Origin of the sequence: Micromonospora sp. SL1-18 (assembly GCF_047921505.1) — a bacterium.
GTDB lineage: Bacteria > Actinomycetota > Actinomycetes > Mycobacteriales > Micromonosporaceae > Micromonospora.
Window position 1 is genome coordinate 1 of record NZ_JBLROA010000044.1, and the last position, 49800, is coordinate 49800.

General features: G+C 68.9%; 38 protein-coding genes and 2 pseudogenes. 17 read left to right on the top strand and 23 right to left on the bottom strand.

Annotated features, from left to right (window positions below; genetic code table 11):
* The 4 genes from ACNAW0_RS20365 to ACNAW0_RS20380 all read right to left on the bottom strand — a co-directional run.
* On the bottom strand, positions 1-237 hold a 237-nt coding region (locus tag ACNAW0_RS20365), incomplete at its 3' end, for a helix-turn-helix domain-containing protein (protein WP_416289525.1).
* Positions 234-809 (bottom strand): IS607 family transposase, encoded by a 576-nt coding sequence (locus ACNAW0_RS20370; RefSeq protein ID WP_416289526.1) that lies wholly within the window; start codon positions 807-809, stop codon positions 234-236. The genes ACNAW0_RS20365 and ACNAW0_RS20370, both read right to left, overlap by 4 nt.
* 121 nt (positions 810-930) lie before the next feature.
* Positions 931-1539, bottom strand: a complete 609-nt coding sequence (locus tag ACNAW0_RS20375) for a hypothetical protein (protein WP_416289527.1) — start codon at positions 1537-1539, stop codon at positions 931-933.
* A 357-nt stretch (positions 1540-1896) separates the two neighbouring features.
* Positions 1897-2829 carry an AraC family transcriptional regulator gene (locus ACNAW0_RS20380; RefSeq protein ID WP_416289528.1) on the bottom strand — a complete coding sequence of 311 codons (933 nt, stop codon included), beginning with the start codon at positions 2827-2829 and terminating at the stop codon, positions 1897-1899.
* Between the two features lie 71 nt (positions 2830-2900).
* Between ACNAW0_RS20380 and ACNAW0_RS20385 the strand changes: the two genes are divergently transcribed.
* Positions 2901-3740, top strand: coding sequence for an NAD(P)H-binding protein (locus ACNAW0_RS20385; protein WP_416289529.1), 840 nt, complete (start codon positions 2901-2903; stop codon positions 3738-3740).
* 24 nt (positions 3741-3764) lie between these two features.
* Positions 3765-4247, top strand: coding sequence for a DUF1772 domain-containing protein (locus tag ACNAW0_RS20390; RefSeq protein WP_416289530.1), 483 nt, complete (start codon positions 3765-3767; stop codon positions 4245-4247).
* Between the two features lie 237 nt (positions 4248-4484).
* Here ACNAW0_RS20390 and ACNAW0_RS20395 read toward each other — a convergent pair whose 3' ends face one another.
* The 4 genes and pseudogenes from ACNAW0_RS20395 to ACNAW0_RS20410 form a co-directional block, all read right to left on the bottom strand.
* On the bottom strand, positions 4485-5354 hold the full coding sequence (locus tag ACNAW0_RS20395; RefSeq protein ID WP_416289531.1) for a DUF6745 domain-containing protein: 870 nt from the start codon (positions 5352-5354) through the stop codon (positions 4485-4487).
* A gap of 535 nt (positions 5355-5889) precedes the next feature.
* Complete coding sequence (locus ACNAW0_RS20400; RefSeq protein WP_416289532.1) at positions 5890-8043, bottom strand: NEW3 domain-containing protein; 2154 nt, start codon at positions 8041-8043, stop codon at positions 5890-5892.
* Positions 8044-8200: 157 nt separating this feature from the next.
* Positions 8201-8320: pseudogene (locus ACNAW0_RS20405) on the bottom strand (IS5/IS1182 family transposase); the annotation flags it as partial.
* Positions 8321-8405: 85 nt separating this feature from the next.
* Positions 8406-9419, bottom strand: coding sequence for an ArsR/SmtB family transcription factor (locus ACNAW0_RS20410; protein WP_416289533.1), 1014 nt, complete (start codon positions 9417-9419; stop codon positions 8406-8408).
* Between the two features lie 336 nt (positions 9420-9755).
* Between ACNAW0_RS20410 and ACNAW0_RS20415 the strand changes: the two genes are divergently transcribed.
* Entirely contained in the window at positions 9756-10244 is a 489-nt protein-coding gene (locus ACNAW0_RS20415; protein ID WP_416289534.1) for a DUF2690 domain-containing protein, read from the top strand.
* 109 nt (positions 10245-10353) lie between these two features.
* Here ACNAW0_RS20415 and ACNAW0_RS20420 read toward each other — a convergent pair whose 3' ends face one another.
* Together ACNAW0_RS20420 and ACNAW0_RS20425 are read right to left on the bottom strand one after the other, a co-directional pair.
* Entirely contained in the window at positions 10354-11019 is a 666-nt protein-coding gene (locus ACNAW0_RS20420; RefSeq protein WP_416289563.1) for a LysR substrate-binding domain-containing protein, read from the bottom strand.
* 57 nt (positions 11020-11076) lie between these two features.
* Positions 11077-11262: pseudogene (locus tag ACNAW0_RS20425) on the bottom strand (helix-turn-helix domain-containing protein); the annotation flags it as partial.
* A 144-nt stretch (positions 11263-11406) separates the two neighbouring features.
* Here ACNAW0_RS20425 and ACNAW0_RS20430 point away from each other — a divergent pair.
* The 6 genes from ACNAW0_RS20430 (at position 11407) to ACNAW0_RS20455 (ending at position 18929) form a co-directional block, all read left to right on the top strand.
* Positions 11407-12942: a 4Fe-4S dicluster domain-containing protein gene (locus tag ACNAW0_RS20430; RefSeq protein WP_416289535.1), complete on the top strand. Its 1536-nt coding sequence runs from the start codon at positions 11407-11409 to the stop codon at positions 12940-12942.
* A 47-nt stretch (positions 12943-12989) separates the two neighbouring features.
* Entirely contained in the window at positions 12990-15854 is a 2865-nt protein-coding gene (locus ACNAW0_RS20435) for a molybdopterin-dependent oxidoreductase (protein ID WP_416289536.1), read from the top strand.
* Positions 15851-16987: an Mrp/NBP35 family ATP-binding protein gene (locus ACNAW0_RS20440; protein ID WP_416289537.1), complete on the top strand. Its 1137-nt coding sequence runs from the start codon at positions 15851-15853 to the stop codon at positions 16985-16987. Before ACNAW0_RS20435 ends, ACNAW0_RS20440 begins: the two co-directional genes overlap by 4 nt.
* A 3-nt stretch (positions 16988-16990) precedes the next feature.
* Positions 16991-17359, top strand: a complete 369-nt coding sequence (locus ACNAW0_RS20445; protein WP_416289538.1) for a YidH family protein — start codon at positions 16991-16993, stop codon at positions 17357-17359.
* A complete protein-coding gene (locus tag ACNAW0_RS20450) occupies positions 17356-17673 on the top strand; it encodes a DUF202 domain-containing protein (RefSeq protein WP_416289539.1) in 318 nt (105 codons plus the stop codon). The genes ACNAW0_RS20445 and ACNAW0_RS20450 overlap by 4 nt, the downstream gene beginning before the upstream one ends.
* 317 nt (positions 17674-17990) lie before the next feature.
* A complete protein-coding gene (locus tag ACNAW0_RS20455) occupies positions 17991-18929 on the top strand; it encodes a helix-turn-helix domain-containing protein (RefSeq protein WP_416289540.1) in 939 nt (312 codons plus the stop codon).
* Positions 18930-18969: 40 nt separating this feature from the next.
* On the opposite strand, the gene ACNAW0_RS20460 is transcribed toward ACNAW0_RS20455, so the two are convergent.
* On the bottom strand, positions 18970-23226 hold the full coding sequence (locus ACNAW0_RS20460; RefSeq protein WP_416289541.1) for a S8 family serine peptidase: 4257 nt from the start codon (positions 23224-23226) through the stop codon (positions 18970-18972).
* A gap of 552 nt (positions 23227-23778) precedes the next feature.
* Here ACNAW0_RS20460 and ACNAW0_RS20465 point away from each other — a divergent pair.
* The 3 genes from ACNAW0_RS20465 (at position 23779) to ACNAW0_RS20475 (ending at position 30243) form a co-directional block, all read left to right on the top strand.
* Complete coding sequence (locus tag ACNAW0_RS20465) at positions 23779-25827, top strand: beta-galactosidase (RefSeq protein WP_416289542.1); 2049 nt, start codon at positions 23779-23781, stop codon at positions 25825-25827.
* A gap of 42 nt (positions 25828-25869) precedes the next feature.
* A complete protein-coding gene (locus ACNAW0_RS20470) occupies positions 25870-29073 on the top strand; it encodes an RICIN domain-containing protein (protein WP_416289543.1) in 3204 nt (1067 codons plus the stop codon).
* Between the two features lie 186 nt (positions 29074-29259).
* Positions 29260-30243 carry a LacI family DNA-binding transcriptional regulator gene (locus ACNAW0_RS20475; protein ID WP_416289544.1) on the top strand — a complete coding sequence of 328 codons (984 nt, stop codon included), beginning with the start codon at positions 29260-29262 and terminating at the stop codon, positions 30241-30243.
* 136 nt (positions 30244-30379) lie between these two features.
* Here ACNAW0_RS20475 and tnpB read toward each other — a convergent pair whose 3' ends face one another.
* The 4 genes from tnpB to map all read right to left on the bottom strand — a co-directional run bounded on the left by tnpB (position 30380) and on the right by map (position 35197).
* Positions 30380-31840 (bottom strand): IS607 family element RNA-guided endonuclease TnpB, encoded by a 1461-nt coding sequence (gene tnpB, locus ACNAW0_RS20480; RefSeq protein ID WP_416289545.1) that lies wholly within the window; start codon positions 31838-31840, stop codon positions 30380-30382.
* Entirely contained in the window at positions 31837-32412 is a 576-nt protein-coding gene (locus ACNAW0_RS20485) for an IS607 family transposase (RefSeq protein WP_416289546.1), read from the bottom strand. Before ACNAW0_RS20485 ends, tnpB begins: the two co-directional genes overlap by 4 nt.
* A 121-nt stretch (positions 32413-32533) precedes the next feature.
* Positions 32534-34321 (bottom strand): metallophosphoesterase family protein, encoded by a 1788-nt coding sequence (locus ACNAW0_RS20490; RefSeq protein ID WP_416289547.1) that lies wholly within the window; start codon positions 34319-34321, stop codon positions 32534-32536.
* 90 nt (positions 34322-34411) lie between these two features.
* The gene (gene map / locus ACNAW0_RS20495; RefSeq protein WP_416289548.1) at positions 34412-35197 is read right to left on the bottom strand and encodes a type I methionyl aminopeptidase; all 786 of its coding nucleotides are present in this window, start codon (positions 35195-35197) and stop codon (positions 34412-34414) included.
* Between the two features lie 87 nt (positions 35198-35284).
* On the opposite strand from map, the gene ACNAW0_RS20500 reads away from it, so the two are divergent.
* A complete protein-coding gene (locus tag ACNAW0_RS20500) occupies positions 35285-35554 on the top strand; it encodes a helix-turn-helix domain-containing protein (protein ID WP_416289549.1) in 270 nt (89 codons plus the stop codon).
* Positions 35555-35626: 72 nt separating this feature from the next.
* A complete protein-coding gene (locus ACNAW0_RS20505; RefSeq protein WP_416289550.1) occupies positions 35627-36124 on the top strand; it encodes a YcxB family protein in 498 nt (165 codons plus the stop codon).
* Between the two features lie 56 nt (positions 36125-36180).
* Here the strand turns inward: ACNAW0_RS20505 and ACNAW0_RS20510 are convergent, their stop codons facing one another.
* On the bottom strand, positions 36181-36624 hold the full coding sequence (locus tag ACNAW0_RS20510; protein WP_416289551.1) for a hypothetical protein: 444 nt from the start codon (positions 36622-36624) through the stop codon (positions 36181-36183).
* A gap of 239 nt (positions 36625-36863) precedes the next feature.
* Between ACNAW0_RS20510 and ACNAW0_RS20515 the strand changes: the two genes are divergently transcribed.
* Both ACNAW0_RS20515 and ACNAW0_RS20520 read left to right on the top strand, forming a co-directional pair.
* Positions 36864-38006, top strand: a complete 1143-nt coding sequence (locus ACNAW0_RS20515) for a SigE family RNA polymerase sigma factor (protein WP_416289552.1) — start codon at positions 36864-36866, stop codon at positions 38004-38006.
* A gap of 825 nt (positions 38007-38831) precedes the next feature.
* Positions 38832-39686, top strand: coding sequence for a hypothetical protein (locus tag ACNAW0_RS20520; protein ID WP_416289553.1), 855 nt, complete (start codon positions 38832-38834; stop codon positions 39684-39686).
* On the opposite strand, the gene ACNAW0_RS20525 is transcribed toward ACNAW0_RS20520, so the two are convergent.
* From ACNAW0_RS20525 to ACNAW0_RS20555, 7 genes are all read right to left on the bottom strand, one after another.
* Positions 39595-41598: an AAA family ATPase gene (locus ACNAW0_RS20525; protein WP_416289554.1), complete on the bottom strand. Its 2004-nt coding sequence runs from the start codon at positions 41596-41598 to the stop codon at positions 39595-39597. The genes ACNAW0_RS20520 and ACNAW0_RS20525 overlap by 92 nt on opposite strands.
* Before the next feature lie 11 nt (positions 41599-41609).
* Positions 41610-43214 carry a DUF2201 family putative metallopeptidase gene (locus ACNAW0_RS20530; protein ID WP_416289555.1) on the bottom strand — a complete coding sequence of 535 codons (1605 nt, stop codon included), beginning with the start codon at positions 43212-43214 and terminating at the stop codon, positions 41610-41612.
* Positions 43211-43615: a hypothetical protein gene (locus ACNAW0_RS20535; RefSeq protein WP_416289557.1), complete on the bottom strand. Its 405-nt coding sequence runs from the start codon at positions 43613-43615 to the stop codon at positions 43211-43213. Before ACNAW0_RS20535 ends, ACNAW0_RS20530 begins: the two co-directional genes overlap by 4 nt.
* Positions 43616-43692: 77 nt before the next feature.
* Positions 43693-46197, bottom strand: coding sequence for an FtsX-like permease family protein (locus ACNAW0_RS20540; RefSeq protein WP_416289558.1), 2505 nt, complete (start codon positions 46195-46197; stop codon positions 43693-43695).
* The gene (locus ACNAW0_RS20545; RefSeq protein WP_416289559.1) at positions 46194-46913 is read right to left on the bottom strand and encodes an ABC transporter ATP-binding protein; all 720 of its coding nucleotides are present in this window, start codon (positions 46911-46913) and stop codon (positions 46194-46196) included. Before ACNAW0_RS20545 ends, ACNAW0_RS20540 begins: the two co-directional genes overlap by 4 nt.
* Positions 46910-47506 carry a PadR family transcriptional regulator gene (locus ACNAW0_RS20550; protein ID WP_416289560.1) on the bottom strand — a complete coding sequence of 199 codons (597 nt, stop codon included), beginning with the start codon at positions 47504-47506 and terminating at the stop codon, positions 46910-46912. Before ACNAW0_RS20550 ends, ACNAW0_RS20545 begins: the two co-directional genes overlap by 4 nt.
* Before the next feature lie 187 nt (positions 47507-47693).
* Positions 47694-48386, bottom strand: a complete 693-nt coding sequence (locus ACNAW0_RS20555; protein ID WP_416289561.1) for a hypothetical protein — start codon at positions 48384-48386, stop codon at positions 47694-47696.
* 409 nt (positions 48387-48795) lie between these two features.
* On the opposite strand from ACNAW0_RS20555, the gene ACNAW0_RS20560 reads away from it, so the two are divergent.
* Positions 48796-49554 (top strand): hypothetical protein, encoded by a 759-nt coding sequence (locus ACNAW0_RS20560; protein ID WP_416289562.1) that lies wholly within the window; start codon positions 48796-48798, stop codon positions 49552-49554.
* Positions 49555-49800 lie beyond the last annotated feature (246 nt).

Genomic DNA, 49800 nt, shown 5'->3' on the forward strand with positions numbered 1-49800 from the left:
CCGCAACACAGGCAGCGACCACGGCCGCCACGGCGTCAACCCGTCCTCGCCGATGCCGTACGAGGCCTCAGCCTTGCGCTGCCACCACGACGCCACAACCCACGACACAGCCCAGTTGAAGGCCACGCGAGCCGCACCACAATGCGACCGCAACCGCTGCTCCTGCCCGGCATTCGGATCCAACGCGAAACGATACGCCTGGACCACAAAACCAGGCCGCGGCACGAACTTCTTCACACCAACAGACCCTCGCCGGACGCAGCGGCCAGAGCACGAGCGGCACGGTACTTGCCCGCCCGCTGCCCGCACAGCCGGGCACACAACGACGTCAACACGCCGGCCATGTCCTCGACCAGGTCGTCCGTGGACTCATCCGGGTCCAGGACCACTAGACGACGCCCGGTCGCCGCGAGCGCGGCTTGCAGATGCTCCACACCGAACCGAGCCAGCCGATCCTTGTGCTCGACCACGATCACGGCCACACCCGGATCGGCGAGGAGGCGATGCAGCTTGCGGCGCTTGCCGTTCAGGCCGGAGCCGACTTCAGTCACGATCTCCGCCACGGCCAGGCCCTGGGCATTCGCCCCCTCCACACCCCGCGCGGTCTGGCGGTCCAGGTCGCTCTTCTGCTCGCTGGAGGACACGCGGCAGTAGGCGACCACGCGACCGGCCGCAGCCGGGGCCTCTTGCACGATCCACGTCCCAGACGGCACCTGACGGACAGGAACGGGCATCTTGCCGTCCTTCGCCCACCGCCAGGCGGTCTGATAGGTCACGCCCTGCTCGCGTGCCCAGTCTGACAGCTTCACGCCCCCACAGTACATGCAAATGTCCGACTATGACTGCCCATAAAACCCGGATCTGTTGCCAACCCCTTTACAGCGCCACCAGCCCGTACCGCTGCGGGTGCCATCGGCTGGTAGGTCCCGGTCAAAGGTCGGTGACGGTCAGCCAGTCGGCGGAGCGTGGCCGGTAGCCGTACCGGTTCATCAACCCGAGCACGATAGCGGGCATGTGGGCAGCGCCGTAGACGACAGCGACCTCGATGCTCTCGCCGCTGCGCTCCTCGTGTAGACGGCAGAGCGCGGCCAGCAGCCGCTCGTCGCGGTCACCGTGGAAGGCGGCCTCCAGCTTCGGCGACCAGTCGGCGAGGTCCTCCTCTTCCGGTGCGGGCAAGTCGTTCTGCTCCATCGAACGCGACCAGATCATGCGGGTGCCGCCGAACAGTCGGGCCACCACGACGAATGGCAGCACACACCACATCATCAACCGGTGCGCCAGCGGCACTTGCCGCCAGCCGGCCGCGAACTCCTCCAAGCTGACGTCGGGGCGCACCACTGGAACGCCGAGCGACGCGTAGTCGATGTCCTGCTCGATCAGCTTCGCCCGTCGATTGAACCGAAGCACTGTGTAGCTGAGCGTCAGCGCACCGGCCAGCACCGAGCGCTTCCGCCGGCCGCCGCCCACGCCCTCGGCCACCACGACGTCCGCCCGCTTGAGCCGGGCGGTCACTGCGGCATAGAACGCGGGCTTCGCCATGTGGATCATTGGATACAACACGAACTGGAGTGCTGTCTCACGACGCCGCAGCCGGATAACCGCCGACCGAACCCCGAGATCGGTCACCTCGATAATCTGCACGCCGTCCATCCCTCGCGCATCTGGACTGTGGCCGTCATCGTGACAGCGCTTGTCCAGATCACGTACGTCTCCGCACCCATATGGCCCGGGTTGGTCAGGATGACCCGGACTGCGCTCTTGGACCACGTCAGCCCGTCGCGGTGCTTGTTGTGGGTGCCGTCGTACGCGAAGGGGCACGGGCTGCCGTCCCGGGGTAAGGGCTTCGGCGATGGCGAACATGCCGTAGCCGGCGAGGTACGCCTCACCCTGCTACACCTAGGCGGCCGCGCGGTGTTGTCGAGGGCTCACGCCACGCCGACGTTTGAAGGCAGCGCTCAGGGCGAAGGAGCTGCCGTAGCCGACGCGATGGGCGACCGCACCGACGGTGGCGCCGGGCTCGCGGAGCAGGTCGGCGGCGAGGGCCAGCCGCCATTCGGTGAGGTACGACATGGGCGGTTCGCCGACCAGCGCGGTGAAGCGGCGGGCCAGCGCCGCCCGGGAGACCCCGGTCTTGGCGGCCAATGACGCCACGGTCCATGGCTGGGCGGGGTTGTTGTGCAGCATCTGCAGGGCCCGGCCGACCACCGGGTCGCTATGTGCTTTGTACCAGGCAGGGGCATTTGCCCCCGGCCGGGTGAACCACTCGCGCAACGTGGCGATGAGCAGCAGGTCGAGTAGGCGGTCGAGCACGGCTTCCTGACCGGGGTCGTCTTTCACGATCTCGGTGGCCAGCAGCGGTACCAGCGGGGAGTCCCAGGATTCACGCGGGACGACCAGCAGCGGCGGCAGGGCGCTCAGCAGCCGTTGGCCGACGGCGCCCTGCATCGTGTAGGTGCCGGTGAGCAGCATCGTCGGGCCGTCCAGGCTGTTGCCCCAGGTGCGTACGCCCAGTTGCGTCATCTCGAACAGTTCCTGCCCGTCCGGGGTGGTGCAGCGCTGGCCCGGATGGATGATCACCTGCGTCGCCGTGGTCGGGTCGTCGGCGACGGTGTACGGTCCGGTGCCGCGAATGATCGCCACATCCCCGGAGTCGAGCCGCACGGCCGCGCCCTCGCCGGGAACGATCCACGCGTCGCCTCGGACTATGGCCACCAGGGTGAGCGGTGCCTCGTCCCTGATCTCTATCGACCAGGGTGGGGTCAGGATCGAGCGGAGCAGGAACGCACCCTGGGCTCGGGGGCCGTCAAGCAGACCGACAACGGCATCCACGTAGACGATTACACACGAGGTTGCGTGTTTTGGCTATGGGAAGTCTCACCGGCCCGCACTTCAATGGCCGTATGACGAACGAACAAGAGCAGAAGATGATCCTGGTCCTTTGCGGCACGGGCAAGACCGGCCGCCGGGTCGTAGAGCGACTACGGCGCGGTGGAGTGCCGGTCCGGGTCGGTTCCCGGTCCGCCGCGCAGCCGTTCGACTGGACGGACCGGACAACCTGGGCAGCGGTGCTCCAGAACGTCGACGCCGTGTACGTGTCCTACTACCCCGACCTTGCCGTGCCGGGCGCACCCGAGGCGGTCGGCGCGTTCGCCGATCTCGCGGTGGCGTCCGGGGTATCCCGGTTGGTGCTGCTGTCCGGCCGCGGTGAGGAGCAGGCCCAAGCCGCCGAGAAGCTGATCGAGTCCGCCGGGGTCGACTGGACGATCCTGCGGTCGAGCTGGTTCAGCCAGAACTTCAGCGAGGACTACCTGCGGGAGCCGCTGCTGGGCAGCGAGGTCGTCCTCCCGGTCGGGGCCGTGCCCGAGCCGTTCGTGGACGCCGACGACATCGCCGACGTGGCCGTGGCGGCGCTGACCGAGGACGGACACGCGGGGCAGCTCTACGAGTTGACCGAGCCTCGCCTGCTCACCTTCGCCGACGCGATCGGCGACATCTCGCGGGCGACGGGCAGACGCATCGACCTCGTCCCGGTCTCCATCGAGGGCTACACCGGGGCGCTGACTGCCGAGGATGTGCCGGTGGAGGTCGTCGGGTTGCTGACGTACCTGTTCACCACCGTGCTGGACGGCCGCAACGCCCAGCTAGCAGACGGGGTGCAGCGTGCCCTGAGCCGACCGCCCCGGGACTTCGCCGACTACGCCAAGGACACCGCCGCCACAGGCATCTGGGACAGGGAGTAGGAGACGATGCGACTCACGCAGCAGGTGTCGCTGATCGCCGCCACCGGCACCACCGGTCTGATGGCCGGGCTTTTCGCCGCCTTCGCCTACGCGGTGATGCCCGCGCTGAGAACGGTGGACGACGGGACCTTCGTGGACGCGATGCAGCGGATCAACGTGGCCATCGTCAACGGGTGGTTCATGCTGGGCTTCCTGGGCGCGCCGGTGTTCGCCGCCGTGTCGGCTGTGCTGGCCTGGCGCGGTGCGGGCCGCCCGGCACTGCCGTGGATCATTTGCGGGCTCGCCCTGTACCTGGTGATGTTCATCGTCACCGCTGCGGTCAACGTCCCGCTGAACGACACCCTCGCCGCGGCCGGTGAACCCGGCCAGATCGCCGATCTCACCGCCGTCCGCGAGCGCTTCGAATCCACCTGGGTCGCATGGAACATTGTCCGCGCGCTCGCGAACACGGCAGCGTTCGGCTGTCTCTGCTGGGCGCTGATCCTCGTCGGCCGCTCGACCGGCTGAGCCCAGCCAATGGAGACGGGGCAGGTCAGCGCGATTCGAGAGGTGTCCTACGAACGGTAGGCGCCGTGACCGGGTCCGGGACGATCCCGCTAACGGCTCTGTCTCAGAGGGTGGACGTGACCGGACATGTCTGCCTGGTGTACCTCTATTGGTGGGATTTATGTCTGGGGTTTGCAGGATGTGGAGCGTGCCGGCCGGGACCGGTGGGTGCCCGTCCCGGCCGGCTATCGACTCAGGTCACAATTTCAGGAGTGGTTGCCAGCCGTCGCGGTAGCGCACGCCGTGAGGCTGCAGTCGGATCTGGTCGTGCGATGTTCCGGTGACCGGCTCGGTTCGTATTGCTTGGGGCCGCTCCACCACGACGCAGACGTTCTCGCCGGGCCACCACCAGCCGCAGGAGCGGGCGAGGCTGGCCCAGACGTTGAGGTGTTCGGCCTCGTCTGGTCCGTACCGGGCAAGGCCGAGTCGATGCAGCGCGTCGTAGTAGGCGATCCATGATGCGTCCTGTTGCCCGTACCAGCACACGGGTACTGGAGCGTTGCTGGCCAGCGCTGCGCGCACGGGCAGGTAGTACCCGTGCGCGAGACTCCGGTGCAATGCTGTGCGTACGCCTTGGTGCAGCACGACAGCGAGCGGAACGCCGCTGTCGAGCGCGTGTAGCGGCGCCAGTTCGGGCCATGGTTCTTTGGTCTTGTTCGTGCGCACGGGCGACAGCTCGGGGTCGGTGTGAGTGACGCCCGCGCTCAGCGCGCCGCGTAGCTGGGAGGTGACCATGGCGAGATCGCTTGCCAGTGGTGGCGCCCCGCGCGGGCGTGGGTCCCTGATCCACTCGTAGAGTTCATCGAGGGTGGGCCAGCCGGTGATCAGGGGGCGTGCCTTGTCTGGCGAGTCGACCCATTCGAAGCGGGGCCGCGGCCGCGATGTCCTGGCGTAAATGGCGGTCAGGCAGCGCTCGGCGGTCGACTTGTCGGCCGGCTGTGTGGACAGCGCGTGGTCGAGCCATTTCTGGCGGATCCGGATGGCCTGCTGCCACAGGTCGTGAGGGTTGCCGCTGCGAACGGCCTGTGGAGGGTTCGCGGCGTCGTTGCGCCGCGCGGGGGCGCTCATCGCGCCAGGGCGTCGCCGCCCTTTCGGTAGGAGATCATGGAATGACTATGGCCCAGAACGCGGCACAGGTGCAAGCGGTTCCCCACCTGGTCGTGTACCCCTCGCCGCCTACTGTGGGTAACGCCTGGTCTGCGGCGGTCCGCTGAGCTCTCGTTGACCAAGTCCCAGCGGCGTAACGAACCCCGCGGGGCCGGCGCTCGCAGGCAACACCGCGGGTGCCAGCCGTCAATGCACAGCGTCGTCCGACCAGATCGGCCGGGGCTACGCCTTGTACGTCTTTCGCTGCCCGGCTTCCTTCGATCATCCGCCTGCCACAGCCATGCAGTGATTTCCCTTGGGCATCGGGTTCCGCACTACTTTCGGCAGAGGGTGCGCTGAACTGCCGCTCTCCCGTCACATGCCATGACGTTCGTGCAGCGGCAAATGAGTTGAGCGCGGCACTCGGACGGATTCCGCCCCGGACCCGGCCGAGCTGATGTTCCAGCTCGGCCGGGTCTGGTCGTCAGGCGATGCCATGGGAGGCACCCACGTACTGTCAGCTTACGGTGAAGTCGGTGAAATCGGCGCGGCCCATGGTGCCCTGGTGGCGCGAGGTCGCGAACATGCCCACGTCCTGGCTGGATGTCGTCCCGGGAACCGACACCGTACCGACGGATGTCCACGAGGCGCCGTCGGTGGAGTAGTAGCCGGTGAAGGAACCGCCGTTTCGTACCAGCTTGAGCCAGACCGGCAACGCCACCGGCTCGCCACCCCCGTTCGGCCTGCCGATATCGAGGTAGCCGTTGCCGTTGGAGTCCCACTGGAGCACCACGCCGTGTTCCGGGGTAACGGCGAGGATGAGGTATCCGGGGGAGGAGCGGGGCCGGGTGAGGTCGTTACGAACGATGATGCCTGCCTTCGCCCACCCGTCGACCGGCTGCTGGGCGGTGACCTGCACGGTGGTGGTGCTGGTCGCGCCCATGGCGCCAGGGAGGTAGATGGTCCCGTAGTCGTCGCGGCTGGTCCACATGTCGGCGCCGTCGGCCATGATGGCGAAGCGGGAGCCGGACTGCCCGAGGTGGGCCGGGGTGGAGGCGAAGGTACGGTAGGGCTCGGCCACGGGCCCGGCGACGTTGAGCGTGACGTCAAGGGAGGCGCTTGCCTGTTCCGCCGCCCTCGGCTGGTAGCGGTAACCGACCGTGCCGGTGAGCGTGGCGGTCGTGATGGGGTCCGCCGACCGGGGTGGCACCACGGTCCAGTCCACCTGCACGGTCTCGTCGGTGTGCACGGTGGGGAACCGGGTCGCCGAGCCGGCCTGCACGGCCCAGCCGGCCGGGGTGTTCAGCCGCAACTCGACGTCGACGGTGGGCAGCGTTCCCGTGTTGGTGAAGGTCTGGCTGATCTTCACGGGCTGGCCCGGGGTGACCGAGGTGGCTTCGGTGGAGAGCCCGGTCAGGATGTGCGGGGGCGCCGACGTGGGATTGGCGGTCGGTGCCACCCGGTACATCGCCACGGCGTGCGGTGGCACGACGGCGCTGATCGTCGAGGCGGTCTGCGTGGTGGTGTGCTGCCACAGGTCGCGCATCAGGTAGGCCGGGGCGGCCGGAAGGCCCACCTCGGCGGCGCTGGTGGTGATGAGCGCGGGGGACTGCGTGTTGTTGAAGAGCACCACGGACCGGTCGCCGTTCGCCAGTGGCTTGTTCAGCACCCAGCGGCCGTCGGCCTTGGCTACCGGATAGCCCGGCCGGCCGAGTGGGTCCTGGTCGATCGCGATCACCTCACGGTTGGTGAGGATCTCCCGGATGTCGGCTGACATGGTGGTGAGGTCGTTGCCCGCGATCAGCGGGGCGGCCATCTGGGCCCAGAGGCTGAAGTGGCTCCGGTACTCGGTGGTGGTCATGCCGCCGTTGCCCACCTGCAGCATGTCCGGATCGTTCCAGCCGCCCGGCCCGGCGTACTCATGGTGGGCCACGGTGAGATCGAGGCATTTGACCATGCTGCTGAAGTTGTCGCCGATATCGCCGCAGGTACGCCACAGGTTCGCGTACTCCGAACCCCACCGCCAGACCTCACTCATGCTCCACAGGCCCGACCCCCCGCCGCCGCTCAGGCTGTAGACGATCGGGCGTCCGGTCGCGGCCAGCGCGTCGCGCATCTGCACGGCCAGCATCCGGTCGACCTGCTCGCGGGTCATGTCCGGGTGGTTCTCGTACGGCACGACGCACCAGTCCAACTTGAGGTAGTCCACCTCCCACGAGGCGAACAGCCGGGCGTCCTGCTCGTAGTGTCCGTAGCTGCCGGCGCTCGTGCGCGCGCAGTTCATGTAGCCGGCGCCGTTGTAGATGCCGAACTTCAGCCCAAGGGAGTGGACGTAGTCGGCTACGGGCTTGATGCCGTCGGGGAACTTCTTCGGGTCCGGCTGCAGGTCGCCGGCGGCGTTGCGCTCCGGCAGGTTCCAGCCGCCGTCGAGGTTCACGTAGGTGTAGCCCGCGTCCTTCATGCCTGAGGCGACCATCGCGCGGGCCTGAGCCTTCACGAGTTCGGCGGTGGCATCCCGCTTCCAGTGGTTGAAGGGGTTCCAGCCCATCGGCGGGGTCAGTGCCAACCCGTTGTCGAGGGCGGCGGCGGGCTGTGGGGCGCCGACGAGGCTGAGGCCCACAGCCAGCACGGACGCCGAGGCAGCTGCGGCCACTTTCCGTATCAACATCATCTCTTGTTCCTCCGCGAAGTCTGGCACCGTTTTGGCAGATGACAGAGGTCTGGCCACGACGCTAACCCTCGCTATGAGTGCCGTCAATGATCGGTGCCCGGGACCGAGTACCACGGGGAGGGCCGATCGAGCCGGCGAGCCCGGTCAGGCTGAGCAGGTTGGCCGCGTGGATCGACTGGGTGTCCAACACGACCGCGGTCGGGTCCTCCGTGCGGCCGGCCCTCTCCCGGGCCTGGCAGGGCAACAGGTTATGGATCGCCTGGTCAGTGCCGTCGTCGGTCAGGTCGCTCAGCCCTGAACGCTTTCGAGATCACCTTCGATGGCCGACTTCGCAACGGGCGTGAGCAGCGATTCAGCCACAGTTAGCCAGGATTTTGGCCGGCCCCGGCATTGGTCCGAGCCGTGCCGAGGATTTCCGCTCCGAGCGGGCGCAGGCTGTGCAGTACCGATCCGCCGATCCGCCGGGTGCTGATCAGCCGCGCGTCGCGCAGTACGCTCGCGTGCCGGCTGGCGGTGGCGAGTGAAACTCCGACCCGCCGCGCCAACTCGGTGGTGGTACAGCCCGCGTCGACGGCCTCCAGGACGGCGGCCCTGGTCGGCCCGAGCAGGGCGACCAGTGGCGCGTCGGGCGAGAAGGGCGGGTTGGCGGCCGTCGCCCCCAACGGGCCGAGCCGGTCCGCCACCGGATAGACCAGCACGGGTCGCCGGTCGGGTTCCCGCAGCAGGGTCGGTTGTTCCCAGCAGAAGAACGACGGGATGAGGCTCAATCCCCGTCCGTCGAGGTAGACGTCCCGGGTGATCCGGAAGCCGTGCACCTCGAGCACCGGTGGCCGCCACCGCAGGTCGGGGTGGAGCGAACTGATCATGCCCTCGATGCCCACAGTGGCCAGGACCCGGGTGCGGGCGACCCGTTCGGCGTCGGTCGCGGCCTGGATCCAGCTTGAGTACGGAGCCACCGCCAGGCGGTGGTAGTCGCGTACGGTGGTGGCGAGCAGATGGAGGCTTTCGCGCTCACCGTCGGCCAGCGACTTGGTCCAGCTTGACGCCGGACGGTACGCGGCGAGGTGCCTCAGGTCAGCGCGGAGCCGATGCCGTGGGGTGGCGAGCAGCGCCTCGATCCCGGCGTCCAGCCCGTCGGCGCCGGCGGTCGGGGTGAGGAAGTCCGGTGAGTACCCGTACGGCGGGGTCAACTCGAGCAGTGGCCGCAGGGTCGGGGACAGTCGCCGCCGCACCGCGTGTCGCCACTGATGGAAGACCAACCCTCCGGTCCGGTCCTGCAGCAGGTGCAGGCTGAGCAGCGTCTCCCACATCGGGTCCGGACCGCTGGCCAGCCGGAAACGGACCAGGTCGCTCTCGGTGAAATGGAGACGAATCATTACTGACCTCCCCCGGGCCGTTGAGGTATCAGCGTGGTCGGCGCTCAAAAGCTTCGCAACCTGATTGGCCGCCGTCTTTCCGTCGGCAATACGACGCGCCGAGGGTCCGACCGTGACTCAGGTGGGTTGGCCATACGCGACGGACTGTTCGGCCAGTTCGGGCCCTGCTATCGATCGTGAGGTTTGCACCTCCGTCGAAAGGTGTCGCCATCGGAAGTGGCATCGGGCGAGTCTGGGACCGGTGCGAGCCGGTGGCGAGCCGAACGCGTCGGCCGCTGGCCGGTTCCCGGACGCACCGAGATTCGCAACGGCACTCCCAAAGAAGGGTACGAAAAGATGCATGTGAGAACGCAAGCGGCGCACCGCTCGGCCACTCTCCTGAAGACCGGCCTTCGGATGCTGGTCCTCGCCTTCGTCCTGGCCGCCGGCGTACTGCACGCCGGTCCCGCCTCGGCGACGTCATCCTCGCAGCAGGCGGTGAGCATACTGGCCACCTGCTCCGGCAACTCCTGCAACTACAAGGACCCGCAGGCGACGGGCTGTGCGGCCGGTGCGAGAAACCTCGACGAGTGGACGTACCGGGGCTACCGGGTCGAGCATCGGTACTCCCCGACCTGCCGAACGGTGTGGGTCCGCGCCACCTACGTCTCGGGCAACGCCTACTCCTTCGGCGCCTACCTGGAGACCAGGTTGACCGCGGGTAACGTCCGCCAGAACGTACTCTGGCGCGGCAACACCGGCTGGTCGGGGATGTACTCGTACACCTACTACAGCCGGGCGGTCGCGGTGACCAACACCGGCACCTACTACGGCAAGTGGCTCTAAGCCACCAGGCTGCCGCAGAAAGACGGTGGCCATCACGTGGTCGTCCGGTCCGCTGGCCGGAGAGCGCGCGGTGGCCACCGTCGTCAACCTGCGCCCTGCGTCCGTGCTCTTAAGGCCCGCACTCATGGCGATGTTGGCTCGCGATCGACAAAAGTGCAGTGCTCGGTTCGTCGAGGCCGCGCCCGCGAGGCCACACAGCGAGGAGCGGACGGTTGAGATCGATTTCCTCGACTTCCACCTCGACGAGTTGCTCGGATCTCAGGTCGTCTCGTACTGCCAGAACACTCAGCACAGCAGGTCCCGCTCCCGCCTTGACAGCACCCTTGACCGCCGAATTGGAGCCAAGCTCCAAGAGGGGCTCGGTCGGTGCCCGGGAGGCGAGCCAACGATCCAGCGCTTCTCGCGTTCCGGAACCAGGCTCACGAACGATGAGTTGCGCAGCTGCGAGGTCGTCCGGTCTGAGCGGGGCCGTGCGACTAGCCCATGGGTGCGACGGGGCCACGACGACCGCCAGGCGGTCATGGGCAATCACTCTTGCCTCTAGGCGGCTGTCCAACGACGGGGTTTCGATCAGCCCGATATCCGCATGCCCTTCGAGAACCAGGCGCTGGACGTCTTGGGAGTTCGTGACACGAAGGCCCACATGCAGTGTCGGTCGGCTGGTCCGCAACACCGAGAGCCACACGGGGACGAGGTGCTCAGCGATGGTCATGCTCGACGCCACGTATAGGTCTGGCGAAGCATTCGCTCTCATCGAGTCGATCGCGTCGAACATCTGGTCGATGGTTCCAATGACTCGACTGGCCCAGTCAGCGACAACACGTCCCTCTGGCGTGAGCTGTGAGCCCGCAGGCGTTCGTTCGATGAGGGGAACGGCCAAGGAGCGTTCGAGTGCCGCGATCCGGTTGCTGGCGGCCGGCTGGCTGAGTCCCTCCCGGCGTGCAGCCTCCGTGATGCTTCCGGCGGCTCCGATCGCGAGGAGTAACCGGAGGGACACCAACTCAGGCAAGCGGGCCATAACTCGCGATTATGACCCCCATAACCAGAAGCCGTCTAGCCTGCTCGGTCTTGACACTCAAGGATGGTGATCACCCGCACGAGATGTGCCGGATGTGCGGGTGCCTTGCCGGCCTGCAGGCCCGCTTGGCGGAGGCGACGAGCGGTGCTGCTGTTGGAGGAACACGTGCGTTACGGCTTCGCGATCGACCAACGCACGTGCATCGGCTGCCATGCCTGCACCGTTGCGTGCAAGACCGAGCACGAGGTGCCTGTTGGTCAGTTCCGGACCTGGGTGAAGTACGTCGATAGTGGGATCTTCCCGGACACCACCCGGTCGTTCGGGGTTATGCGGTGCAACCACTGCACCGACGCGCCCTGCGTGAAGATCTGCCCGACCCAGGCGCTGTACAAGCGTGACGACGGGATTGTCGACTTCGACAACGAGCGCTGTATCGGCTGCAAGGGCTGCATGCAGGCCTGCCCCTATGACGCGATCTACATCGACGCGGACACGCACACTGCCGCAAAATGCAACATGTGCGCCCACCGGGTCGACAACGACATGGAGCCGGCGTGCGTGGTGGTCTGCCCGACGCACTCGATCTGGGTCGGTGACCTCGACGACCCTACGAGCGGCATCGCCAAGCTGGTCAGCACCCATGAGACGGCGGTACGCAGTCCAGAACAGAACACCAGTCCCAACGTCTTCTACCTCGGCGCGGACCAGGCGGTCCTCGACCCGCTGGCGGCTCCGGTCGACGACACGTACATCTGGGCCAAGCCCGACGCGCATCGCCTGGAGACGGCCGGGGACCTGCCGGGCGACGTGACCAGGTCCCGCACGACCCTCAATACCGCGCACCCCCGTCCCTGGGGCTGGCGGGTGGTGGCCTACCTCTGGACGAAAGGGCTCGGCGCTGGGGCTGTCGCCCTGGCTGCGCTCGCATACCTCCTCGGCATCGACATGGGCGCTGCCGGGAACTACGTCGCACCGGCGTTGGGCCTCTTCGGCGCGGCCACCACCGGAGCCCTGCTTGTGTGGGACCTCAAGCGACCGGACCGGTTTCTTTACATATTCCTCAAGTCGAACTGGACCTCGTGGCTGGTGCTAGGGGCCTACGTCCTCGCGGCATTCTCCGGAGTGGCGGTGCTGTGGCTGCTGGCGGCGTTCTTCGACCTCGGCTGGTTGATGACCCTGGTCGCCTGGCTCGCGATTCCGGCCGCTGCCATGATGTCCGGGTACACCGCGTTTCTGTTCGGGCAGGCCGAAGGCCGGGACCTGTGGCAGTCACCCGTTCTGTTCTGGCACCTCATCGTCCAAGCCATGATGGTCGGCAGCGGCGCGCTCGCCGTCACAGGTCTGTTCACCGACCTGTCTGACAGCGTATGGAACCTGATCACGGTCACGTTCGTCGTCGCGACGACCCTGCACTTGCTGATACTCGCCGTCGAGTACGCCGGCAAGCACGCCAGCCGGCAGGCCGCCGTCGCCGCGCGCATTATCACCAGTGGTCGTTACGCGAAGGCGTTCTGGCTTCTCGGTGTGCTGCCCGCCGTGGTGGCCGCCGCACTCGGTGGGCTCGCCTGGGGCGGAGGGACGATCGTGCTCCTGGCGCTGGCCGGGCTGCTCGTCCAGCCCGCCTTGGTCGCTTACGAGAGCGTCTTCGTCCGGGCCGGACAGGACGTGCCACTGTCGTGACCCAGCCGACCGCACCCGCCGTAGCTGCGTAAACCGAAGGGACCGTCATGACAGCCGAGATGAAGCGCGAGCGGATCATGGCCGCGCTGCCCGGTGAGCGCAGCCACGAACGGCTCCGCAACTTCCCGCCAGTGGCGAACTGGGACCATCACGTGGAGTACGACGCCAAGGCACATCCGCGCAAGGTCCCGCACGAGTACATGCTCGTGCCCACGACCTGCTTCAACTGCGAGTCGGCCTGCGGGCTGCTGGCGTACGTCGACAAGTCCGACATGTCGATCAAGAAGCTCGAGGGTAACCCGGCGCACCCGGGCTCCCGGGGACGCAACTGCGCCAAGGGGCCCGCGACGATCAACCAACTCACCGACCCCGAGCGGATCCTGCACCCCCTCAAGCGGGTCGGCAAGCGCGGCAGCGGCGACTGGCAGCAGGTCAGCTGGGACGAGGCGCTCGACGACATCGCCACCCGGATCCGCGCCGCGATCGTCGAGGACCGCCGCGACGAGGTCCTCTACCACGTCGGCCGCCCCGGCGAGGACGGCTTCGCCGAGCGGTTCCTGCTGGCGTGGGGAGTCGATGGACATAACTCCCATACCAACATCTGCTCCTCTGGGGCACGCCTCGGCTACTCTCTGTGGGGCGGCTACGACCGGCCGTCGCCGGACTACGCCAACGCCAAGGTGATCCTGCTGATCTCCAGCCACCTCGAGGCCGGGCACTACTTCAACCCGCACGCCCAGCGGATCATGGAGGGCAAGGTCTCGGGCGGCGCGAAAGTCGTCGTGCTCGACCCGCGGCTGTCCAACACCGCCTCGCACGCGGATCTGTGGCTGGCTCCGTGGCCCGGCAGCGAGGCGGCGATCCTGCTGGCCGTTGCCTCCTACCTGCTGCGCACTGGGCAGGTCGACCGAGCGTACATCCGGCGCTGGGTGAACTGGTCGACGTACATGGAGCACAAGCACCCCGAGCTTCCCGCCGACGACTTCGACGCCTTCATGGCGGCCCTCACCGAGGACTATGCCGGGTACACGTTCGCCTACGCGGCGCAGGAGGCGCAGGTCCCTGAGGAGCAGGTAGCCGAACTGTCCCGGATCGTTGCGACTGCCGGCTCCGCGCTCTCTGCGCACGTGTGGCGTGCCGCGACCGCCGGTAACCTCGGCGGCTGGCAGGTCTCACGGGCGTTGTTCTTCCTCAACGTGCTAACCGGCTCGGTCGGCACCAAGGGCGGCACCAGCCCAAATGGCTGGGACAAGATCATCGCGCACGGGCCGAACGTGCCCGAGGGCCACGACCTCTGGAACGAGCTGCTGTGGCCGCGGGAGTTCCCGCTGTCCACCAACGAGATGTCCATCCTCCTGCCGCACCTGCTGCAGGACGGCCGGGGCAAGCTGGCGATGTATTTCTCCCGGGTCTACAACCCGGTCTGGACCAATCCCGACGGGTTTAGCTGGCTCGAGGCCCTCACCGACGAATCGCTGGTCGAGTGTCACGTCGCGCTCACCCCGACCTGGTCGGAGACGGCGACCTTCGCCGACTACGTGCTGCCGATGGGCCACAGCGCCGAGCGGCACGACACCCAGTCCTACGAGCAGTACGCCGGCAAATGGCTCGGCTTCCGCCAGCCTGTGACACGGGTGGCAATGGAGAAGATGGGGCATCCCGTCTCCGACACCCGTGAGTCCAACCCGGGCCAGGTCTGGGAGGAAAACGAGTTCTGGTTCGAGCTGTCCTGGCGCATCGACCCCGACGGCTCGCTCGGCATCCGGAAGTTCTTCGAGTCTCCCTACCGCCCCGGTGAAAAGGTGACCGTCGACGAGTACTACCGCTGGGTCTTTGAAAACAGCGTCCCCGGGCTGCCTAAGGCGGCAGCCGAGGAAGGGCTCACGCCGCTGGAGTACATGCGCAAGTACGGCGTCTTCGAGGTCACCAAGGACGCCTACCGCCTCGACGAGCGGCCGCTGACCCCTGCCGAGCTGGAGGGGGCGATCCCCGACGGGAAGGGCGTGCTGCGCAAGCCGACCACCCTCGACTCGACGCCGCCGCTCGTCGGCGAGGCCGGCTCGGTCGGCGTCGTCCACGCCGATGGCGCCGCGACCGCCGGCTGGCTCACCCCATCCCGCAAGCTGGAGCTGTTCAGCGAAACCATGGTCGACTTCGGCTGGGAGGAGCACGCCACCCCGGGCTACATCGAGTCCCACGTCAGCCGGCGGTCAATCGACCAGGACAACAGCGAGATGGTCCTCATGCCGACCTTTCGCCTGCCCACCCTCGTCCACACCCGCTCCGGCAACGCCAAGTACCTCAACGAGATCTCCAACACGCACCCGCTCTGGATCAACTCCATCGACTCAGCGCGGCTCGGCCTGGCCACCGGTAACCTCGTCCGGGTCAACACCGAGATCGGATACTTCGTGGCCCGGGCCTGGTCCACCGAGGCGATCCGCCCCGGCGTCCTCGGACTGTCCCACCACATGGGCCGATGGCGTACCTCGGAAAGCGCAGGCTCACGATGGGCCATGGGTCTGGTGGAACTCAGCAACGACGGCAACGGCGTGTGGAAGCTGCGCTACAAGGAAGGCATCAAGCCCTTCAAGAGCCACGACCCTGACAGCGAGCGAATCCACTGGGACGACCCGGGCGTGCACCAAAACCTGACCTTCGCTGTGCACCCGGACCCGCTGTCCGGCATGCATTGCTGGCACCAGAAGGTACGCATCGAAAAGGCGCACGAGGATGACCAGTACGGCGACGTCGTGGTCGACACCAAGCGATCACGCGAGGTCTACCAGACGTGGATGGACAACACCCGCCCCGGCCCTTCCCGCTCCGGGATGCGCCGTCCTGAGTTCATGATGCGTCCTGTCAAGCCCCGTCGTCGGGCATTCTTCGCCGACGGTGGTGGCGGACAGTGAGCCTGCTGTCGCGCCGCCGACCCGCGGTAGCTGTCGACCTGGCCGAGGTCCGAGCAGCACTCAGCACCGTCCAGGACCCTGAACTGCACCTGCCCCTACATGAGGTAGGCATGCTAGGAAACGTCGAGGCGGATCGCGTCGGCCGCGTCACGGTGGACGTCCGCCTGACCACGCCGTCCTGCCCCATGAAGGAGACGATCGCCCGGGACATCACCACCGCCATCAGCAAGGTGACCGGCGTCGAGCGGGTTGAGGTGTCCTTCTCGGCAATGAGCGAGAACGAACGGATGAGGCTGGCCTCGCAGCTGCGGGGCGCGACGCCTGAGGGGAGCCGCCCCTTCGGCTTCGACTCCTCCACCCGCGTGTACGCCGTCGCCAGCGGCAAGGGCGGGGTCGGCAAGTCGACCATCACCGCCAACCTCGCCGTCGCGCTCGCCCAGCAGGGCCAGCGCGTCGGCATCCTCGACGCTGACGTGTGGGGCTACTCGATGCCCCAGCTCTTCGGCGTACGACGGGCCCCGGTGGCGCTGAAAGGCCTGATGTTGCCGATCGAGGCACACGGGGTGTCCCTCATGTCGGTCGGGTTCTTCCTTGCCGACGACGAGCCCGTCGTGTGGCGTGGTCCGATGCTGCACAAGGCGATCGAGCAGTTCCTCGGCGACGTCCACTGGGGTGAACTCGACGTGCTGCTGATCGACCTGCCGCCGGGCACCGGCGACGTGACGATCTCGCTGCTCGAGCTCGTGCCGGACGCCGCTCTGGTCGCGGTGACCACGCCGCAGCCGGCCGCGCGGGTAGTCGCGGAGCGAGTGGGTCGGCTGGCCCGCAACGCCCGGATGCCGGTCGCCGGTGTCGTAGAGAACATGTCCGCGCTGGTGTGCGGCTCCTGTCATCAGAGCACCACGCTGTTCGGCTCTGGTGGCGGGGCCCGACTGGCAGAGGCGATTGACGCCCCGCTACTGGGTCAGGTCCCGCTCGACATCGCGCTACGCGAGGCCGGGGACGCCGGAGTGCCGGCAATGACGTCCTCACCGCAGGCCCAGTCGGTCGATGAGCTCCGCCGGATCGCGGCTGCCCTGCCCACCGTACGCCGCAGTCTCGTGGGCCGGTCGCTACCACTCTCGGTGGTCTGACCTATGGTGAGGGAAGAGCGGTGGCCTCGCTGGGTCTACGGATCAGGCGACGAGCCCGACTATCGATTCAGCTTTGCCAATGAGCGGACGTTCTTGGCGTGGATTCGCACTGGCCTCGCGCTTCTCGCGGCGGGGGTGGCCGTCGACGCGTTCGACCTGTCATTTCCGGGCGGCGTTCAACGTGGCCTCGCATCCGCGCTGGTCGTACTCGCACTGACCACCGCCGTCATTGGCTGGACCAGGTGGGCCAGGGCGGAGCGAGCTATGCGTCGCAACAAGCCGTTGCCTGCGTCTCACTTGAGCGCGCTTCTCAGCGCCGGTGTGGTCGTGGCTGCCGTGACCGTCCTTCTCGTGGTACTCCTCTCATCGTGAGAGCTGTCCCCAACGGCGCTCAGAACGAACGCACGGCACTCGCGTGGCAACGTACCGCACTGTCTCTGATGGCTACCGCCGCCGCGCTTGCACGACTGACGTTCGACCAGCTCGGCCCTCTCGCGCTCGTGGCTATGGCGGTGGCATTTCCCCTCGCGCTATGGGTGTTCGTCGAGAGCCGCGCGCGGTACCGGCATGATGCGAGACTGAGACTTCGGAGCCGTCCGCGCGGAGGGGGAGCAGCAGCCACATTAGCCGCGGTGATGGTCGCCATGGCGGTCACGGAGCTCGTGGCGATCCTGGTCCCGGCGTGATCTGAGATTCGCGTGGCAGGACCACCGGGCCGACCCTCGGTGGCAACGGCCGGCGTCCGGGCGCTGCTCGCCGGGCCGGGTCCCGGAGAACGGGCGGCTCCCGTCACACCGCTTGTCTCCGCTTCGCCGACGCGATCGTGCTCCTACCGGTCGTGCGAGCTGGCGGGCCTCGCGTCGGTTGACTCCTGACCTGCAAGGATGTGTTCCTCGCTGGAAAGGATGCCTGCCGTGCCGATAGCATCCCGCCGAGTTCCATGGTGATGGCCCGCCGAGTTCCGTGGGCGTCTTCAGCGTCGACCCGAGGGAGCTCGTCAGCCTTGCTGGAATCATTCGGTCTCAACGCGGTCGAAGCCGAGACGTATCTTGCGATACTGCGCTGTCCCAACGAGGACCTGACCGAGCTGGCCGATCGGCTCGGGCTGGCCGAGAACGACGTGGCCGCCACAATGCGTAATCTGCAGGAGAAGGGCTTCGTCAGGTGCCGCGACCACCGGCTGCGTGCGGTCCAGCCGGACCTGGTCCTCGGCCCCATACTGCTGCGCAGGTATGCCGAGGCCCAGCGGATGCAGGCGCTGATGGCGGCGCTGACCGAGGAGTACCGGGAGCGGGCGGCACTGCGTGACGCCCGCGAGGTGGTGGAGGTCGTCACGGGGGCCGCCGAGGTCATGGCCCGCTGGGAGCAGCTCCAACTCTCGGCGAAATCCGAGGTGAAGGGCCTGGCCAAGGGGCCTGTCGTGGTGGCCGATCCCAGCCAGAGTGCGGCCCAGCGCAGCGCCATGGACGCCGGGGTCGACTACCGGATCGTGTACGAGCGGTCTCTGCTCGACGCGCCGGGCGATCCGCTTCAGCTGGCCTGCTCAGTCGATCTCGGCGAGCAGATACGCATCGCCGCGGATGTCCCGGTCAAGCTGATGATCATCGACTCCCGGGTGGCGATGGTGCCGTCTCTGACCACCAGCGCCGAGCCGTCTGCGCTCGTGGTCTCATCGGGCGCCCTGCTCGACATCGTGAACTGGGTGTTCGAGGCCGTCTGGTCGGCCGGCGTGCCGTTCCCGGTCACGGGGGCCACGCTCAAACAGGCCGATCGGCAACTGCTGTCGCTGCTCATCGCCGGCTACACCGATGGGGCCATCGCCACCCAGATGGGGCTCAGCCACCGGACTGTCCAGCGGAGAGTCAGCCAGCTGATCGCCATCGCCGGGGTGAAGACACGACTCCAGCTAGTCTGGCACGCCGCCAAGCACGACTGGCTGTGAGCTGAGGGCGGCCACCCGGTGGCGGCCGCCCTCAGCTCGGTCAGGACCGGGTGAGCGAGAAGTCGACCGTCACGGTCTTCTGCTGCTTGATCCTTGTTTCGGCCGTCTCGGCCTGGTAGCCGTTGCCGGCCACGATGAGCGTGACGGGGTTGGTCGCCTTGTCCAGCCAGACCGCGTACCGACCAGCGCCGTCCGTGGTGAGCGTCTTCCTGCCGAGCTTGCCAGTGATCTGCACGACGGCTCCAGCCACGGGCTCACCGCCCGAGCTCACCACCCCGGTGAGCTTCCCCCACGTGTTCGGCGCCTCGACGGTGACCGCGACCGGGACCGACCGGGCCGGGTACGGGGTGTTGGTCTGCACGCCGAGTGCCGCCCGCAGGGTGCCGGGCTGGGTCAGCGCCGCCTTCGCCGCATCGGTCGAAACCATCATCGTGGCACTCTCGCCGGGCGCGAGGGTGATCTCGTGCTTGTCCACGTCGAGCCAGGAGACGTCGCCGGACGAGTCGCACTGGTCGAACCCGGGCAACATCTGCGACCACGCCCACGGGTTGCTGCCCACGGTGGGCGCACCGCCGGTCCGGAAGAAGCCGCAGCCGGCACCCGACCGGTACATCGAGAAGTTGGCGTTCGGCATCGCCGACCAGGTGTCGGAGGAGGGCTGGTAGGCGTATCCCGCGTTGGTGACGCGGTCCTGCACCGCGCCGCCCGACATCAGCAACAGCCCGTTGGCCGCGGCTGAGCTGGCGCCCCAAACCCCGGCGGGCCGGTCGGCCTTCCGCGTCCAGGCGTCGCTGTCCGGATCGTAGGCGTAGGTCCGGGCGCTGAGGGCGCCGTTGACGAGGCCGCCAGAGCAGTAGACCTTCCCATCGATGCCGCCGCAGCCGAGCCAGGCGACCGGCTCCGGGTAGGGGGCGACCCTGGTCCAGCGGTCCTGCCCGGCGTCGTAGGCGAAGACGTCGGTGCTGCCGCACGAATCCGCGCACCCGCCTATCACGTACAGCTTGCCATCGAGAACCGCCGACCCCACCCCGCCGTACGCCTTCGGCACCTCGGCCCCGGCGGACCAGGTATTGGTGAGTGGGTTGTAGATCTCCACAGATCGGGTCTCGCCGCCGCCGGAGATCCAGCCGCCCGCCGCATAGAAGCGGCCATCGATGGTGCCGTACCCGGCCGCCGCTCTCGGCACTGTGGCATCGGCGCGGCGCTCCCAGCTGCCCTTGCCTGGGTCGAAGGCGTAGAGCGACTTCAGGTACTCCTTGCCGGAGAAGCCGAAGCCCGAGTAGGCCTTTCCGTCCGCCAGCCATACGGCGTTGTCCTGGATGGTCACGGGGTAGTCGGCGATCGACTGCCACGGGGCCGCCGACGGGGTGATCCCCTGCGGCTGCTCCTGACCCGCCGCCTTGGGCGCCTCGCGGGGCGCGCCGGCCGTCAGCGTGGCTTTGACCTCGCGTAGCGGCGCGCCCGGCTGCGACAACAGACCGAAGGTGTCGGCGTGCTCGGTGAGCGTGACCGTGGCGGGGGCGCTGCCGGTGTTGGTGACGTTTACCGGTGTCGAGGTGTGGCCGCCCCAGCCGACGGTCGCCGTGACCTCGGCGGGCGCGAACTCGATCCGCCCGATCGACAGGGCCAGGTCGACGCGGGTAGTCCGGCCCCTGACGATGTCGGCCTGGACCGAGTCCGGCTGGTAGTGGTCCTTGGCCGCGACAACCTGCTGCTCACCGTACGCGGGCGCGAACAGCCAGTACGAGCCATCGAGGCCGGTCGTCGCGGTGACGCCGGCTGTGGTCACCCTGGCTTCGGCGACCGGCCCGCCGGTGTTGCGGTCGACCACGCGCCCACCGACCAGGCCACCCGCTACCGGAGCGCAGACGCGGGCGCCGAGCGCGGCGTTGTCGATCTGCCACCAGAAGCCGAAGCTGCTCTTGTAGCGGAACCGGATCTGGACGGCCGGCTTACCCGCCAGCTCGGGAAGCGGCAGTTCGATGTGCCCCTGCACGCTGGTGGTTGTCTGCCGCCACACGGTCGTCCAGGTCTGGCCGCCGTCCAGGGTGTAGTCGACGGAGGCGGACGCACTGCCGTACGTGTTGTGCCGGGTGTCGAAGACCACCTCGGGCAGCACCACCTGCGACAGGTCGTGGACCGGGCTGATCAGCTCGGAGTCCTGCGTCTTGCCGCTGCCGAAGTAGCTGCCGTCGACGATGGCGAAGCCGCCGGTGCCGCCGGTGAGGTTGCCGCGCTTGCCAGGGTCGTCGAAGCGCCACCCGCCGCCCGTGGTGTTGTCCTTCACCGTCCAGGCTTCGGGGGCCGTGTCGAACGTCTCGACAGTTCCCTCAAGTTGGGGGCGGTACCCGGCCGCGGTGCACGCTACGGGGTCGACGGTCAGGGGGAAGTCCTGCTCCATGTCGCCGTCGACGGCGATGGTGCGGCTGGTGGGCGGATAGCCGGGGTAGAGCGGGGTCACGTGGACGGCGTACTCGGCGCCCTTGGGCAGGTCGATGGAGTACGCGCCGGTGTAGGGGTCGGTGCGCACCGGCTCGGCGGGCCTGCCGTTCACCTGGATCGTGGCGGCCAACGGCCAGCCCTGACCCGAGTCGTCGGTGATCGTGCCGCGCACCGTGGCCATGGGCAGCGGGGTGAGCGCGAAGTTTTCGGTCAGCTTCTCACCTTTGGCCAAGGTGAGGTCGGTGACCACGGTCCGGTAGCCGTAGGCGGAGACCGTGACCCGGTACGTCCCCACCTCGAGGAAGGTCAGGTAGCTGCCGTCGGAGACGCTGGTCATCGTGCGCGGGGACGGGCCCTCGGTGCGGATGCTCGCGCCGGCCAGCGGCTTGCCCGTGGCAGCGTTGGTGACGACGCCGCCGAGCTGGCCGGTGTCGGCCGAAGGGCCGGCGTTGACTGCCGTGAGGATGTCGAGCTTGCCGTGGCCCCAGGTGTTGTTGACGGTGGCGGTGCCGCCGCAGGTGGTGTCGGCCACGCCGATCGCGGTGTCGTCGAGCAGCGCCTCGGTGGCCTGGATGTCGCCGATGAGCTGCGACGCGGCCGACCAGAGCAGCGCCACGGCGCCGGCGACATGCGGGGCGGCCATCGAGGTGCCGTTCGCCACGCCGTAGGAGCTGCCCGGCAGACTGGAGCGGATGTTGACGCCCGGCGCGGTGATGTCGGGCTTGGCGGCGCCGCCCGCGCCGGGCCCCTTGCTGGAGAACGGGGCGATGGCGCCCGAGGCACTGAACGCGCCCACCGCGTACGCCGAGGCGCTGTCGCCCGGTGATCCTGCGGTGTCACATGCGGGGCCTGCGTTGCCGACCGCGAAGGCGGGGAAGATGCCGGCGGCGGTCCAGGCGTTGATGACGTCGTCGTAGAAGGGATCCTCGACCGGGCCGTTGTCGCTGCCCCAGGAGTTGTTGATCACGTTGGGACGCAGGGCGGGCTTGGGGTTCTGGCCGCTTGCGTCCGTCGGGGCCAGCATCCACTGTCCGGCCTTGATCAGCGCCAGGTCGGGGCAGCTCGTCTTCGTGCACCCCTTGGCCGCGATCCAGCGGGCGCCGGGCGCGACGCCGATGCCGCCGTCACCGGCCATGGTGCCCATCGTGTGGGTGCCGTGGCCGTTGTCGTCGCAAGGAGAGCCGCCCACGCAGGCACCGAGTGGGTCGTACCAGTTGTAGTCGTTCACCACCTCGGCCCCGGACTTGCCACGGTAGGCGGCGGCAAGTGCGGGGTGGTCGTACTGGACACCGGAGTCGATGTTGGCGACCACGATTCCCTCGCCCCGGACGCCGCGGGTCTGCCACACGTCGTCGGCGTTGATCGCCGCGACGCCCCACTCGACGCCGTCAGCCGCGGGCTCCGCGGTGGCGGTCACCTCGGGCAGGGCGTACGTCGTGGTGGCGGACAGGCTGCTCACCTCCGCTCTGGCAGCCAAATCGGCGGCGAGTTGCGCGGAGCCGCGGTGCACGTAGATGGCGTTGGTGGCCCAGAGCGGCTCGTAGCTCACCTTGGCCGCGTCGAGCCTGGCGCGTACGTCACGCTGGCGCGACTCGGCAGCCTGACGCAGCTCAGCCATGACGGCCTCGCCGCGGGCGGCCCAGTCGGTGATTGCAGATGCGCGGGTGAGGTCGACCCGGCGGTCGAACCGTACCCAGAAGTCGACGGCTCCTGCCGAGGAAAGCTGCTTGGCCAGGCGAGGGTGGATCTTCGCTTTCGGGTCCGCGTGCGCGGGCGCGGACAACGGCGCCAACATCGATGCCGCAAGAACCGCGACGGCGCCGACCACGAGTCCGCGGATGCTCAGACGGGTCATGATGCGCTACTCCAGGGAAAAAGGTTCACGCCTAGATATTCACGGCTGAAGGCTGCGGCGGACCCGGCGAGAATGCGTCATGACGCCAGCCCGCCAGGTGAGCGCGGGCCCGGGTGCTTGACAGAAGATCGACACTCATCGACGACGATCGCGGTCCGAAATGGTGTGACCACTCCGCGTTGCGGTACGCCGTACCGCCATCGACCTCGCCCACGTCGCCGGCCTTCCGCCAACGCACCTATTGGCGGGGCCGCAGTGGCCGGTGATGAACTGGTCGTCTACCTGCTCTTCTCCGGCTGTCTCGGCGGGTCTGGTACGCGGACCGGGGGCCTTGACGGTCCCTCGGTCGAGTGACATTATCGCCCGACGTTTACGTAAACATTGATGCCTCAACCGACCCGCAAGGCGTGCCATCCGCAGAGCTCGCCGGACCTCGCACCGCACTAGCTCGACCCTGCGTGCCTCAGGCGGATCGGTGCCGATCGCGGCCCGCCCGAGCCTTCTGGGCCGCCCACGGGCGGCCCACCCGCCCCATCTCTCGAAGGAGCATCAGTGGTTGATCCCCACCCCCGTTGGCTGCGATGGCCGTCCGAGGCCCAGCGTGGGCGCCTGGCCTTCGGCGCGGACTACAACCCGGACCAGTGGCCCCGCGAGGTATGGGACGAAGACGTACGGCTCATGCGCGCCGCGGGAGTGAACGTGGTCTCCCTCGCCATCTTCTCCTGGGCCCGGATCCAGCCGACCGAGGACACCTGGGACTTCGGCTGGCTGGACGACGTGATGGACCTGCTGCACGCGAACGGCATCGCGGTCGACCTGGCCACCGCGACCGCCTCACCGCCACCGTGGCTGACCGCGAAGCACCCCGACATCCTGCCGGTGACCGCCAACGGTGAGACGCTCTGGCCCGGTGCCCGCCAGCACTGGCGGCCAACCTCGCCCATCTTCCGCGAGTACGCGCTGCGGCTGGTCCGCGTGATGGCCCAGCGGTACGCCGGTCACCCGGCGCTGGCCGCCTGGCACGTCTCGAACGAGCTCGGCTGCCACAACGTCTACGACTACTCCGACGACGCCGCACGCGCGTTCCGCAGTTGGCTACGCGCCCGGTACGGCACCCTCGACAAGCTCAACGAGGCCTGGGCGACCTCGTTCTGGGCCCAGCGCTACAGCGCCTGGGAGCAGATCCTCCCTCCCCGCCTCGCCGCCACGCACCCCAACCCGACCCAGCAACTGGACTTCAAGCGCTTCTCCTCCGACGCCCTGCGGGACTATCTGCGCGCAGAGCGGGACCTCCTGCGCGCCATCACCCCCGACGTGCCGGTGACGACCAACTTCATGGTCATGGCGGAGACGAAGGGCATGGACTACGCGTCCTGGGCAGCCGAGGTCGACTTCGTCGCCAACGACCACTACGTCCGGCCCGGACCACAAGCCCTGGACGAGCTGTCGTTCTCCGCGAACCTCACCGGGCACCTCGCCGGCGGGCACCCGTGGTTCCTCATGGAGCACTCCACCAGCGCGGTCAACTGGCAGCCGATAAACATCGCCAAGCGGAGCGGCGAACTCCTGCGCGACTCCCTCACACACGTGGCGCACGGCGCCGACGCGGTCTGCTTCTTCCAGTGGCGCCAGTCGGCCGGGGGCGCGGAGAAGTACCACTCGGCGATGCTCCCGCACGCCGGCGCGGACAGCGACGTGTTCCGCTCGGTCACCCAGCTCGGCCAGGCCCTCGACGCGCTGGCACCCGTCGCCGGCTCGGTTCGACGCCCGGCCCGCGCCGCGATCCTGTTCGACTGGAACTCGTGGTGGGCCAGCGAGGCGGACTCGCACCCCACCAGCCGCCTGCGCTACCGCCAGGAGGCACTCGACTGGTACTCGGCCTTCCTCACGCTCGGAGTACGGGTCGACGTCCTACCCGCCGCCGCCGCGTTCGAGAACTACGACCTCGTCGTCGCGCCCGTGCTGCACGTGGTGCCGGCGCCGCTCGTCGAGCGGCTGACCCGCTACGCCGCAGGCGGCGGCCACCTGGTGACGACCTACTTCTCCGGGATCGTCAACGAGCACGACCACATCTGGCTCGGCGGCTACCCAGGGGCCCTGCGCGACATCCTCGGCGTCCGCATCGAGGAGTTCAGCCCCCTGCTCGACCACGACACCGTGGAACTGGACAACGGCGTCACCGGCACGCTGTGGACGGACCGCATCGACCTGGTCGACCCGGCGGTCGAGGTGCTGGCCTGGTACAAGAGCGGCGAACACACCGGCCGTCCGGCGATCACCCGGCGGCCCGTCGGCGACGGCTCCGCCGCGTACGTCTCCACCCGGCTGGGACCCGCCGGACTGCGGCCCGTACTGGAAGAACTCCTCGCCGCGGCCGGCCTGCACAGCGAACTGCCGGCCGAGATCCGTGGCCACGTCGAGCTCGCCATGCGCGAGACCGACGTGGCGCAGTTCCTGTTCCTCATCAACCGCACGGACGAACCGGTCGACCTCTCCGCGATCGACGGCGAACCGCTCGTCGGCGCGGGGACGGAGGCCACCGCCTCTCCCGAACCCCTGACCCTCGCACCTCGGGGCGTGGCGGTACTGCGCAGGACTTGATCCTGACCTCCCCCACACAGCAAGACAAGGAGAACGCCACCCATGAACCCCCACTCGCGCGGCCGGCGCCTGCTCGCCGCGCTCAGCGCCGCCGCCCTGGCGGTCGGCGGCGCGGTCATCGCCGCGCCACAGCCCTCGGCGGTCGCGGCGGCTCCGGCGGCGGCCGCGCCGGTCACCGTACGCCCCGACCCGTCCTACCAGGGGCAGCCATTCGAAGGATGGGGCACCAGCCTCGTCTGGTTCGCCAACGTGACCGGCGGCTACCCGGACGAGATCCGGGAGAAGCTCGCCGAGATGCTCTTCGGCGCGGACGGCCTGAACCTGAACATCGCCCGCTACAACATCGGCGGCGGCAACGCCCCGGACGTACGCGACTACCTGCGCGCGGGGGGCGCCGTCGAGGGCTGGTGGCAGGCGCCCGCCGGCACCACCCGGCACGACAAGGACTGGTGGAACCCCGACAACCCCGACCACTGGAACTGGAACGCCGACCAGACCCAGCGCTGGTGGATCGACCGCATCAAGAACAACATCACGCACTGGGAGGCGTTCAGCAACTCCCCGCCGTACTTCCAGACGGTCAGCGGCTATGCGTCGGGCGGCTTCAACGCGAACAACGACCAGCTCAGGACCGAAAGCATCGACGACTACACCACCTACCTCCTGCGCGTCGTCGAACGGCTGGAACAGACGCACGGCATCAAGTTCGACACCCTCGACCCCTTCAACGAGCCCAACACCAACTACTGGGGCACCCAGCTCAACGCCGCCGGCGAGCCGGTCGGTGGGCGGCAAGAGGGAGCGCACATCGGCCCGGAGCTCCAGCAACGGGTCATCCGGGCCCTGGCACAACAGCTCCAGACCGCCGGAACCAACGCGGCGATCTCGGCGATGGACGAGACCAACCCGGGACGCTTCGCGACCAACTGGAACACCTACCCGGCGGACGTACGCGCACAGGTGCAACAGCTCAACGTGCACACGTACGGGACGGGGCAGCGCACCACGGTCCGTGACATCGCCAAGGGCGAGAACAAGCCGCTGTGGATGAGCGAGGTCGAGGGTTCCTGGGGCAACAAGCAGGACTTCGTGAGCATGACCCCCGGGCTCGGCATCGCCCAGCGTATCGCCGACGACCTGCGCGAGTTGGAGCCCACGGCGTGGGTGTTCTGGCAGCCGGTCGAGGACTACAACAACATGAAGCCCGGCGGCGAGTCCGCGCAGGGGGCGAACTGGGGAAGCATCCAGATCCCCTTCAACTGCACCGCCCAGTCCACCCTGGACACCTGCCCGATCTACACCAACACGAAGTACCACACCGCCCGCAACTTCACCCACTACATCCACCCGGGCGACCGGCTGGTGAAGGTCAACGACACGAACAGCGTCGCGGCGGTGTCCAAGAAGGGCGCGACGGTCGTCTACATCAACAGCAGCACCCAACCGCGCTCCGTGACCGTCGACCTGTCCGCGTTCCAGACCGTGAACCCACACGCGACGGCGACACCGATCGTCACCAGCGCGGGCGGTGCCCTGCAGCAGGGCGCCGCAGTGCCCGTGGACCGGGCGAACCGCTCCGTGACCCTGACGGTCCCGGCCGAGTCGGTGTCGACGTTCGTCATCGACGGCGTCAGCGGCGTAGCGAACGACGCCCGGCTCGTACAGGACGGACACGTCTACCGCATCGAGGGAGTGCAGAGCGGCAAGTCGCTCACCCCGAACGCGGCCACGGACGGTGCGGTCATCCGGACCACCAACCCGGCGAGCGGCGCGCAGCTGTGGCGCCTGCAGAAGCTGACCGACGGCGACAGCAACCGGGCCCGATACACGATCACCCCGGCGGCCGGCGACGGCCAGCTGGCCGTGCAGGACGGCGCGCTCAAGCTCGTCGAGGCGCAGCCGACGGATCCTGACGCCGCCCGACAGTGGATCCTGTCCACCACCGGTGACGGCAGCTACACGCTCGTCAACGTCGCCTCAGGACGTGTCCTCGACGTGTCCGGCTCCGCCACCAACGACGGCGCCGCCGTAGGGGCGTGGCTGGCCAACTCGGCTAACAACCAGCGCTGGAAGGTCATCGACGACACCGTCCAGGAGGTGCAGAAGGCCGAGGTGTTCACCCCAGCGGGCATCGCGGCGACGATGCCGACGACCGTCGTGCCCGTATACCGCAACGGCTCCCGTGGCGCGCTGCCGGTCAGCTGGGACATGCCGGCCGACCAGGACTGGAACAGGCCGAAGACGTTCACCGTGGACGGAGTGGCCACCGACCCGCTGGGCCAGCAGTACCCCGCCAAGGCCGTGGTCACCGTCGACCGGCTGGTGTCGACGCAGCCGGCCCGGGCCAAGACGTACGCAGGCGGCCAGCCCGATCTGCCGGCCCAGGTGACCGCAACCGGCAGCCTGGGCGGAACGGTCACCCGCCCGGTGACCTGGGACCCACCCGCCCCGGACGCCTTCGACCAGGTCGGGGTCGTGATCCTCTCCGGGCAGGCGCAGGTGGGCGACGGGCAGACGCTGCCGGCCAAGGTACGGGTCCAGGTCACCGAGCCGGTGGAGGAGAACGCCGCGATGGCCGCCGGCACCGGCATCACCGCAACGTTCACCGAACCCGGCTACTCCACCGCCGGTCTGCGCAACGGCGATCTGACTGACAAGGCCTGGTCGAACTGGAAGTCCGGCACCAAGAACACCTCCGACACGATCACCGTCACCCTGGCGAAGCGGCGGACGGTCCGCCACGTCGCCACGGCGTTCTACCGAGACGGGGCGACCAACAGCTACGCCCAGAGCCTGCGGATCCAGGCCCGTGACACGCAGGGGACCTGGAGCGACGTCAGCGGCGAGGTGACGGTGCCGACAGGTGGCGCCACCGCTCCAGTGGTGGATGTTCCGATCACGGCCACGACCACCGACGCCGTACGGATCGTACTCACGGCGCGGCCCAACACCCACATGACGATCAGCGAGATCCAGGTCTTCGCGAACGCACCCGGCACCTCCTCGGAGGCCCGAGCTGCGACCATCACGGTGGACGGCACCGAGGTGCCCGGGTTCGATCCGGAGACCACGTCCTACCGGCTGCGGATGACCGGGCCGGCTCCGTCCGTCACCGCGACGGCGGCCGATCCGTACGCCACCGTCGCAGTGGAACAGCCAAGCGCCAAGAACCAGACGGCAACGATCTCGATCACCAGCGAGGACGGGTCGCAGTCCCGTACCTATCGCATTGACATGTCCCGGTAGCGCCGAAACCGGGATTCGCAGTGATGGGGCTGGTCCATCAGTGATCAGCCCCATCACTGCGCCATCCGTACCTACCGCTGCTGATAGTTTCAGCCGGTCGAAGCCGTCCGTCACGGGCGTCGAGTCGTCCCACCATCCCCGCAGGAGCAGCCGCCAATGACCGTTCCCCGGCGTCGTGGTGTCTCGATGGCCGACGTAGCCCGGCTCGCCGGCGTGTCCTCGCAGACGGTCTCGCGCGTCTCGACCGGCCACCCCAACGTCGTAGAGTCCACCCGTCAGCAGGTACTCGCCGCGATGCGGCAGCTCGGTTACCGACCCAACAGCGCCGCCCGAGCCCTCAAACGGGGCTCGTTCCGAACCCTGGGCATCATCCTGTTCACCCTGTCCACCACCGGCAACAGCCGCACGGTCGAGGCGATCGCGACGCACGCCGCCCAGGAGGGGTACGCCATCACCCTCATTCCGGTCGCGATGCCGACCCAGGACGGCGTTCTGGGTGCCTTCACCCGCCTGGGCGAACTCGCCGTTGACGGGGTCATCGTGATCATGGAGGTTCATCTGCTCGACACGGTGAACCTGACGCTGCCACCCGGGGTGCCGGTGGTCGTGGTCGACTCCGACGCCGGGGACCGCCACCCCGTCGTCGACACCGACCAGGCCGATGGCGCGCGGCAGGCCGTACGTCACCTGCTCGACCTGGGCCACCGGACCGTCTGGCACGTTGCCGGCCCGGCCGAGTCCTATTCCAGCGAGCGCCGCACCGACGCCTGGCGCGAAACGCTGCGAGCGGCCGGCCGGCTGGTGCCGGATCTTCTGCGCGGCGACTGGAACGCCGAGTCGGGCTACCACGCCGGGCTCCGGCTCGCCGAGCAGGCCGACTGCACCGCCGTGTTCGTCGCCAACGACCAGATGGCTCTCGGCGTCCTGCGTGCCCTGCACGAGCGGGACCGCCGAGTGCCGCAGGACGTGAGCGTCGTCGGCTTCGACGACATCCCCGACGCCGCCTCCTTCCTTCCGCCATTGACCACGATCCATCAGGACTTCGCCGAGGTCGGCCGCAGGTGCGTGCAGGGGCTGTTGCGGCAGATCCGCAACGAGCCGGCGGATACCGGCACCGTCCTCGTGCCCACCAGCCTGGTCATCCGAAGCAGCACCGCCCCACCAGCCTGAGACGCCACGCTCGTTGAGGACGCGCCGGCCGCGATCGGCGCTCGTGGCGTGGTACGTCGAATCCAAGCGCCGTTGCTGATTCCGTAGTCGGATGTCAGCAATCCCGGCCTTTCGGCTGGGAAGGTCCGTGACGGTGTCACCGGAGCGCGGGGTGCGTTTCGGTGTCCTGATGACGGTCTCGCGTTTCCTGCTGCCGTTGGCGGGTCAGGGTTGCGCCACCTGCCCGCCCACCCGTGGCCTTGCGGCTGCGGGTGGTGGTGGTGCGGGTCTTGCGGTCGGCTCCACGCGGTTTCGGCGCTTGCACGCCCGGGTCTCCGGCCACTCCGGTACCCGTTGTTACTGCCGTCGCGAGGGCGGCAAGGTTGCGGGCTGCGTTCTCGTCCCGATCCATGACCAGATCGCAGGCATCGCAGCGGAACACTCGCACGTGCAGCGGCAGCTTGGCTTTCACCACGCGGCAGGCCGAGCAGGTCTTGCTGGAGGGATACCAGCGGTCGGCAACTACCCGCCGACCACCATTCCATGCGGCTTTATACCCCACCTGCCGACGGATCTCCCCGAACCCGGCGTCGGCGACCTTGCGGGCGAGGCGTCGGTTGCGGAGCATGCCGGCCACGTTGAGGTCTTCCACCACCACGGTGCCGTACTCGCCGGTGATGCCGGTGGTGAGCTTGTGCAGGGCATCGGCGCGGAGATTCGCCACCCGGTGGTGCACGCGGTTACGTTCGGCGTTGGCGACCGCCCATCGTCTGGACGGCCGCTGCCCGGTGCGCCGGTCCGGCCCTTGGCGGCGGGACACCCGACGGGAGAGCCGTTTGAGGTGCTTGAGCGCGCCGTCGTAGTGCGCCGGGTTCGGCACGAACCGCACCGTGCCCTGGCTGTCGGCGATCACCGCGAGGCACTTCACGCCCAGGTCCACACCCGCTACCACGTCGGGGCGGGCCGGGGTGCGGTCGGTGGCGCGTTGGATCTCGACCTGGAACGAGCAGAACCACCGGCCCCGCGCGAACCGGACCGTGGCAGACAAGATGCGAGCGGTGCCGTTGGCGATACGGCGTTGCAGCTTGCGGGTGGACTCGTGGGTACGGATCCTCCCGAGCCGCGGCAGCGTCACATGCTGCCGGTCCGGCTCCACCCGGATGGCGCCGGTCGTGAACCGGCACGCCAGCCGGGCGGTGTGCTTCGACTTGAGTCGGGGCATGCCCACGCGCTTGCCTTTGCGCTGCCCGCGCTTGGACTTGGTGTAGTTGTCGAACGCCGCCGCCGCGTTCGCCAAGCCTGTGCTGTACGCCTCCTTGGAGTTGTCCTGCCACCAGCCGGCGAAACGCGGGTCGGTCTTCTTGACCTCGTTGAACACCTTCCGCAACACAGGCAGCGACCACGGCCGCCACGGCGTCTGGTCCTCCTCGGCGATGCCGTACGAGGCTTCGGCCTTGCGCTGCCACCACGACGCCGTCACCCAGGAAACGGCCCAGTTGTAGGCGACGCGAGCCGCACCGCAGTGTGACCGCAGCCGCTGCTCCTGCGTGGCGTTCGGGTCCAACGCGAAACGGAACGCCTGGAGCACGAAACCGGGCCGCGGCTCGAACTTCTTCACACCAACGGCTCCTCGCCGGTCGCGGCGGCCACAGCGCGAGCGGCACGGTTCTTGCCCGCCCGCTGTCCGTACAGCCGGGCGCACATCGACGTCAGCACGTCGGCCATGTCTTTGACCAGGTCGTCCGTGGATTCCTCCGGGTCGAGGACCACCAGGCGACGCCCGGTCGCAGCGAGCGCGGCTTGCAGGTGCTCCACACCGAAGCGGGCCAGCCGGTCCTTGTGCTCGACCACGATCACCGCCGCCGTCGGGTCGGCGAGGAGGCGGTGCAGCTTGCGGCGCTTGCCGTTCAGGCCGGAGCCGACCTCAGTCACGATCTCCGCCACGGCCAGGCCCTGGGCGTTTGCCCCCGCCACAACCCGCACGGTCTGGCGGTCCAGGTCACCCTTCTGCTCGCTGGAGGACACGCGGCAGTAGGCGACCACGCGACCGGTCGCAGGCCGCGTCTCTTGCACGATCCACGTACCAGACGGCGCCTGACGGACAGGAACGGGCATTCTGCCGTCCTTCACCCACCGCCAAGCGGTCTGATAGGTCACGCCCTGCTCGCGTGCCCAGTCTGACAGCTTCACACCCCCCACAGTACATGTAAATGTTCGACAATGATTGCCCATAAAACCCGGATCTGTTGCCAACCCCTCGACTAGGCCGATCCACCCCTCCCCGCATTACGGCTACCCACAGTTCAGATGATCATCGAGCGGCTTGCCGCCCCGGCTCGTCGTCGGTGCGCTGATTGAACTCACTGCTGGTGGCCGCGCTTTTCGGGGCGCCGAAGGTCACCGGTTCGTCGACTAGCCGCGGCCGCAACGGCCTGCGCGGCCGAAACCACGAGCCGGTCGGCTGGGCGACCCACCGCTTGCCCACCTTGTCCACTCCGATCACATAGAGGGTCAGCGAGCCGTCGGGGGCAAACCGCATGCGCAGGAAGCACTTGAAGTCCTCGATGCCCTGCCCGGCGAACAGCTCTTGCACGTTTACCCCGAACCGGGCTGCGACCAGCAGGTACGCGCAGACCAGCAGCACGCCGGCGATCCCGGCGACAGGCAGATACCCGATCGACGCGATGAGGGCCTGCCATAGCCATGGCAGATCGCGGACCGGCAGCTGCGTCCACAGCAGCCATCCGCCGACGCCCAGCGCAAGCTGGGCCAGGCCGTGCGCCCCGCCTAAGACAAACGCGGTCGCCCGTTGCTGCCCTTCGCTGAGGCCGACGGCGAAGAACATGCAGGAGACCAGCACGAGCATTGTCATGAGGAAGGTGGTGAGGATGCGGCCGGACCCACTCTGCAAGGCCAGCAGCAGCATGGTCTGAATCATGCCCAGCAGCACAGTGAAGCCCGGGTTGCGCCACGGCAGGCGGCCGAAGACCCCGCTGCCCAGCCACTGCGACCGCAGCCTCGTTGGGTAGGTCGCGGCCAGCTCGTACAGGTGCTGCCGGCCCGAGCGGCGCAGCGTCGAATGGCGCGGCGGGACCGTGATCTCCTCGGGCAGGTGGTGGGTGGCGTGGGTGAACGCGCCGCCGCCACCGCAGTGGATCAGCTGTCGTGGCGTCTGGTCCGATGTGTACCGCGCATAGTGGTGCAGATCCCCGGCCAGCAGGAAGGCGACCTCGGCGCCGGACGGCTCGATGACCTGCTGCAGGAAGTAATCCAGCGTGTCGTACGCCCGTGGGTGGGCCGCAGCCAGCACCCAGGACGGCTGGTGGATCGTGACGATGACCTTGTCACCCTTGTGGAAGGTGGCCGCGACACCCTTGAAGAACTCCAACTGCGGATCGTCCAGGTATGCGTCGCCTTGCGCGTCGATGGCCAGCATCCACCAGCCGTGTGGCAGCTTCAGCGCGAAGTAGCTGCGCGTCTGCTGGGTACGCCAGCCGCCGATGTTCGACTCGGCGCGCCGGGCGAACAACCGCAGGAACGCCGTCAGCCCGTCGTACCAGTCGTGGTTGCCCGCCACGGCGTACATGTGCGGGCTGTCCTGCGTGATCGCATCGGGCAGCGCAGCCGTGTACGGCCCTTCGAACCGGTCCTCGTACCGTTCCGTGCTGGCCGTCGGATAGACCAGGTCCCCGCCGATCACCAGGACGTGGCCGCGGGGCGTGACTTCGCCCGCCACCTCCAGTCCTTGCTGCGCGAGCAGGTACGCCATCGTATATGTCGCGTCGAACCCGTCACCGACGTCGGCGACGTAATCCAGCCACAGTTCGTCCGTGTCCGTGTCCGTGTCGGTGGCGTGGTCGTGCACCCGCGTCGGCAGGGCGACCTGCAGTTCACGCTTGTCCAGGTAGGCACCGAACTGAGCGGACAGCGCGACACGGGCACCCGTGGCGGCCAGTTGGGCCGGGCTGAGCCACTTGACCGGTTCGCGTGGGGTGAAACCCAGGTCGGCTGGGTCCAGCCGGTCGGGCCGGTGTGGCGGGGCGGCCGTATCCACATCGCGGTCCGTCCCCGAGAACTCTGGTGGGGGTGCGAGCGTCATGAGCGGGCAGCCTACAGCGTCAGGATCGGAGGGCCGGAAGGCGTGTGCGGCGCGCCCAGCGTGTGTGGCAGGGTCTGGCGGCGTCCGCGATCACGTACGCGTCTGAGGCGGTTCACGCCGGGTGAGCACCAAGGGGGCGTCCTCGGTGATGGCGACCGTGTGCTCGGAGTGGGCCGTGCGTGAGCCGTCGGCCGACCGGATGGTCCAGCCGTCGGCGTCATAGACGATCCGGTCGGTCGTGCGGGCGAACCAGGGTTCGAGCGCGAGGGTCAGGCCCGGCCGGAGCATGAGGCCGCGCCCTGCCCGGCCCTTGTTCGAAACGTGGGGCTCCTCGTGCATGGTGCGGCCGAGGCCGTGGCCACCGAACTCCGTGTTGACCGGATAACCGTAGTCGTGGGCTACCGCCCAGATGGCCGCCGAGATGTCACCCAGGCGGTTGCCCGGACGCGCCATCTCGATCGCCGCCTCCAACGCTTCCTCGGTGGCGCGGATGATCCGCAGGTCCTCCTCGGCGGCGGTCCCGACGACGACCGTGCGCGCCGAGTCGGCCACCCAGCCGTCGATGCTGACCGCGAGGTCCGCGCTGAGTACGTCGCCGTCACGCAGCGTGTAGTTGTGGGGGAGGCCGTGCAGGACGGCGTCGTTGACCGACAGGCAGATGACGTTGCGGAACGGGCCGCGTCCGAAGGACGGCGCGTAGTCCCAGTAGCACGACTCCGCCCCGCACCGTTTGATCATGCCGCGTACGTGGTGCTCCAGGTCGAGGAGGTTGACGCCCACGTCGGCGAGCTGACCGACCTCGGTGAGCACCTCGGCGACGAAACGCCCGGCCACGTGCATGCGTTGGATCTCCGCAGGCGTCTTCAGCTCAATCACGAGTACCTCGCGTCACAAGGGGTTGGTATAGTTATACCGGCACTCTAACGCTTGCCGGTATAGTAATACCAGCCGTATCCTGGGAGCATGGTCCGCCAACCGCTCACACCTGAGCAGATCGAAGCCGGCAGGCGTCTCGGCGCCCTGCTGCGCCACGCGCGAGCGGGACGCGACCTAGCGGAAGTCGCACACGCGGCTGGCATCTCGCCGGAAACCCTGCGCAAGATCGAGACCGGACGACTACCCTCTCCCGGATTCGGCACGATCATCTGCCTCGGTGAGGCGCTCAACCTGCCGGTGCAGGAGTTGGCAGCCACCTGGCGCGGCAGCGACCTATCGCTGGAAGCCGCCTTGTAGCCGCTGCTCCACCCGTCCAGGGAACCGGTCGGCACCATCACAAAGTGGCGGGTGGGGCACTATCGTTCTGGCGTGCACATCCGTTTTGACGTCCCAGCCGATCCCGCCTACCCAGGCCGCGTGGCCGCTGCGCTCAGCAGTGTTCGACTGCGCAAGTACGGTTATATCGGCGCGGTGCTGGCGGCGGTCGGGGCGATCGGTTTCGCCGTCTCGCGGGCATTCGCGTGGGGCGACCAGATCTCGCCGCTGTACATGGCGATGGTCGTGGTTGGCCTGCTGTCGATGCTGTACTCGCCGTGGGTGCGGTTGCGCGCCCGGCGCCGCTCCAGTCGCTACGCTGTCGAGGGCGCCTACGACATCACCGACGACAACATCATGATGCGCAGCGGCTCGGAGTCCGGCGGCATCGCCTGGGACGGGGTCGCCCAGGTAAGGGACACCCCTGAGTTCTGGATCGTGTACGTCGGCCGGATGCCGGCGACCGTGATCCCACGCCGCTTGATGTCCCCCGAGGACGCCGAGACGTTGCGAGCCTATATGGCCAAACGCGGGCTGCTCCAGCCTCGGTGAACTAGCGCGCATCACGCAACGTCACACTACGGCGACGGCGACTCCACCCAGCGCTGCTACGCCCGCTCGAAGACGAGGTCGAAGTCCTTGCGCCAGGTTGATCCGTGATCCTCAGACGCCTCCCAGCGACCCGCGATCCGGTCTGGCCCGACCTCAGCGATGAACCGCTGGAACATGTCAGGATCCTCGCGACTCAGGTTCCAATGCGAGCCGTCGAATGTCATGGCGAAGACCCGGCAGACGCCTCGTTCGTCGTGGTAGAGGGCCGTGTAGGCGTCGTGCGCGTCGCTGCGACCGAGAACCAAGACCATCTCACTCGTGGCCTTTCCGACATCGCCCTCCATCGTCCAGCGGAAGACCACAAACGCGTCGCCGAGCCACTCGACCGTCGCCGAGCCTGACACCTCCAGGTCGGCCGGCTCCAGGAACCACGCGTTCCGCATCGTCGTCTGCCACGATCCGACCAGGACGTCCAACCGCTCCAAGGCCCCGTTGCGCATCGCTTCCTCCTTACATTGACCCTGGTTCGACTCCTGCTGGGCGGCGAACTCGTCGGTCGAGGCATGCCCAGCAGCGGCCCAGTGATCTACCAGTACACGATCATGCCGCGTAGAGGTCGCGCAACTGCCGATGTTCGTGATCCACGAGAGTCGCCCGCACTTCTCCAAAGCTCGGCTGCGATGCAACCCCGCCGGGAGTGCGCTCCGTCGTGCGAGTGGAAGCGATGGAAAGGAGCAGCGTGAAAAAGTCCGAGGAGGACGACTTCCGGGCGTTCGTCGGTGCCCGCATGGACCGCTGGCGGCGCGCGGCGTACCTGCTGTGCCACGACTGGCACGCCGCGGACGACCTGGTATCGATCGTCGTGGGCAAGCTCTACCGGCACTGGCGCAAGGTGACCTCGGCCGACAACCCGGACGGGTACGCCCAGCGGGTGTTGACGAGGTCCTGGCTCGACGAGGGCCGCCGGCCCTGGCGGCGGGAACAGCCGGTGGAGGCTCCACCGGAGACCGGCTGGACGCACCCGGACCGGGTCGACGACCGGGAACAGTTGACGGTCTTGCTGGCGCACCTGGCGCCACGGCAGCGCGCAGTCGTTGTGCTGCGCTTTTACCTCGACCACTCGGTCGAGGAAACCGCGGAACTGCTGGGCATCTCCGCGGGAACGGTCAAAAGTCAGTCGGCGCGGGGGCTCGAGACGCTGCGCACCCTGGCGTACTCATCTGGGAGCAGTACGGCGGTGTTCGAGGCCGCCGATCCGGATGATCCCGGCTGGCGGGTGCCTGGGGGCTTCGTCGCCCTGCTGGGCAACCGGGACTGGAGGAGCGACCGGCTTCTGTGGGGGTGTGTCGGAAAGTCGCCGTTCCTGGAGATTGATCGGGCCTTTCTGCGGCATGGGTTGGGGGAGTGGCGCCCCCAGTTGGCAGCGCTGGAGAATCTGTGGCGGCGACACGGCCGGGCGGAGGTGTCGGCCGCACTCGCCGAGGCGGCGGAGCCGCATCCGCTCGTCGCCGAGCTGGTGGACGAGCGTTGGCTGAGCCGGAGGCCCGGGTCGACGACCACCTGGCCCTGGAACGGCAGGTCGAGTCGCTTCGCGAGCCGCAGTGGTCGGTACGGATGCTGCGGCTGGTCGACGAGAGATTTGGCGGCCAGCTTGTCGACGACCAGCGGATCGACTGGCGAGCCGTCCTCGCGGAGCATCGGGGACGGCCGTTCTCCCGCCCTGTGTTGGTCCAGCTGGCAGGCCGGGAGGACTGTCCGGACGAGTTTCTGGTCGGCATCCTCAACCGGAAACCGCTGGTTCCGGCTGTCCGGGGCCGGATACCGCTGGTTCCGGTCGGCCGGGAGCTGCTGGATCCACTCGCCAAGCGCGAGCGCGGGGTGAGCTTGGCGGTGCTGGCGGCCTTTGTCCAGGCGCCCCGCGGTAGCGGCGACACACGGACGCGAGCTTCGAGACAAGTGGTGCGGTCCAGCCTGGAGCAGGGCATGTTCACGGTGGACGAGGCGCTGGCGGTGCTGACCCCGCTGTCCACCCTGTGCGGCATCCTCTATCAGGGCGGCGGCCCGCTGAACGAGGTTGTGGGCGCCCAGGTCGAGGCAACGCTCGGGTCCGACCCGGGCGCCTGGCGGGCGCTGTGGAAGCTGCTGCCCCGGTGGCGGGAGTCGCTCGAACAACTCCTCGCCGCCGCGGTCGAGAACGCGGGGCGTACGACGGAGTGGGTCAGCCCGAAGTCGGTGCCGTACCCGTCGCTGGAACAGTTCATGGACGCACCGAAGATGACGGTGCCGCGTACCGCCCTGTATGCCCTGCTCAACGCCAGCCCGGTCTGGATCCGGCTGGAGGTGCTGCCGGTGCTGGACGAGCTGGCGCGGTTCGACCTGCTCAGCCGGTTGCGGGTCGTGGCGGAGATGTTCGACGGGGTGCTCGACCGTGGTGACCTGCCCTTGCTGCGGCTACTGGCGGCGAACCGCAACCTGACCGACGAGCAGCAGGCCCGACTGCTCGCCCTGGGCGACCCGGACATCCACGCGCAACTGTACTTCCGGGTGCCGGACCCCAAGAAGCGCGAGATCGCCATCGGGGTACGCCGGTTCGGCACGATCGGTGACGGCGATCCGGTCTTCGCCGAGTCGGACCTGGTACGGCTGGGCAGGGTGCTCCGCACCTTCTACTTCGACTCCGAAGCGGCAGTGGGCGACGCTCAGCCCGGTGCTCGAATCGGGGCAGGCGGACGTCGCGGTCGAGCTGCTCAAAGCCATCCGGATCCCCAGCGGGCTGCTCCAGTTGCGGATGCTGCTCGCGGTGGCCCGACGCGACGGCGTGACGGCGGCTCGTGAGGTGCTCGCCGCGGACCTCTCCGATCGGAGGTACAAGGCATCGGCGTGGGACCCGGCGGCCCACCAGGCGGCGCAGGCCGCTCTGGCGACGACGGATGGCGACGGCGACGGTGACGCGCAGTCGGTTCTCGATTTCCATTGGGCCGCCGCGGCGGTGCGGCGACTGGCCGACGTCGTCGCCGAATGGAGCGGCCCGGAACGCTGGATCAGCCGACTGCGCGAGGTGCCGCTACTCGGTGGCGGGGGGTTTGAGGCGAAACTCGACGCCGAACGCCACACTGTCGACTGGTCGTTGCTGCTGGAGGAGCACCAGCGGTCCGCCTTCCCGCAGGAAGTCGTCAAGTACCTGGAGAAGCTGCCGGGATACCCGCTGCGGCAGCGGTCCGGTGGCAGCTGGGCCGACAACGGGGACGACCACTGGCGCGATCTCGGAGCGGCGCTGGCGGCGGGCGAGACGACGCTCGACAACATCGTGGCCACCGCCCAGCCCGCTCGGGAGGTGCTCTGGGTCGCTGCACTGGGCTACCCCGACCGCGCGGCTGAGCAGCCTGGCTGGTGGCAGCGCCCGGACAACCCTCTGCCTTGGCTCTGCGCCGACCTGCTCGGCGCGGAGCTGGATGCCTGGCAGGTCGCGGTCACCCTGCTCGACGACTTCCCCGGCACTCTGCCAGAGCTGCTTGGTACCGCCGCCGCGGTGTCTGCGCCGACGCCGGCCGGGGCCGGCTGAGCGGGTACGCGGCGCCGAGTACCACCACGAGGGGCGGGGTCAACGTTTGCTGAGTTCCGACATCCGGGCCAGGGCGGCGATCCAGAAGCGTTGCCGTTCCGGGCTCTGGCCCACCAGGTACGTCGCCCGCAGCTTCGGCGGCAGGTACGGCAGCAGCGCGGCCACCACGTCGAGGTGCTTCTCCAACTGGGACACCTCGGCGTTGGAGAAGACCTGGTGCACCAGATCGGTGTCGTCGGTGCCCTCGTCGGACGCCTCGGAGGCCACCGCCAGCCGGGCCTCCCAGCTCGCCCGGTGCCGGGCGACCTCGGTGAGCCCGATCGTGGGGCGCTCGGCCAGTCTCGCCTCCAGCGCCGACAGCGGCACTGGGGCGTACTCGCCGTCGCCGAGGTAGACCAGGGCCGGCTGGAGCGGCATACCCACCCGGTGCAGTTTGATCAACCGTTCCAGGGTGCGCTTGGTGACCCAATCCCGCCCCTCGTCGTCGATATCGTTCTTCCACCACTCCAGCACCGTCTCGGCCGCCGTACGTCGAGATGAGCCACTCGTTGGCCGGGATGTCCTGCGGCCGTACCTCGTAGCTGACCGTGAACCGGCTCGCCTGGGCGATGTTGTTGCTGGCCACCAGGAGCTTCCGACCCAGGTGGTACGGCGGGTTCTGCAACGCCACCTGGGCGCGCAGGTTCGGGATCGCCCGCCCGGCGAGCGTCCACTCCTGGGTGATTTCCATCAGTTTGGCGAAGGTCGCCTTGTCCTTGGGGCGGTTGTACTCGTCCCAGACCAGTACCTTCGGCGCCGGGTCCAGCAACGTCCGAGCCAGCATCGCGTCGAGCTGGCCGTCCGGGGTGGGTACCGGCACGCAGAGGTCCTCGACATTGGTGACCGGCAGCGAGAAGTACACCGGCTCCCGACCGGTCTCCTCCCGGGCGATCTGCCGGGTGATCTCCGTCTTACCGCAGCCCGGCGGCCCCTGGAGCAGCACCGCCCAGCGGTTGGCGATCGCCGAGCGCAGGATCCGGCGTACCGGGTCGGGGACGGTCCCCGGATTCCGTACGCCGACCGCCGCCGCGATGCCGTCGAGGATCTCCGTGGTGCGGTCCCGGCGCTTCGAGCCCTTTTGGTCGACCAGGGCCAGCCGAGCGCCGTTCTGCAACGGCAAGCCCCAGGCCAACGGAAAGCCCTCCCGGGCACAGGAGAGTACGTGCTCCAGGGTGCGGGGCGAGAGCAGCCGACGCAGCGCCGGGCTCAGCGAGGCCCAGAGCCGGAACACCTCCCGCAGGTCCCAGTCGGGGAACCGCTCCGCCAACGCGTACCGCCAGCCGGTATCGTTCGCGGTGAGCCGGATGGTGACCATCCGGTCCAGGATCGCCAGGTCCGAGCGGCGTACGCTGGTCTCCGCCAGCGACTCGTTGTCGGTGAGGAACACCCCGACGCAGCCGAGCTGCCGCAGGTCGTACTCGCCCAGCGTCCAGTTGCAGGCGATCTGCATGAGCTGGGACTGCACCGTGTTGCCGGCCTGCAACGAGTCGTCGAGCAGCAGCACGAACGGCTGCCCCGGGGCCAACTGCCGCATGACCAGTTGCTGGAGCATCAGCTCGCCGCTGCGAGCGTCCCGGACCGGGGCGTTGACGAGCAGGTCGTCCGGGGTCAGGTTGGCCGCCGGCACCACCACCAGCGTGGTGTCGGGGTAACGCCGGGGCACGTACGACACGAACGTCGAGGTCTTGCCGATGCCGTGCTCACCGAAGATCTGGCCGGTCTGGCCGATCGCGATCATCGCGTCGATGAACCGCTCCAGCCGGGCCGCCGGGCCGTCCGCCGGCGGCTTCAGATAGGTGGCGTTCGGCGTGAAGCCCCGGCCGGCGTACGGCTGCTCCGGGGCGTCCATCCGAACGAGGTCCACAGTGCCCACCAGACGACTCCTCAAACCTGTTCTCCTGACCTGACCCGGTGGCAGGCCATCGGGGGTTGGTGCCGTTCCGGCCAGTCATCGCCGTCGTCAGTGATCAGCCAGATCCACCGGTCGGGCTGCACCGGGGTGACGGCGGACGCGTACCCGTCGGTCACCATGATGATCGCGTCGGGCTCCAGCTCGAACCGCTTGCCGTCGACCTCGGCCCGCCCCTCGACGTAGTCGACGACGTTCTGGAAGTTGGTACCGCCGCCACCGGTGACCCGCTCGCCCGGCACGAACGGCGTCACCCGGCCGTCGAAGCTGAGCCAGTGGCTCTCCACCCCGTCGGTCTGGCCGACCAGCGTGGTCAGCCACGTGACCACCTTGTCCGGCATCGAGCCCGACGTATCGAAGGCGACCAGCACCACCTTCGTGCGCTCGGGTCCGCGCCGCTGCAACATCGGTTCGTGCCCGAGGGCCAGCAGCACCCCGCCGTACTTCTTCGGGTAGACCAGCCGCTCGCCCTCGGACAGCTTCGACGCCAGCACGTCGGTCAGCCACGGCTGCCACCAGTCGATCCGCCGGGTACGCGGGGTGCTGCCCCGCAGCTTGTCCAGGCCCAGCCCACCCCAGAGCCGGGTGAGCCGTTCACCACCGTCCGCCGTCCGGTCCGCCAGGTCGAGCAGCTCGTCGCGGGCGGCCGGATTGCCGCGCAGCGCCGCCCGCATCACCTCCTGCAACACCTCGCCGGCCACCCGTTCGACGGTCTCGTCGTCCAGCGGCACGCCCCACCGGCCCCGACCGCGAACGCCGCCGCCACCGGTGCCAGCCCGCCCGCTGCCGTCGCCGTTACGGTCGGGCTCCCCATCCTCACCCTCGGACTCCTCGGCTCCGCCCCCGGGTTCCCGGTCGCCGTCCGGATCGCCGTCCAGGTGTATGCAGACCACCTCCGGCCACGCCAGAACGGTCATCCGCTTCAATTCCCCGTAGACGGTGAGATCGGTGTAGACGAAGTCGTCGTACGACAGGGGGTTCAGCTTCCGCGCCCGCAGGTCCGCCGCGTACGTCTGGTGCACCTCCCGAGGGCCGACCCCGACCGGCTCGGTGACCGGCTGGCCCGCGTCGTCGCGGGTCGTCTGGGTCGGCAGCGTGCTCCGCTCCAGCCGGCGCATTGCCACGTGGTTGATCGCGACCTCGGCGGCGAGTATGAACGCGGGGTCGTCCCGCAACTCCTCCTCCACGTGCAGATGCCGGTGCATCAGGTGCCGCGCCTCGTGGAACAGCACGAACTTGACCCCGTCCAGGTCCAGTGTGGTGAAGAAGTACGGGTTGTCGAGCAGGGCGCAGCCGCCGTCACCGGTGGCCACCACGGCGGCGGTGGGTACGGCGGTGGTGGCGATGTGGTGGTGGCACTTGGCGTACAGCCAGGACGCCACCACGCTCTGCCCGACGCCGAAGTCCAGCAGCGCGGACTCCTTCTCCCGGCGGGCCCGCTCCACCACCTCCGGGTCGGCCGGCTCTTCGGCAAGCAGGGCCCGCAGGTCGGACAGGTCGGCACCGCGCCGGACCCGATGCGCCCTGGAGCGCGGCGCCGGCCTGGTGCCGGTGGCCTGGTGGTGGTCGAGCCGCCTCATCGGGTGGCCCGTTCGGCGGTGGCGACCAACTCGGTGATCGTCCCGGAGAAGTTCGGCAGGAGGCGGAGCGCCAGCAGCCATGCGTCCAGGGTGCCGTCGATCGGGGCGACCAGGTCGGCCAGCAGCGCGCCGTCCGGCTTGACTTCGTCGAACGGCAACCGGTCACGGGCGCTGCCGGCGGTCGCGAGCTCGGCGAGCTGGATCAGCACCGACGGCTGCTGGTCGACCAGGCGCGGATTCTTCGCCAGCGCGAGGCGCAGCGCCCACCGGTCGCAGGCGGCCGCCGCCACCACCAGCGCCGGCGGCAGCGGATGGCGGGCCCGCTCGATCACCTCGATCACCGTGGCGTCCACCCGGCTTACGAACTCCTTCCATTCTCCCGGCGCTTCGAGTTGGATCATCCGAATAGGTGGACCGAGGCACCGTAGCCGCCGGGGGCGACATTCTCATGGCGCGTACGAACTTGTGGCCGCATCGTTCAGATGGTGCGTCGGGTGAGTGGGGGGCGGCCGCGGGCGAGGATCCCGGCGATGAGTGTGGCGAGTGCCGGCGGAGCGGTGGCGATGAGCAGGAGCGCGGGCCATGGGGTTTGCCAGTGGGTTTCGGTGTTGTAGCCGATGAAGCCGGCCGCGGGGCCGATGCCGGCGAGCAGGCCGAGGAGCGCGCCGAGCCCGACGATGAGCAGGGCTTGGGCCATGGTGATCCTTCGGCGGGTCCGGGGGGTGGCGCCGACCGCGGCCATGGTGGCGAGATCGCCGTGCAGTTCGGCTGCGGCCAGGCCGACCGCAACGGTGCTGGCGACGAGGGCCACCATCGCGCTGACCCCAGCAAGTAGGTAGAACATCGTGGTGGTCCTAGCGGTGTCTACCCTGGCTGTCACGGCGGCGGCGGTTATCGGCTGAGCCGGCGGGTGAGCGGCGGCCAGTTGGGCGCGGAGCAGCACGTCGTTGGCGGCGGCAAGCTCTGTTGCGCTTGGCATGCGATGGGTGTCGGCGACCACCATCCCGGGCGCGACGGCCAGCCCGAGCCGCTGCGCCGTTGCCGCTGTGACGACCAGTCCGGGTAGGTTGACGAAGTACTCCCCGTGGGCTGCCAGCGCGGCGGGCAGCGGTGCCGCAGGTTGGGCGTCGACCCCCAGCATGACGTGATCGCCCGCCATCAGGGTGTCGTTGAAGACGATCGCGCCGCCGTTGGCCAGGGTGGCCAGCTCGGCGGTGGTGGCGGCCCGCCCGGTGACCAGTCGGATCGTCTCAGCCCCGCCGACGGCAACGCTCAGCTGCTCGAGGCTGGCGAGCGGTGCGTGACCGATCGTCGGCTGCCTGGCCCGGGGCCCCGACGGGGTGGCCACCGCGTCCCCCTCCTCGGACAGGTGCTCGATCGGCATTGCGACATTGGTGGCGTTGGCTAGCACGACGATGTCGCGTGCAGGCAGAGCCGCGGCAAAGCGGCGGAGGCCGTCTTGGCCGAGCAGGTCGGCGGCTTCGGCGGGTAGCAGCACTTGGCCGGGGCGGGCCTCGATCCGCGTCGGGGTGGCGTCGCCGCGGGCTGCTCCGACCAGGGCCAGTGCGACGCTGCCGGCGATCGCTGCGGTGACGGCGGCCATCGCCGCCGCGGTCCGCATGCCGTGCCGCGCCGCGTGCCGCAACGCCAGCCGGCCGGACAGCGGCAGCGCGGCAGCGAGCCTCCCGGCGGCCCGGACGAGCGCAGGCGTGCAGGCCACCACACCGAGCAGCTGGGCAACCCCGCCGAGGGCCAGCACCTCCGGTCGACCCTCGGGGTTCCCGGACCACAGGAGCAGCCCGATGCCGGCGACGAGGAGAACCGCGCCACCACCCAGGCTGAGAAGGTCGGCCCGGGAGCGGGTCCGTTGGCCGCCGAGATCGGCGCGCACAGGCCGCCGTCCGGCCGTACGCGCTGGCAACCACGCTGCCAGCACGCCGGCCGCTACCGTCAATGCCGCAACCCCCACCACCGCCCACACCGGTACCGACACATTAATCAGCGGATGGTCGGCGATCAGCTCGATCGCTGGCCTGGCTGACGCGAAGGTCACCAGTCCCAGACCCGCTCCCGCGGCCGCCGCGCCCCCGCCTAGAAGTAGCCCTCCGGCGAGGATGATCCGGCGTACCTGCCGGGCGGTGGCACCCGCCGCGGCGATCAGAGCCAGTTCCCGCCGCTGCCGACGGGCACCCACCATGAACGCCGCCCCGGCCAGGAGCACCACCTGCGTCCCGGCGAAGCTGGCCACCAGCAGGGCCGCGGCGACCTCGACCGCCCGGTCGGCGGCGGTCGGTTCCATCCCCCGACGGTCCCGCCAGCCCAAGCCTGTGACGGTATCCGGGTCCGGCGGTGACCAGCCCTGCCCGGGGGGAAGCCCCACCATCAGCGCGGGCCGCACACCCGGCGACAACGGCGCCTCAGCCGGAACGAGCAGCCCGGCCTGCCGCAGTGACCGGCTCCAGTCCACCACTGCGACCACAGTGAGCCGGCGCTGCGGCATCCCGGCCTCGATCTGGCTCCCCAGACCGACGCCGAGTTCTTCAGCCAGTGGCTGGGTGACCGCCACCTCCGTCGTCCCGCGTGGTGCGCGTCCAGCCCGCACCACATACCGGCCCCGGTTGAGCGTGTCGGTGAGGTCGGTCGCCTCATACTCACGCGCCCGCAACCCGGTCGGACCTTGGACCACCGTCCGGCCCTGGACCAGGGGCGCGGTCCTGCTGCCCGCCGGCAGCGTGGCCCGCACCGCCTCCAGGTCGTCGGCGTCGACGATCAGGTCCGCTCGGCCCATCCCAAAGGTGATCTCTTGAGCCGAGGTGCCGCTCAGATTGGCCCAGCTCACCACCAGCACGGTGGCGGCGAAGGCCGGCAGGAAGAGCATGAGCAGGACCAGCCCGCTGCGTCCACGGTGACGCCACGCCGACCGGCGGGCGATCCGTAGCGCGGCGCGCCAGGAGCCAACGAACTCGCTGGCGGCCGGGCTCACGAGGAACGCCCCAGCAGCTGCTCCGGGGTTTCCCGGGTCGTGGCGTCGACCAGCCGGCCGTCACGCAGGAAGATCGTCCGGTCGGCCCAGCCGGCGTATCGCGGCTCGTGCGTCACCAGGACCCCGGCTGCTCCCGCGTCGATCCTGGCTCGCAGCACCTCGAGCACCGCCAGACTGGTCCGCGAGTCCAACGCGCCGGTCGGCTCATCGGCCAGCACCAGCCCGCGTTGTCCCACCAATGCCCGGGCAATTGCGATCCGCTGTTGCTGCCCGCCGGACAGTTGGTCAGGGAAACGGTCCGCCATGTCGCTCAGGCCCACCTCGGCCAGCGCCACGACAGCATCCCGCCGCGCCCTGCTGGCACCGACACCCGCCAGCTCGCGCGGCAGCGCCACGTTCTCCGCCGCAGTGAGGTCCGTGACCAGGTTGTAGTCCTGAAAGACGTAGCCGATCCGGTCCCGCCGCAACCGCGCCAACGCGGTCGCGTCGAGGCGGCCAAGCTCGACCCCCTCGACCTGCACCGACCCCGAGGTCGGTGCGTCGAGCCCGCCGGCAAGCGCCAGAAGAGTCGACTTACCAGAACCGGACGGGCCCATCACGGCAACGAGCTCACCCCGACTCACCTCGAAGCTGACCGCGTCGAGGGCGCGGACCACACCCTCCGGCGCGGGGTAGACCCGGCTGACCCCGGCAAAGCACAACACCGCCCGGCTCACTGGGACACCGTCCCGGCCGGCGCACTGTCCAGACCAGCTGACGCGGGAAGCCCCGCCCCGGCCTGCCGCCTGCGTCGCCGTAGGACCGTCGCCTCCACATGGTCAAGCCAGCGCATCTCACCTTCCAAGCCGAAGATCAGATGGTCGAGGAGAAGCAGCCAACCGACATCCCCGTCCGGATCAGCCCGGCGTCGCAACTGCGTGTAGTCACGCAGCTGCCGCATCGACTCCGTACGCTGCGACTGCACAACGGAGGCGACGTCCACATCAGGATCGGCCGCTGCCATCGCGAGTTTGATCGCCAGCTCGCTGCGTGGCCGGTCCGTGTCCGTGACCGGGGTGGCGAACCAGCCGGCCAACGCCTCCCGCCCCTGAGACGTGATCGCGTAGACCTCACGACCGCCGTCGTTACTGCCGACCGACGCCACGTAACCGTCCCGGACAAGCCGCTCCAACGTGGTGTAGACCTGCCCCACGTTGAGGGCCCACGTCCCCCCAGTCCGCACGTCGAACTCGGTCCTCAACTGATAGCCATACTTCGGGCCGTCGCCGAACAAAGCCAACAGCCCCCAACGCACCGCGTTCCTCTGCACGACATGCAACTTACCAAGTAACTACTTGCTTGGTAAGTACCTTCGGATATCCGCGCCAAGCGCAGTGGGTGACCACACCAGAGCCGACCTCCACCACGTCGCCGACGCACTCTCAGCGGGGCCGGCAGGGGCGTGGCTACTGCCCGACGAGGCGGTCCAGTTCGGTGATGGACGCAGCTATCGCGGGCTATGCGCGTAAGGCCGATAGAAGTAGCTCCGTGACCATCGTGGGTTGCGTGACCATCGCCAGGTGATCGGCGTCCACGCGCCGGACCAGGTACCCACATTCTTCTGCCTGCTGGGCGGTGGACTGGTACGCAGCGCTCAGTTGGAGGTAGATGTGCCTGGCGGAGTTCCACGACAAGCCTGGTGCGGGCAGCACCTCGGACACGACGTTCCACGGCAGCTCGGGTAGGCCGTGCAGCACCTGGCGCCGCTGGCCGGGATCGGGCAGGAGATCATCGAGGGAGTCGGCGGGGAACCAGGTGTCCCACGTCGGCAGCCGATTCGACACCGCTATTTCGCGCAGCCGCGTGGCCCGCTCCGGCGGCAGTGACCCGACCCAGCTTTGGCCTGGGTGCGGCAGGCGGGCGTCCAGGAAGACGACATCCAGCCGGTCGGTGCCGATCGCGTCGGTGATGCCGGGCAAGTAAGGCCCTGCGCGGCTGTGGCCGACGATGACGGTGGGCGTACCGGGTGCGACGCTGGCAGCCGCTGCCGCGCAGACCGCTGCGTGAAAGGACGGTGCCTCGATCAAAGGGTGAAGGTCTGGTACGGCCACGCGCCACCCCGCCGCTTTAAGGTGCGGCCGCAGGGCGTTCCACGTCGCCGAGGTGAGGAGTGGACTGTGGACGAGGAGCATCGTCGGTTCGGCGAGCACAGCTTATCCTGGTGCAGCCGGATGATGTTCCGGATCGCCTGGACAGCTGAGCGGTCCGCACCTGGTCGGCAACAGGTCGACGGACGGCGGGGGAGTGGTGTGCGACGTCGAGAGGCGTTTCCGCTGCTAGAAGACCATCAGGGCAGCTCCAGGTCGCCCATCTTGATCTTATAATCCCTCGCTCATCGAGTCAGCGGCGATCCGCCGACCTGGCCCTCCCGATGCTCAATGTTTGGCCCTGGCCCCTGCCGGCTGCTGTCAGTCTGTCGGTGCAAGGCCCGGTTGCCGCCGAGTCACTGCTGCTGATGCTTGCTGTTCGAGGGCCAATAGGAGTGAGTCAGCGCTCGGCGGTGGGCCGGTGCTGTTTTGGGCGGCCGAGGGTGTGGATGAGGTCGACTACGCTCCTGGCATGTTGGCCACGATCTCCGCCGTCACGGTCCGATACCGGCGGCCGATCCTCACCGTTGTGCTTGTCCTGGCCGTGGTCCTGGCCGTGGTCCGCCAGCTGTCACCCACGCTGGGCCTGATCCTGGCCATCGCGCCCATCCTCACCGGCCTGCTGCTGATGTTGCTGGCCCCGCTCGCCCTGCAGCGACCACGGCCGGCGGCCTTTCTGGTCAAGCCCGAGGTTCGGGCGTTCGCCACTGAACCGGGCGCGGTCCAGATCTACATGGCCGTGGGGCTCACGTTCTTGGCGTCCGCGCAGATGCTGAACACTGGCACTGGCCACGTGGTCAGCGTGGGCGTGTTCATGGTGTTGCAGTTCCTGCTCCTCGTCGCCGTCGGTCTCCAGCTTGCCGCCGGCTGGCGCGGTTCTTCGATCGAGCTACGGCCGGACGGTGTCTATCAACGCGACTTCGTCGGCTCCTTGATGGTGCCGTGGGAGGCCCTGGCACCCGGCCGCCCGTCCCGGCCCGCAGTCAAGGCCTCCACCCTGGCCCTGACCTACGCACAACCGGAACTGGCACGCCGCCGCGGCATCTTCCCCCTGGGCCGGCGGCGGTTGCGCATCGACAACATCCACCCGTGGTTCATCGCCGACACGATCCGGCACTACGTCGACCACCCGCAGCACCGGGCGGCGATCGGCGAACCAGCCGAATACCAACGGCTTTGGCATGCGTTGACGTCTGCGCCCACTGCCCCCGGCCATGGGCACGCTCCCTAGACCCAGGGTCAAACTTCCCAGAGCGTGCCGGGATTGGCTCAACCGTGGCAAGCGTACGCGGGGTCACGGTCGGCGATTCGCGTCTGCAGCCACCTGCTGGAGCGACGGTCACGGCGGCCATCGCGGCAGGCAGGGCGACGCAGGGCATGGAGGCGGTGGCTGCCGGCAGGATCTCCCGGCGCGGGACGACCTTGCCCCGGTCTCCGGCCTGGCGAGCGTCTCTGATTAGCTAAGCGATCCTGGGTC

Excerpts from the sequence above, each read along its gene's own strand:
- ACNAW0_RS20375 (WP_416289527.1), bottom strand. The coding sequence starts at position 1,539 with ATGGCGAAGCCCGCGTTCTATGCCGCAGTGACCGCCCGGCTCAAGCGG.
- ACNAW0_RS20385 (WP_416289529.1), top strand. The coding sequence starts at position 2,901 with ATGACGAACGAACAAGAGCAGAAGATGATCCTGGTCCTTTGCGGCACG.
- ACNAW0_RS20395 (WP_416289531.1), bottom strand. The coding sequence starts at position 5,354 with ATGAGCGCCCCCGCGCGGCGCAACGACGCCGCGAACCCTCCACAGGCC.
- ACNAW0_RS20400 (WP_416289532.1), bottom strand. The coding sequence starts at position 8,043 with ATGATGTTGATACGGAAAGTGGCCGCAGCTGCCTCGGCGTCCGTGCTG.
- ACNAW0_RS20410 (WP_416289533.1), bottom strand. The coding sequence starts at position 9,419 with ATGATTCGTCTCCATTTCACCGAGAGCGACCTGGTCCGTTTCCGGCTG.
- ACNAW0_RS20415 (WP_416289534.1), top strand. The coding sequence starts at position 9,756 with ATGCATGTGAGAACGCAAGCGGCGCACCGCTCGGCCACTCTCCTGAAG.
- ACNAW0_RS20420 (WP_416289563.1), bottom strand. The coding sequence starts at position 11,019 with ATGTTCGACGCGATCGACTCGATGAGAGCGAATGCTTCGCCAGACCTA.
- ACNAW0_RS20435 (WP_416289536.1), top strand. The coding sequence starts at position 12,990 with ATGACAGCCGAGATGAAGCGCGAGCGGATCATGGCCGCGCTGCCCGGT.
- ACNAW0_RS20445 (WP_416289538.1), top strand. The coding sequence starts at position 16,991 with ATGGTGAGGGAAGAGCGGTGGCCTCGCTGGGTCTACGGATCAGGCGAC.
- ACNAW0_RS20460 (WP_416289541.1), bottom strand. The coding sequence starts at position 23,226 with ATGACCCGTCTGAGCATCCGCGGACTCGTGGTCGGCGCCGTCGCGGTT.
- ACNAW0_RS20470 (WP_416289543.1), top strand. The coding sequence starts at position 25,870 with ATGAACCCCCACTCGCGCGGCCGGCGCCTGCTCGCCGCGCTCAGCGCC.
- ACNAW0_RS20475 (WP_416289544.1), top strand. The coding sequence starts at position 29,260 with ATGGCCGACGTAGCCCGGCTCGCCGGCGTGTCCTCGCAGACGGTCTCG.
- ACNAW0_RS20490 (WP_416289547.1), bottom strand. The coding sequence starts at position 34,321 with ATGACGCTCGCACCCCCACCAGAGTTCTCGGGGACGGACCGCGATGTG.
- ACNAW0_RS20500 (WP_416289549.1), top strand. The coding sequence starts at position 35,285 with ATGGTCCGCCAACCGCTCACACCTGAGCAGATCGAAGCCGGCAGGCGT.
- ACNAW0_RS20510 (WP_416289551.1), bottom strand. The coding sequence starts at position 36,624 with ATGCGCAACGGGGCCTTGGAGCGGTTGGACGTCCTGGTCGGATCGTGG.
- ACNAW0_RS20530 (WP_416289555.1), bottom strand. The coding sequence starts at position 43,214 with ATGAGGCGGCTCGACCACCACCAGGCCACCGGCACCAGGCCGGCGCCG.
- ACNAW0_RS20535 (WP_416289557.1), bottom strand. The coding sequence starts at position 43,615 with ATGATCCAACTCGAAGCGCCGGGAGAATGGAAGGAGTTCGTAAGCCGG.
- ACNAW0_RS20560 (WP_416289562.1), top strand. The coding sequence starts at position 48,796 with ATGTTGGCCACGATCTCCGCCGTCACGGTCCGATACCGGCGGCCGATC.